Raw genomic sequence first — 57,671 nt, forward strand, 5'->3', positions numbered from 1 at the left:
ACCAATTTTTCTACCTAAGATTCCTTTAGCCATTTGTCACACCTCCTGTAAGTTTTAAAAAGTTATATTTTTTTACCATTAAAGTTTGATTTCGATATCAACGCCAGATGGTAAATCAAGTTTCATTAACGCATCAACAGTTTGTGGTGTTGGGTTAACGATATCGATCAGACGTTTATGCGTACGCATTTCGAATTGTTCACGAGAATCTTTATACTTGTGAACGGCACGAAGAATTGTGTACACAGACTTCTCAGTTGGAAGTGGAATCGGACCTGATACACTTGCACCTGAACGTTTTGCAGTTTCCACAATTTTCTCAGCAGACTGATCTAAAATACGGTGATCATACGCTTTTAAACGAATACGAATCTTTTGTTTTGCCATTATTTTCCCTCCTTCTCGCCTATTTTCTAGACATTCTCCACGAAAATTTTCCAACACACCGCCATGGCAAAGCGGCCGGGTGTGTCGGCAACCTCTCGCTTCATCGCAGTCAAAGACCAACATTCAACATTATATACAATAAAAAAAGAATAAGCAAGTCTTTTCGCTAAATTCTTTTAAATGTTGCAGGTATTCATACTACTTTATATTTCTCGCTTATCTAAGCCGTTTATTAGTATATAAAATTTCTATGCACATTGCAACACTTAAGGCTGTGATATCAACGTTTTCGAACATTTCAAACAATTAGTCGATCCAAGAACGAGTTTGCTAAATCGTCGATGATCTCACTTCGAGGATGTAGCGCTTTATCCTCGATGAAAATTACGTCCTTAGTTTATGCCTTAATTAATAATCTATCGTTTCTTTAACAAAAAAAGCAGTCTCTAATATTAGAAACCGCTCTTTCTATATCTTTATAAGAAGAATACACATGCAATCCAACCAAAAATAATAAGTGGGATGTTAATGAATAAGAACGTTGGCACACATGTATCCCAAATGTGATTATGCTGTCCATCTACATTTAAACCTGCAGTTGGTCCAAGCGTAGAGTCTGAAGCAGGAGAGCCTGCATCGCCTAAAGCCCCCGCTGTACCTATCAGACAAATAATCGCCAAAGGACTCAATCCTAATCCTTGTGCAAGAGGTACGAATAAGGTCGCAATAATAGGTACTGTTGCGAACGATGAACCGATCCCCATCGTTACGATTAAACCAATAACCAACATAATAAATACAGCTAGACTCTTATTCCCTTGAAGAATTGCTAATGAGTTAGTAATTAAGCTATCTACATCACCTGTGGCATTAATAACCGATGCAAACCCATTTGCAGCGATCATAACAAAACCAATAAAGGCCATCATTTTCATTCCCTCAGAAAGAACTTCATCTGCCTCTTTCCAATTAAGCGAGCCTGTAAAATACATAATCATAATCCCTGTAAAAGCACCAACAATCATCGAATCAGTATAAATTTGTGCAACTAAAGATACAATTAAAGCCGCCGCCGTTGAAACAATAACAAACTTACTGACATTAACATTTAAAGACTCTGTTTCAACATCATTATTTTCATATTGTCGAGGTTTTCGATAAACGAAAAATGCTACACATAATCCAATCAGCATCCCTAGAACGGGTATAGCCATCGCTACTGGTACATCACGTGAAGATACCTCCATACCAGCTTCAGATACTTGTGTAGAAACGATATCTTGGAAAATAGCTCCGAAGCCAGCAGGGACGAAACTATATGTTCCTATTAAACCGACAGCAATTAATGTTGCAATAAATCGTCGGTCAACCTCTAGCATATTTAAAACCTTTAAGATTGGAGGAATTAGTAATGGAATAAAGGCTATATGAATTGGAATTAAGTTTTGTGAGAAAATAGACATCATAAAGATCAGTAAGAAGATTAAAACCTTTACTAAACCTTTTCGATTACTTTCACCGTTTTTATTTAATATCTTTAAAATACCTGCAATCATTAATTCTGGGATTCCTGTTTTTGAAATGGCAATAGCAAAACCCCCAAGTAAGCCATAACTTAAAGCAATCGTTGCGCCTGCTCCTAATCCTTCCGTAAATGATTGTACAGTTGCTTCAATACCCATGCCGCTTGTTAAGCCCCCTACAAAGGCCCCCAATACTAGAGAAAGTACAACATTGATACGGAGCAAGCTTAATATTAACATGACAGCTACTGCCACAATTACTGCGTTCATTTCGACACTTCACTTTCGCACACTAGATTACTAACAGATTAAACTTTAATGGTCTGATAATTGAAAGTCAAGATGTTTTTATATCCCTACGAAAAATTCCCTGATTCACACAACATAAAAAAACAGTATGACTTTTAAATCATCACACTGTTTTTTAAGTCCTTCCTATTTAACTGTTATAATGATTCGCGAATGACTTTTTTATAATATCCAATAGAAAGTACAGCGAAGATAGCATATAACGCTATATAGCAGCTCATAGCAATCCATAATGGTACGGTTAATTCTGAGCCGAATAAAAACCATCCTGACTTAACAGCGAAATAACTATGGAGTAGCCCTATTATTAATGGAACACCGAAGTTAAAGGCTTGTTTCATATATATACCTTTCATAATATCTTTTTCAGCGAAGCCAATCTTTCTTAATATCGTATAAGAAGCTCGCTCCTCTTCAGCCTCAGACATTTGTTTAAAGTATAAAATACTACCTGTTGTCATTAAAAATGCTAAGCCTAAAAATGCTGTTGTAAATATCGTTATTCCTAATGTTTCGATATTCTCCTTACGTTCTTCTTCATAGGACAGTAGTGTATAGTTATTTATTACTCCTGCACCTGTTTGTATATATAATTTCTCCGCTAGAGCTAAATCACTTTTATCCTTTAGATTAATAGATGTTTGTTTATGCCATTGAGAATAATTTGCATGAACAGCTAATTTTTCAAACAATGCATCCGGAACTACGAAAATTGGCCCCCCAGGTCCAGAAGTCACAGTACCACTTATAATACTTTCATGTCGAACTTCCTTAACATGAAATGTTTCCTCCTTATATGCCTCTGGACTTCCTGTAGTGACAACTATATCACGCTCCTTTTCAAGCGGAAACATCTCTGCCATATAGCCACCATAGTTTGTTATAATTACATCTTTACCCGAAACAAAAGCTTCAGGAACAATTTGTTGATAATCTGAAAGCGGAGTCGTATACACGGTTCCTACCATACTGGCAAATGGATTACCTGTATTTTGTGGGTCTTCAGATAATAACTGTGAAAGTGGAGCTGAAACACTCTGTAACCGATAATCTTTTTTATCAAAAACAATATTATTTTCCTCTAACTTCTTTAAAAACTCCTGACCATTATCTTCAAGATAAACATAATCACCAGGTACTTGGCTATATGCCGATGCTTCTGATGAATAATACGCTATATATGCTAAAGTTGTAACACCAAGTGAAACACCCGTTAAAACCGTTATGAGCGTTAAGGATTTCGCATTACTTTTCATACGGTGCATAATTGGTGTTAATGCCAATACATCACGGACAGTTAAATGTCCATTTTTCTTTAGACGAATTGAATTCATTATAAATGCGACAGAGAAACGGAAAACAAGGAATGTTCCGCCAATGGTAGTTGCTAAAATAATAATCATGTTAAGTACTAAATCACCATTAGAGTTAATATTGAAGAGCTTAGTTGATGCATAGTAACCATATGCAATTAGTACAAGTCCCAAAAAACCAATAGCCATTTGTAATGGGCTGAAACGTTTTACACGCTCATCGGCTTGCTTTGCAGCACTGAATAATGATAGTAATGATACGCGATAAATCATCCAAGCCATTTGCACAAGTACAATTACTAGTAGAATGGCAAATACTACGATAGACTGCTGTAATGCCTCTGTACTAAATGTCATTGTCACAAGTGCCTCTTTTTCTAGTAAGCGCAGTAAGATCATTGCAAATAAGCGTGAGCTAAAGAACCCTGCAAGCATACCTAAAACGACCGCGCCTATAAATAATAGGATACTTTCTACCGCCAATAAGCGTACGATAAGCCCCTTTGTCATCCCTATCAGCTGATACAAACCTATTTCCTTACTGCGACGCTTCATAAATAAATGGTTTGCATATAGTACGAAAAACAAAATAATAAAGTACAACATATATGTTGCTGCTTCAAAGCCTGCTGTGGCTGTACCGCTCTTCTGTACAGTAGCTAGCACTTCAGGGTTATTTTGCAATGTCACAAAGGAAAAATATAAAGTAACACTAAAAATAAGTGCGAAGAAATATAAATAATAGTGCTTCATATTTTTCTTCATGCTACGTAACACGAGTTTACTAAGACTCATAACCGTCACCACCTAGCACACTTTGCGTATGCATGATCTCTTGGAAAAATGCCTGTCTCGTTTTATCCCCTTTATATAGCTCACTATAAATGAGTCCGTCCTTTAAAAATAATACGCGTGTACAAAAGCTTGCTGCCACAGCATCATGCGTAACCATCATAATCGTTGCTTTTTTTGTCTCATTAATACTTTGTAGGTTTTTTAAAAGTGCAGTAGCCGATTTTGAATCAAGTGCGCCTGTAGGCTCATCAGCAAATACAAGCGATGGATTTGTAATAAGTGCACGAGCTGCCGATGTACGTTGCTTTTGGCCACCTGATATTTCGTTTGGGTATTTATTTAAAATATCGGTAATACCTAATAAGTGTGTAAGTTCATTTAAACGACTCTCCGCAACAGCCTTTGGTAACTTTCCAATAGCTAATGGTAATAGAATATTTTCTTTTACTGTTAACGTATCTAATAAATTATAATCTTGGAATACGAATCCTAATTGCTCACGGCGGAAATTAGCCAGCGCCTTCTCCTTCATACCACGTAGGTTTTGACCATTTATTTCAATGACACCTTCTGTTGCAAAGTCAATTGAACACAAAACGTTTAAAAGTGTTGTTTTTCCTGAGCCTGATGGTCCCATAATGCCGACAAATTCACCTTTATTCACTTCTAAATCAATGCCCTTTAAAACCTCTTGAGCTGTTGATTTTTTTCCATATACTTTTTTTACTTTACGACCAATTAAAACTGCCACTTGTAAACGCCCCTTTCTTTATATCAAGTGTACCCTGTCTCCTTCGTCAATTCGTGCGTTTTACATGACAATATAAAAAGGTAGGTGACAATTTCGTCATCTACCTGTTAGTTTGACATATTCATTTTGTAACGGAAAACGTAAGGTAAATATTGAGCCTTCATCTACAATTGATTGTACACTAATACGAACACCTATCTTCTGAGCTACATTATGCGCTAAATACAAACCCATGCCTGTTGACTGTGCCGATTCCCTTCCAGCTGTTCCAGTATACGACTTTTGAAAAATTCGAGGCAAATCCTCCTTACTAATACCAATACCTGCATCTTTTATATGTAATAAAGTTGCGCCCATCGGATCTACCTCCGTAAATATCAACACTTCCGAATTTGCAGGACTATATTTAATCGCATTGGATAAAATTTGTCGAACGATAAAAGCTAGCCATTTACCATCCGACATCACTGTCTCCGTTAACTCATCAACATCAAAACCGATACCTTTTTCAATACACCATGCTTGCATAGCTCTTATTTCCTTATAGACAACCGTTCTTAGCTCGATGACTGCCATATAATTATCTTTTTCAATCGAAGAAAAACGTGTTTGATGTAGCTGCTGATCAACCAATAAATGTAGCCTTAACCACTCAGCTTCTAATTTACGACGTAATGTCAAATCTTCTATATGATCTAACATTAAATTAATTGAAGTTAATGGTGCTTTTACTTCATGAACCCAGGCCAAAAGCTCATCTGTATACTCCTGTAACTGTACTTTTGCTTGATTTAACTCCGTATCCTTATCGATAAAGACATCTTCAATCTTTGTAAAATATGTAGCTTGAAAAGGTGATAACGTTAAGTTTCTACTGTGTGCGTCATCAAGTTGGCTGTCTACATTTCCTAGGAAATCCTTTAACTGCCCTACTTCAACTACATATCGCCAAATAAGAAAAGCTATAAAACTAACAAGCAAACAAACATTCACGTATCCAATTGAAACTCCAATTAACCCAGCATCTAAAGTAAATAAAACGTTAAGAATAACAATTGTAAATACAAAAAAGCCTATCCATGCAAGGCGTTCTTTTAAAAATAAAAGTAGCATTTTCACTCACGTCCCCTGCGTTACTGCCATATAACCAAGTCCCTTTTTTGTTAAAATAACATCCTGTAAACCAATATCCTCAAGCTTTGCACGTAATCTATTTACGTTTACAGATAAGGTATTATCATTAACAAAACGCTCATCGTCCCATAACTTTCTCATTAAATCATCTCTAGAAACAATTTGATTAGACTTCTCCACTAAAATACGTAAAATAAAAAGCTCATTTTTAGTTAAGGAAACAAGCTGTCCTTCAAACATAATTTCACTTCGTGCATAGTCAATAACTGCACCGTTAAAACGTGTGACATCCATCGACTCTTCTACATAATCATATGTACGACGTAAGATGGCCTGTACCTTTGCAAGTAGTACGTCCATATTGAAGGGTTTCTGTATGAAATCATCAGCGCCCATTTGCATTGCCATCACCATATCCATTGGATGGTCCCGTGACGATAGAAAGAGAATTGGCACCTTTGAAATATGCCGAATTTCACGACACCAATGAAAGCCATCATAGGCTGGTAGCTGAATGTCAATCAATACAAGCTGTGGCTTTTCCTCAATAAAATCATCCATCACCTTTTGGAAATCTTTCGGACCAACAACTTGAAGAGTCCATTGTGCAAAACGCGTCTGAATCATTTCAAAAATTGATGGATCATCTTCTATCAGCAATATTTTCATCTCCATTTGCAAATTCTCCTTCCATGAAATGTTTATATGTATTAAATAGTTTCACACCATAACGTGGGATTGATTTCCGTTCCGACTGGGCGCTTTCCTAGGGGCGTCCATTCTCCACTTCAATCAGCATATTTAGCATACGTTCCAACAAATGTCATCCACAACTTATGGTGATGAGCCAAAAATTTTAATCTCTGGCACTCACTTTCATTTCCAGCTGCATCGTATAGAAAAATTTTATTCTTACATTTAGCGCGTTGAGTTATTTCTGCTTTTTTTGGTATTTCACCTATTATGTATACATAAAATAATCTAATTTAAATAAGATTATCCAATGTTCTTTATTTATTTTAACATAAAAAACCAATCTGTAAGCGTCCCTACAGATTGGTTTTGAAAAATTAGCTTGCGCTAAAATTATTTTTGGATAGAAGCAACTACGCCAGCGCCTACAGTACGGCCACCCTCACGGATAGAGAATTTAGTACCTTCTTCAAGAGCGATTGGAGCGATAAGTTCTACTGTCATTTCGATGTTATCACCAGGCATTACCATTTCAACACCTTCTGGTAAGTTACAGATACCTGTTACGTCAGTTGTACGGAAGTAGAACTGAGGACGGTAGTTAGAGAAGAATGGAGTATGACGGCCACCCTCTTCTTTTGATAAAACGTAAACTTCAGCTTTGAAGTTAGTGTGTGGAGTGATTGAGCCTGGTTTAGCTAATACTTGACCACGTTGGATTTCTTCACGAGCTACACCACGAAGTAAAGCACCGATGTTGTCACCAGCTTCAGCATAGTCTAATAATTTACGGAACATTTCTACACCAGTTACAGTTGTAGATTTAGCTTCTTCAGCGATACCGATGATATCAACTACGTCACCAACTTTAACTTGACCACGTTCAACACGGCCAGTTGCAACTGTACCACGACCAGTGATTGAGAATACGTCCTCAACTGGCATCATGAATGGTTTGTCAGTTTGACGTTCTGGAGTTGGGATGTAAGCATCTACAGCGTCCATTAATTCAACGATTTTTTCTTCCCATTCTGCTTCGCCTTCAAGAGCTTTAAGAGCAGAACCTTTGATTACAGGAAGATCGTCACCTGGGAAGTCATATTCAGATAGTAGGTCACGGATTTCCATTTCTACTAATTCTAATAATTCTTCGTCGTCAACCATATCACATTTGTTCATGAATACTACTAAGTATGGAACACCTACTTGACGAGATAAAAGGATGTGTTCACGAGTTTGTGGCATTGGGCCATCAGCAGCAGATACTACTAAGATACCGCCGTCCATTTGTGCAGCACCAGTGATCATGTTTTTAACATAGTCAGCGTGTCCTGGGCAGTCAACGTGTGCATAGTGACGAGTAGCTGTTTCGTATTCTACGTGAGAAGTATTGATTGTGATACCACGCTCTTTTTCTTCTGGAGCGTTATCGATGTCAGCGTAAGATTTAGCTGTACCACCCATTTTTTTAGAAAGAACTGTAGCGATTGCAGCAGTTAATGTAGTTTTACCATGGTCAACGTGTCCGATTGTACCAATGTTAGCATGCGTTTTTGAACGGTCAAATTTTTCTTTAGCCATTAGAGATTGCCTCCTCAAAATTATATGTTTATATTTTTTTTGAATTTATAGAATGATTGCTGATGGCGAACGGGCCCATCCACCATACCACAATCATAGCTTACAAATTAGTTATACTTTATGCAAGATGAAATTTCAATTATTCACCTTTATTTTTTTTGATGATTTCAGCAGCGATTGATTTTGGTACTTCTTCATAATGATCAAATGTCATTGAGAATACACCACGACCTTGTGTTGCTGAACGAAGAGTTGTTGCATAACCAAACATTTCCGATAAAGGAACCATTGCACGAACAACTTGTGAGTTACCGCGAGCTTCCATACCCTCAACGCGTCCGCGACGAGAAGTAATGTTACCCATGATATCACCAAGGTATTCTTCTGGAATTACAACTTCTACTTTCATCATTGGTTCTAAGATAACTGCATCACATTGTTTAGCAGCTTCTTTAAGAGCCATAGATGCAGCAATTTTGAACGCCATCTCATTCGAGTCAACGTCATGGTAAGAACCGAATACTAATTTCGCTTTAATGTCGATTAGTGGGTAACCAGCTACTACACCGCGGTCAAGAGAGTCACGAAGACCAGCTTCTACTGCAGGAATGTATTCACGAGGTACTACACCACCAACGATAGCGTTTTCGAATTCAAAGCCTTTACCTTCTTCATTTGGAGAGAACTCAATCGTTACGTCTCCGTATTGTCCACGACCACCAGATTGGCGAGTGAATTTACCTTGAACTTTTGCAGAGCCACGGAATGTTTCACGGTAAGATACCATTGGAGCACCTACGTTAGCTTCTACTTTAAATTCACGGCGCATACGGTCAACTAAGATATCAAGGTGAAGCTCACCCATACCTGAGATGATTGTTTGTCCAGTTTCTGTGTCAGTGTGAGCACGGAAAGTTGGATCCTCTTCTTGAAGTTTTTGTAAAGCTTGCCCCATTTTATCTTGGTCAGCTTTTGATTTTGGTTCTACAGAAAGAGAAATTACTGGCTCAGGGAACTCCATTGATTCAAGAATAACTAGGTTTTTCTCGTCACATAGAGTATCACCAGTAGTAGTATCTTTAAGACCTACTGCTGCTGCGATGTCCCCAGCGAATACTTTAGAAATCTCTTCACGAGAGTTAGCGTGCATTTGTAGGATACGACCTACACGCTCACGTTTACCTTTAGAAGAGTTTTGTACGTATGAACCTGAATCTAATGTTCCAGAGTACACACGGAAGAAAGTTAATTTACCTACGAATGGGTCAGTCATAACTTTGAATGCAAGAGCTGAGAATGGCTCATCATCAGAAGATTTACGTTCTAACTCTTCGTCACCATCAACTGAAGTACCTTTGATTGCTGGTACATCAACTGGAGATGGTAAGTAATCGATAACTGCATTTAACATTGGGCGTACACCTTTGTGTTTGAATGCTGTACCACAGATTACTGGGTAGAATTCTACTGCGATCGTAGCACGACGGATAGCCGCTTTAAGTTCAGCAACAGTAATTTCTTCGCCTTCTAAATATTTTTCCATGATATCTTCATCAACACTTGCAACAGCGTCGATTAATTTTTCACGGTATTCTTCAGCTTGTTCGCGGTATTCTGCAGGAATTTCACCTTCAGTTACTGCTGTACCTTTTTCGTCGCCGTAGAAAGTAGCTTTCATTTCAACTAAGTCGATGATTGCAGAGAACTCATCTTCAGCTCCGATAGGTAATTGGACAGGGTGAGCGTTTGCTTGTAAACGCTCATGTAGAGTTCCTACAGAATATAAGAAATCTGCTCCTGTTTTATCCATTTTGTTAATGAATACAATACGTGGAACACCGTATGTTGTAGCTTGACGCCATACAGTTTCAGTTTGAGGCTCAACACCAGATTGAGCATCTAGTACTGTTACAGCACCGTCAAGTACGCGTAATGAACGTTCTACTTCTACAGTGAAGTCTACGTGTCCAGGAGTATCGATGATGTTTACACGGTGACCTGCCCATTGGGCTGTTGTTGCAGCAGAAGTGATTGTAATACCACGTTCTTGCTCTTGCTCCATCCAGTCCATTTGAGAAGCGCCTTCATGAGTTTCACCGATTTTGTGAATCTTACCAGTGTAATAAAGGATACGCTCAGTTGTTGTTGTTTTACCAGCATCAATGTGAGCCATGATCCCAATATTACGAGTATTCTCAAGTGAGAATTCGCGTTTCATAGGAAATTTCTCCTTCCATATTGGGGTAAAGATTGTATAAAAGACCTTGTGTTAGCCAGTTAACTAACACATAGGTTAAATTACCAACGGTAGTGAGCGAATGCTTTGTTCGCTTCTGCCATTTTGTGCATATCTTCACGTTTCTTAACTGATGCACCAGTGTTGTTTGAAGCATCTAGGATTTCGTTAGCTAAACGCTCTTCCATAGTTTTTTCACCACGAAGACGAGAATAGTTAACTAGGTAACGAAGACCTAAAGTTGTACGACGTTCTGGACGTACTTCAACTGGTACTTGGTAGTTAGAACCACCAACACGGCGAGCACGTACTTCAAGAACTGGCATTACGTTGTTTAGAGCAGCTTCGAATACTTCAATTGGATTTTCACCAGAACGTTCTTTAACTAATTCGAACGCACCGTATAAAATCTTTTGAGAAGTACCTCTTTTACCATCAACCATCATTTTATTGATTAAACGAGTTACTAGTTTTGAATTATAAATTGGATCTGGTAACACGTCACGTTTGGAAACAGGACCTTTACGAGGCATGTGTTTTCCTCCTTTCGAATAGATATCGATTTATTTTATAAAGTTGCCTTATCGTAGTTGTTACTCAAATTTCAAATCTGCTAGCAAGATTTGAAATTTGTCACACCTACATGAGGCTCATTATTTAGAAACACTATATAGTGTTATATTATTTTTTTTCTTTAGGGCGTTTTGTTCCGTATTTAGAACGTGATTGTAAACGACCGTTTACACCAGCTGTATCAAGAGCTCCACGTACGATATGGTAACGAACACCCGCTAAGTCTTTTACGCGTCCGCCACGGATAAGAACAACACTGTGCTCTTGTAAGTTGTGGCCTTCACCTGGGATATAAGCTGTAACCTCAATTTGGTTAGTTAAACGAACACGAGCGTATTTACGTAACGCTGAGTTTGGTTTACGAGGTGTCATTGTACCTACACGAGTACAAACACCACGTTTTTGTGGAGATTTAACATCAGTTAAAGATTTTTTAAATGAGTTATATCCTTTGTTTAACGCTGGTGATTTTGATTTCGTGCTTTTAGATTGACGAGGCTTACGTACTAATTGGTTAATTGTAGGCATCGGTATTTCCTCCCTTCATTTATTCCTTGTTAATACCACACATCCAGGTGGTTCATTTTTTGGGTAAAAACAAAGTCTTTGTGTTTTATACACAAAAACTACTCTACAGCAATAGCAACAACCGCTGCTCCAACGTGGATTCCACAGGTCTTGCCCAGTTCCTTTTTGGACTCAACAAGAATAACTGGCACACCGATTTCTCTCGCGAAAGTAATGGCCAAATCGGTTACCCAATTGTCTGCGTCAAGTGCCACAAAAAGTTCTTTCACTGAACCATCGCGCATTGCTTTTACTGCTTGCTTTGTACCTATGATTGTTTGACTTGCCCTTACTCTATCATAAGACATTTTCATATCCTCCAAAGTACAGAACAGTTAACTATCAACCTTCAATATATTATCATTACCAATTTCGACTGTCAACTAATATTCTTTAAAAAGCCCGAAGAGATGATGAAAATACATCTCTCCGGCACTTATTTAATGATTATTCAGCAGAAATTAGCTCATCTGTGTCAAGCTCATCTTTTTCGATACGGATTTGACGATAACGTTGCATACCAGTACCTGCAGGAACAAGTTTACCGATAATTACGTTCTCTTTTAATCCTAGAAGCTCGTCACGTTTACCTTTAATGGCTGCATCTGTCAACACGCGTGTTGTTTCTTGGAATGATGCAGCAGATAAGAATGATTCTGTTTCAAGAGAAGCTTTTGTAATACCAAGAATGACAGGACGACAAGTTGCAGGGTTTTTGCCATTTAACACAGCATCTGCATTTGCTTCTGAGAATTGGTGGATATCTAGTAATGAGCCTGGTAATAATTCTGTATCACCAGCTTCAATTACACGTACTTTACGAAGCATTTGGCGAACCATTACCTCGATATGTTTATCTCCAATTTCTACCCCTTGCATACGGTATACTTTTTGTACTTCTTTTAACAGGTACTCTTGAACTGTTGAAACGTCTTTAACTTTTAACAATTGTTTTGGATCGATAGAACCTTCTGTTAATACTTGACCGCGTTCTACAAAGTCGCCTTCTTGTACTTTCAGACGAGCATTGTAAGGTGCTGGGTATTTACGAGTTTCTACGTCACCTTCAATTGTAATTTCTTTTAGACCTTCACGGATTTCAGTGATGTCTGAAACAGTACCTGCGATATCAGAAATAACTGATTGACCTTTAGGATTACGTGCTTCAAAAATCTCTTGGATACGTGGAAGACCTTGTGTAATATCATCCCCGGCAACCCCACCTGTATGGAATGTACGCATTGTTAACTGTGTACCTGGTTCACCGATTGATTGAGCCGCAATAATACCAACTGCTTCTCCAACTTCAACCTCTTCACCTGTTGCTAAGTTCATGCCGTAACATTTTTTACATACGCCATGTTTTGTATTACATGTGAATGCTGAACGGATTGTTACTTCCTCGATACCAAGCTCGATAACTGTACGAGCGATATCTTGGTCGATTAAACCGTCTTTTTCTAAAATTACTTCGCCTGTTTCTGGATGCAAGATTGTTTTCTTAGTATGACGACCGATAATACGTTCATCTAACGCTTCAATTAGCTCTGTGCCTTCCATTAACGCACCGATTGTTAAACCGCGGTCAGTTCCACAGTCATCCTCACGAACGATAACATCTTGTGCAACGTCAACAAGACGACGTGTTAAGTAACCTGAATCGGCAGTTTTTAGGGCTGTATCGGCAAGACCTTTACGAGCACCGTGAGTTGAGATGAAGTACTCTAATACCGTTAAACCTTCACGGAATGAAGATTTAATTGGAAGTTCGATGATACGACCAGCCGGGTTGGCCATCAGACCACGCATACCAGCTAACTGTGTAAAGTTAGATGCGTTACCACGGGCACCTGAGTCAGACATCATAAAGATTGGGTTTGTTTTCTCAAGCGACTTCATCAGCTTAGCTTGAATTTCATCTTTCGCAGCACTCCAGCTTGAGATAACGCGATCATAACGCTCATCTTCCGTGATGAAACCACGACGGAATTGCGCTTGAACTTTATCTACTTTTTCTTGAGCTACCGCTAAAATTTCGCCTTTGTCTGGTAATACGACGATGTCAGATACACCTACAGTGATACCAGCACGTGTTGAATATTTGAATCCTAGGTTCTTCATGCGGTCAAGCATTTTAGATGTTTCAGTGATGTGGAAACGTTTAAATACTTCAGCAATGATATTACCTAAGAATTTTTTACGGAATGGGTTTACAACTGGTACTGATGCAAAATGTTTGCGAAGTACAGCTGTACGTTGTGCTTCAACTTTACCTTTTTCATCAAGCCCATTATAAGTAGCATCTGCCTCAAGCTCTTTTAACGTTTCTTCATCAATTGTTAAGTTAACAAAGTATTTGTCTGGTGTTTCTTGCTCTAAGTTGAAATCAGTTGGCTCGTTAATGAATGGGAATGATTTTGGTAAAATTTCATTAAAGATTACTTTACCAACAGTCGTTAATAGGAACATATTATTTTGTTCTTCAGTGAATGTTGGGTTGTTTAACGAGCTTGCTTTAATCGCAATACGAGTATGCAAATGAACATGACCTGTGTCATATGCAATTAATACTTCGTTTGGTCCATAGAAAATTGTTCCTTCGCCGCGAGCTGCTTCACGCTCAAGTGTTAAGTAGTAGTTTCCTAATACCATATCTTGAGATGGTGTTACAACTGGTTTACCGTCTTTCGGGTTCAGGATATTTTGTGCTGCAAGCATTAGAAGACGAGCTTCTGCTTGTGCTTCTGCTGATAATGGTACGTGAACCGCCATTTGGTCACCATCGAAGTCAGCGTTATAAGCTGTACATACTAATGGGTGAAGACGAATAGCACGACCTTCAACTAATGTTGGTTCAAAGGCCTGAATACCAAGACGGTGAAGCGTTGGTGCACGGTTAAGTAATACTGGATGCTCACGAATTACATCTTCTAAAACGTCCCATACGTCGTTGTTTAAACGTTCGATTTTACGTTTAGCAGATTTAATATTATGCGCAAGACCGCGTTCTACTAACTCTTTCATCACGAAAGGCTTGAACAGCTCAATTGCCATTTCTTTCGGTAGACCACATTGGTACATTTTTAAGTTTGGACCTACTACGATAACCGAACGACCTGAGTAGTCAACACGTTTACCAAGTAAGTTTTGACGGAAACGACCTTGTTTACCTTTCAGCATATGTGAAAGTGATTTTAATGGACGGTTACCAGGACCTGTTACAGGACGACCACGACGACCGTTATCAATTAATGCATCAACAGCTTCTTGTAACATACGTTTTTCGTTTTGTACGATGATACTTGGAGCACCAAGGTCTAGTAAACGTTTTAAACGGTTATTACGGTTGATTACACGACGATATAAATCGTTTAAGTCAGAAGTTGCGAAACGGCCACCATCTAATTGCACCATCGGACGAAGCTCTGGTGGAATAACCGGTAGTACATCTAAAATCATCCATTCAGGAGAGTTACCTGAGTTACGGAATGATTCAACAACTTCAAGACGTTTAATGGCACGTGTACGACGTTGACCTTGTGCTGATTTTAACTCTTCTTTTAAAGATTGAGTTTCATCTTCAAGATCAATTTTGCCTAATAATCTTTTAATTGCTTCCGCACCCATAGATGCTTCGAATGTGTTGCCAAATTTTTCGCGATATGCACGGTACTCTTTTTCAGAAAGTAGTTGTTTACTTTCTAAGTTTGTAGCACCTGGCTCGATTACAACATAAGAAGCAAAGTAAATTACTTCTTCTAGTGCACGTGGGGACATATCTAAAATAAGACCCATACGGCTAGGAATACCTTTGAAGTACCAGATATGAGATACTGGTGCTGCTAATTCGATGTGACCCATACGTTCACGACGAACTTTAGCGCGTGTTACTTCAACTCCACAACGATCACAAACTACGCCTTTATAGCGTACACGTTTGTATTTACCACAATGACACTCCCAGTCCTTAGTTGGACCGAAAATACGCTCACAGAATAAACCATCTTTTTCTGGTTTTAAAGTACGATAGTTAATTGTTTCAGGTTTTTTAACTTCACCGTATGACCAAGAACGGATCTTGTCAGGAGAAGCTAAACCAATTTTCATATATTCAAATTCATTAACGTCTATCAAGGAGCCTACCTCCCTCTAGTATAGGTCTTTATAAAGACTCTTTTACGCAGCTCGATAATCGTTTGCAAAGAAATACCTCTTTAACAAAGGATTAAAAATAGAATGATTTATTGAAAAAGCCGGGCAGGGCGTTAAATCCTGCCCGGCTAGTTTGAAAAATAAGTTTGACCTTATTCACAAAAGCTGTGAATTTCGGTTATCCATTATTCAAAAGACTCTACTGGCTCTTCTTCTTTATCTTGCTGTGGTGCAATGTTAAGAGCATCAGCTGGTTGAAGTTCATCTTCCTCGTCTAAGTCGCGAAGCTCTACCTCTTCATCATTGACTGTTAACATCTTCACATCCATACCAAGAGATTGAAGTTCTTTAATCAATACTTTGAATGATTCAGGAACGCCTGGCTCAGGTACACTTTCACCTTTAACAATTGCTTCGTATGTTTTCACACGACCAACAACGTCGTCGGATTTAACTGTTAAGATTTCTTGAAGTGTGTAAGCAGCACCGTATGCTTCAAGTGCCCATACCTCCATCTCACCAAAACGTTGTCCACCGAACTGTGCTTTACCACCAAGTGGTTGTTGTGTAACAAGTGAGTAAGGACCAGTTGAACGTGCGTGAAGTTTATCATCAACCATGTGAGCAAGTTTGATCATGTACATGATCCCTACTGATACGCGGTTATCAAATGGTTCACCTGAACGTCCATCATACAGGATTGTTTTACCATCACGGTTCATACCTGCTTCTTCCATCGTTTCCCAAACGTCTTCCTCGTTGGCACCATCAAATACTGGAGTTGCCATATGAATACCTAAGTAACGAGAAGCCATACCTAAGTGTAGCTCTAAAACTTGTCCGATGTTCATACGAGAAGGTACGCCAAGTGGGTTTAACATGATATCGACAGGAGTTCCGTCTGGCATGAATGGCATATCCTCTTCCGGTAAGATACGAGAGATAACCCCTTTGTTACCATGACGTCCGGCCATTTTGTCCCCAACGCGAATTTTACGCTTTTGAACAATGTAAGCACGAACTAATTGGTTAACACCTGGTGGTAATTCATCGCCATCTTCACGGTTAAATACTTTCACGTCAAGAATAATACCGCCAGCACCGTGTGGTACACGTAATGAAGTATCACGAACTTCACGAGCTTTTTCACCGAAGATAGCATGTAATAGACGTTCTTCAGCAGTTAATTCTGTAACTCCTTTAGGTGTTACTTTACCTACAAGAATGTCACCGTCACGTACTTCTGCACCGATGCGGATGATACCACGTTCGTCTAAGTTACGAAGTGCATCTTCCCCAACGTTTGGAATATCGCGAGTGATTTCTTCAGGTCCTAATTTTGTATCACGAGACTCTGATTCATATTCTTCAATATGAACAGATGTATAAACATCGTCTTTTACAAGGCGTTCGCTCATGATAACAGCATCCTCATAGTTAAAGCCGTTCCAAGTCATGAACGCAACAAGTACGTTACGACCAAGAGCAAGTTCACCATTTTCCATAGATGGACCATCTGCTAAAATGTCACGAGGTTTCACACGTTCGCCAACTTTTACAAGTGGACGTTGGTTGTATGAAGTACCTTGGTTAGAACGAATGAATTTTTGTAATTTATATTTTGTTAAATCGCCTTTAACTTCTTTACCATCAACGACTTCAATTCGGCGAACATGGATAGAGCGAGCTTCTACATGCTCAACAATACCATCATATTTCGCTACTACAGCCGCACCAGAGTCACGCGCATCAACGTGTTCCATACCAGTACCAACGAATGGTGCTTCTGGGTTAAGAAGAGGAACTGCTTGACGTTGCATGTTGGCACCCATAAGTGCACGGTTCGAGTCATCGTTCTCTAAGAACGGGATACATGCAGTCGCAGCCGAAACTACTTGTTTAGGTGAAACGTCCATGTAGTCCATTTGTGCTTTATTGAATACTGTATTATCCCCACGGAAACGACCTACTACCTCTTCTTTAGCAAATGAACCATCAGGATTTAACAGTGAGTTCGCTTGTGCTACATAGTAGTTATCTTCTTCGTCAGCTGTTAAATAATCAATTTGATCCGTTACTCTACCTGTCTCATGGTCAATACGACGATAAGGTGTTTCAATGAATCCAAATTTATTTACTTTGGCAAATGAAGATAATGAGTTGATTAAACCAATGTTTGGACCCTCTGGTGTCTCGATAGGACACATACGACCATAGTGAGAATAGTGAACGTCACGTACTTCGAAACCTGCACGCTCACGTGTTAAACCACCAGGCCCTAATGCAGAAAGACGACGTTTATGTGTTAATTCTGCCAATGGGTTTGTTTGGTCCATGAATTGTGATAACTGAGAGCTACCGAAGAACTCTTTAATTGACGCAATTACTGGACGAATATTAATTAATTGTTGTGGTACGATAGCAGCTGTATCGTTAATAGACATACGCTCACGTACTACACGTTCCATACGAGATAAACCGATACGGAATTGGTTTTGTAACAGCTCACCAACAGAGCGTAGACGACGGTTACCTAAGTGGTCGATATCATCTGTTGCCCCTACTTGGTAAAGTAAGTTGAAGAAATAACTTACTGAAGATAATACGTCAGCAGGTGTAATATTCTTCACTTCTTCATCGATGTATGCATTACTAATAATATTGATTTCTTTTTGCGCTTCATCTTTTGGTGCATAAATTTTAATAGACTGAATTGTTACATCATCCTCAAGCACTCCACCTACTTGTGATAAAGTGCGGTAACCGATTGCTTTTGATGAATCTTCTAGATACGGTAAGATTTTATCTAAAGTACGACGGTCAAGAACTGTACCTTTCTCTACTAAAATTTCGCCTGTTTCTGGGTCTACAAGCGTTTCAGCAATCGTTTGGTTAAATAAACGATTTTTGATATGAAGCTTTTTATTCATTTTGTAGCGACCAACATTCGCTAAATCATAGCGTTTTGCATCAAAGAAACGAGAATATAATAAGCTCTTCGCACTTTCAACCGTTGGTGGCTCACCTGGACGTAAACGTTCATAGATTTCTAAAAGTGCTTTTTCTGTACTTTCAGAGTTATCCTTTTCTAACGTGTTACGTAAATACTCGTTGTCACCGATAATATCGATAATTTCTTGGTCTGAACCGAAACCTAATGCACGAAGTAGCACTGTTGCTGGAAGCTTACGCGTACGATCAATACGTACATATACTACGTCTTTCGCGTCAGTTTCATATTCTAACCATGCACCGCGGTTCGGAATAACTGTAGCTCCAAAACCTTTTTTACCGTTTTTATCAGTTTTATCATGGAAATACACACTCGGTGAACGAACTAATTGTGAAACGATAACACGTTCAGCACCATTGATAATGAACGTACCTGTCTCTGTCATTAATGGGAAGTCACCCATGAAGACATCTTGTTCTTTCACTTCGTCTGTTTCTTTGTTGTAAAGACGTACTTTCACACGTAAAGGAGCTGCGTAAGTAACATCTCGCTCTTTACACTCATCGACATCATACTTAGGATCACCTAATGAATAATCGATAAATTCTAATGAAAGATTGCCTGTAAAGTCCTCGATCGGCGAAATGTCACGGAACATTTCACGTAAACCTTCTTCAAGGAACCACTCGTAAGACGCCGTTTGAATCTCAATCAGATTTGGAAGCTCAAGCACCTCTTTAATACGCGCAAAGCTTCTACGCTGGCGGTGTTGTCCATACTGAACTAGTTGACCTGTCAACTCATTCACCCCTCAATAAAGCGATATTAGGTCTTTGCAAAATCATACAAATAGTGTATGATTTCGAAAGACAAAAAGAAAACGAGTCTTCAAAAAGATCTCATTTTCGGTTAACTAAACTTATCTTGGCAAGTATACCCACATTAAAACAATCATATACAAAAGGGCACACGACCTCAAAATAATATTTTTGCATTGTATCATGTTATCATAGCCGATTTGTCAAGTCAATATTTTATACATATTTCACTTATTTTTTTGCACGTACTATCCAGTACCCTTTTTTCTTCTCTACAACATCGACTTCTGAAAATTTTTCCTCTAAGTAACTTACCGTTGATGGTGCACCTTGCTTCTTCTGTATCACTATCCACAGCTCACCAGATGTCGCTAACTTGTCGTAAGCACCATCGTAAAAACGGAAAACTGTATCCTTTCCCGCACGAATTGGAGGATTGGTTAATATAGCTGCAGCTTTTACATTTTCGTCGACCATCGATAGTCCGTCACTCACAAATATTCGTACATTTTGAACTCCGTTTCCTTGCGCATTTTTTTGCGAAAGCGTAACTGCACGTTCATTAATATCCATCATCAAAACGGTACGATCCGGGTTTGCTTTGGCAACAGATAATCCTATCGGTCCGTAGCCACAACCCACATCCAAAATTGCACCATCAATATCAGGCATTTGAAAAGCATCTATCAAAACACGGGATCCAAAATCTACTTCGCTTTTACTAAATACACCCGCGTCCGTTTCAAAAGAAAACGTATGACCTAATAATTTGAAGGTCCAATGACGAGGTTTACTCTCAGTTTGAGGCTTACTTGTATAATAATGATCAGACATTTTCACGCCTCCTCAGAATGAAGAAAAAAGCCCGCCACAATGACGAGCTTTCCTCTTGTTTAAAAGTAACGCGAGATTACTTAACTTCTACAGATGCGCCAACTTCTTCAAGTTTAGCTTTGATTTGTTCAGCTTCATCTTTAGAAATGCCTTCTTTAAGAGCTTTAGGAGCGTTATCTACTACTTCTTTAGCTTCTTTAAGACCTAAACCAGTGATTTCACGAACCACTTTGATTACTTTAATTTTTTCTGCACCAGCAGATGCTAATACTACGTCAAACTCAGTTTTTTCTTCAGCAGCGCCAGCAGCAGCACCACCTACTACTGCTACAGGAGCAGCAGCTGTTACACCGAATTCTTCTTCGATAGCTTTTACTAAATCGTTTAATTCAAGAACTGTCATAGCTTTGATAGCTTCTAAGATTTGCTCTTTATTCATTATAATTTCCTCCTAATTGGATAATGTTTTATTGTTGCGGTCAGGCCGCAGAAGTTATAGTGCGTATAAAATTACGCGCCTTGTTCTTCTTTTTGTTCTGCAACAGCTTTTGTTGCAAGTGCGAAGTTGCGCACTGGAGCTTGAAGTACAGATAAAAGCATAGAAAGAAGACCTTCGCGTGATGGAAGTTCTGCAAGTGCTTTAACATCTTCAACAGAAGAGATTGTACCTTCAATAATACCTGCTTTAATTTCTAAAGCTTCATTTTTCTTAGCGAACTCGTTGATGATTTTAGCAGGAGCTACAACATCTTCATTTGAGAACGCAATTGCGTTAGGACCAACTAATACGTCATTGATTCCTTCAAGGCCAACAGCTTCAGTAGCACGACGAGTTAAAGTGTTTTTGTAAACTTTGAACTCAACGCCAGCTTCACGAAGTTGTTTACGAAGCTCAGTCACTTGTGCAACGTTAAGACCACGGTAATCCACAACTACTACAGAAGCAGCGTTTTGGAATTTTTCAGTAATCTCTTGAACTTGTACTTGTTTGTTTTCGATTGCTTTGCTCATGATGACACCTCCTATTAGAATGGGTCATTTATACCGACAAAAGTAAAGCCTCTGGGTCAATTAGACGCAGAGGCTGAAAGTCATCATCTTTAAATAAGAATCCGAATTCCGATGTCCTCGGTAGGATCATTAAGTGACAAGTCACTCCTACTGTCTACGGTACAAATGGATGATTCACAACAGCAACTATAATATCATGGATATATAGCACCGTCAATAGATTTGTGTAAAATCTTTTATTATTTTACTACTACGTTTGAAGCGTCGATTTTAATAGCTGGACCCATTGTAGTTGTAACGTTTACAGATTTCATGTAAGTACCTTTAGCTGCAGCAGGTTTTGCTTTTTGCACTACGTCAAATACAGTTAAGAAGTTTTCTACTAATTTTTCTGCAGAGAAAGAAACTTTACCGATAGGAGCGTGGATGATACCAGCTTTATCAGCACGGTATTCTACTTTACCAGCTTTAATTTCTTCGATAGCTTTTGTTACGTCGAAAGTAACTGTACCAGTTTTAGGGTTTGGCATTAAACCTTTAGGTCCTAATACACGACCAAGTTTACCAACTTCACCCATCATGTCAGGAGTTGCAACGATTACATCGAAATCGAACCAACCTTGTTGGATTTTTTGGATGTATTCTGCATCGCCTACATAGTCAGCACCAGCTGCTTCAGCTTCTTTAAGTTTTTCACCTTTAGCGAATACTAATACGCGTTGAGTTTTACCAGTACCGTTTGGTAACACTACTGCACCACGGATTTGTTGGTCATTTTTACGAGTATCGATTCCTAGACGGAAAGCAACTTCTACAGTAGCGTCGAAGTTCACTGAGCTAGTTTTTTGAGCAAGTTCGATTGCTTCTTGTGCGCCGTATACTGCGTTACGGTCGATTAATTTTGCTGCATCTTGCAGTTTTTTACCTTTTTTAGCCATTATATAATTCCTCCTTGATTGTGGTTATAGCGGATTTTACCTCCCACGAATAAAGGTTGCGCGTTCACAAAGAAACTCCGCAACCTTCCAAAAAACAAATACATCATCAAGTAATGGGATTAGTCTTCGATAACAATACCCATGCTTCGTGCAGTACCTTCAACCATTAACATTGCAGCTTCAACTGAAGCAGCGTTAAGGTCTGGCATTTTAGTTTCAGCGATTTCGCGAACTTTATCACGTTTAACCGTTGCCACTTTTTTACGGTTTGGTTCACCAGATCCAGATTGGATACCAGCTGCTACTTTAAGTAGAACTGCTGCAGGTGGAGTTTTTGTAATGAAAGTGAAAGAACGGTCTTCGAATACTGAAATTTCAACTGGGATAATAAGACCAGCTTGATCTGCAGTACGCGCATTGAATTCTTTACAGAATCCCATGATGTTCACACCCGCTTGACCTAATGCAGGACCAACCGGTGGAGCTGGATTTGCTTTACCAGCAGGGATTTGAAGTTTTACAACTTTAATAACTTTTTTAGCCACGAGACACACCTCCTTAAGTCCGTGATGTGGTAATTGGGTTGCCCCTCCCACTCAATATCTGTCTGTCAGCTAAGTGCCGATAACATTAAAATTATCATTACAGACGTCAAACTAAAGTCTGACAGTCTGACCTTGAAATGATACCACTTTTATTTTTTTTAAGCAAGTAGTAATTAACAAAATCTGCGACATACGCATCAGACGTATGACACTTTAGTTACTAGAACTACATTTTTTGTATTTGTTCAAAATCTAGTTCCATAATTGTTTCGCGACCAAACATATCAACAGAAACTTTCACTTTTCCTTTTTCAGTGTCAATTTCTTCAACACGTCCTTGGAAGTGAGCAAAAGGCCCTTCTAATACTTCTACCGCTTCCCCAACAGAAATATCAACTTCGACAACTTTGTCAGTCATTCCCATTTGTTGTAGTAGACGATCCGCTTCTTCAGGTAATAAAGGTGTAGGCTTTGCCCCGCCACCAGATGAACCTATAAAGCCAGTTACACCTGGTGTATTACGTACAACGTACCACGAATCATCTGTCATAATTAGCTCTACTAAAACATAGCCAGGGAAAACTTTACGCATCATTGTACGCTTTTTCCCATCCTTCATTTCTGTTTCTTCGTGTTCAGGCACAATAACACGGAAAATCTTATCCTGCATACCCATTGTTTCTACACGTTTCTCTAGGTTTGCTTTTACGCGGTTCTCATACCCTGAATACGTATGAACAACATACCAATTTTTCTCCATAACTACTAGGACTCCTCGTCCGTCCCTCCCTTACAAATAAAAGTGAAAAAATGAATCACGATATGCTAAGCGTATCCTTTACTCTTTTCACAAACTACCCATTAGAAAAACATAGCTTCCGCTAATAGCCTAGCGAAAGCCTGATGATATATACCCAAACTAGCATAGTCATCTATTGCTACCCTCATACTATCCCTAGTAGCATACTTACCATATTAAGAATATTTTATTGCAGTTCACTTCTTCAATTTCACCTTGGCGTAATTGTAGCTGTCGCTTCGCTTTCGCACAGAAAACATTTGTTGCTTTCGCTACAGAAAAGATCTGCAGTTGATGCTTCGCTTTCGCTACAAAAACATCCGCTGAATGAAGATAAAACAAACGAAAAAACCCGTTTATTGTAATGACGGGCTATTTCAGAAGTATTAACATGCTATTTACTAAATTATAACTCTAAGTACCAGCGAAGTAATGATGAAATGCCTAAATCAATTAACACAAAAAATAAAGCCATAATTACAACAGTTGAAATTACAACGACTGTATATTTCGTCAGTTCTTTACTTTTTGGCCAGCTTGTTTTGCGCATTTCCGCCATTACATTGCTGAAAAAGCCTTTAATCTTGCCCATTCTAGCCTGACCTCCGAATCAATCATATCTGTCTATTTACAAATTATTTTATAGCGTTTGTTTATGCATTGTATGTTCATTGCAATGTGAGCAAAATTTCTTTAATTCGAGGCGTACAGTTGAACCTTCCTTAGCAGGAAACGTGTAATTTCTCGATCCACATTTTTCACAATTTAAAACGACTTTTTTTGCCATATAATCACCTTTTCGGCACTTTGTCTTTTCAAGACTAACACCTATATTTGTCAATGTCAACAAGGGTATGCTACCGCTAGGACATTTCTTCAAGCACTAAATGTCGCTCTAATTTACGCTTTACTCGTTGCAAAGCATTGTCAATGGACTTCACATGACGATTTAATTTCGCGGAAATTTCATGATAAGACCGGCCATCTAAGTAAAGAGCTAACACTTGTAACTCTAATTCACTTAAAATCTCACTCATCTTTTCTTCTAAGTAACCATACTCTTCTCTATGAATCATTAATTCTTCCGGATCATCCATAATAGCACCTGTTAACACGTCCATTAATGTACGATCTGACTCTTCATCAAAAATAGGCTTGTCCAAAGAAACGTAAGAATTTAGTGGTATATGCTTTTGTCTTGTAGCAGTTTTAATAGCCGTAATAATTTGTCTTGTAATACATAGCTCAGCAAAAGCTCGAAAAGAAGCTAGCTTGTCTCCCTTAAAATCACGAATGGCTTTATATAAACCAATCATGCCCTCTTGCACAATATCTTCTTTATCCGCACCAATTAAAAAATATGATCTAGCCTTTGCTCTTACTAACAAACGGTATTTCGTAATTAAATAATCCAACGCATCTGTATTACCTTGATGCACCATTTCAATAAGTTCTTCATCATTGAATCGTTCAAAATCTTGTGTCACTTGTACAATACTATTTTTAAACATGGTATCACCTCAGCCACAACAGATAATTAGGAACAGTATAACGGAATTGGAAAATATGAGTCAATCAATCATTTCAAACCACGTCGCCATTTTTCAAAGGCCAAAGCAATATCAGGCTTTAGCTCTATGCGAGATGGCGGCTTGCTATCCTGTTTTCGTTTCACATCATGAGAAATTTTATGCTGGATAATACCCAGATCAATTTCTAGCTCTCTTGCCGATTTTCGCAAAGCACCGTTACCAAAAATTACACTTTGCTCTGCCATATCCGAAGTTGCTACATGAATTTGAACATTTCTAGCTTTTAGTTCTCTTGTCATTTTTTCAATACGTTCATCTGCTGTTTCGTTTTTTCGTGTATAAATGACTTCGACATCATTTTCTAAATAAGATTGCTCCACACCTGGTACAAGATGTGCATCAAAAACGATAATTACGCGCCAGCCCATGGCCGCCTTATACTCAGCCATAAGCTCAATTAATCTCTTACGCGCATCTTCAAAATTCGTATCTCGTAATGGCCGTAGCTCTTTCCAAGCTCCAATCATATTATAGCCGTCAACAAGCAAAATGTTGTTCATTGTCAATCATTCGCTTCTTGACGTTTACGATACACTTCATACATTAAAAGTGCAGCAGCTACCGATGCATTTAGTGATGTGACATGTCCAATCATCGGTAAATGATATAAAAAGTCACATTTCTCTTTTAACAAGCGGCTCATGCCTTTACCTTCACTACCAATAATAATCGCTAGCGGTAATGTTGCATCCATTTTACGATAGTCCGCAGAACCTTTAGCATCTGTACCTGCGATCCATACTCCTCGTTCTTTTAGCTCTTCTACTGTTTGCGCTAGGTTATTAACACGCACGACAGGTACATGCTCTATTGCTCCCGTTGAAGACTTTGCCACTACAGCTGTCAAACTTACGGAACGACGCTTCGGGATAATTATACCGTGTGCACCTATAGCATCAGCAGTTCGCATAATAGAGCCCAGATTATGCGGATCCTCTAGCTCATCTAAAATCAAGAAAAATGGGTCTTCTTGTTTTTTTGCTGCCGCAGCAAATAAATCCTCTAGCTCTGCATATTGGTATGCTGCAACAGAGGCGACAATTCCTTGGTGATTGGCATCTGATAATTGATCAACCTTTTTTTTCGGGACAAATTGAACAATGACGCCACGTTCTCGTGCCAAATCTAGTAATTCATTAACCCCTGATTTTTTTACACCTTCTGCAATCCATACTTTATTCATATCGCGGCCTGAACGAAGTGCTTCTAACACTGGGTTTTTACCGGCAATAATTTCACCATTTTGCTCTGCCATTATTTCGACACTCCTTTTGATTCCTCGATTATTTGAATAGCGTATGCAATGATTGCATACACGCGTTCTAATTCATTTAATAAATATAAACTACCAAGCACCGCCTCAAAGCCTGAGCTATTACGGTATGTTTGAACATCTGTATTTTTGGGCACAGAGCCGGATTTGGCATTGCGTCCACGACGGAACACAGCCAATTCCTCCTCTGTTAAAAAGCCTTCATCCATCATTCGATGTACAATCATAGATTGCGCTTTCGCTGATACATAACACGTCGCTTCTCTATGAAGTGTATTAGGTTTAACACGGCCGGCACGTAGCAAATACTCTCGTACCTTTTGCTCTAAAACTGCGTCTCCCATATAGGCTAACGCTAATGCATTCAATTGCTTGACATCTTCGTTGCGGAGTTTATCCAAGTTACTTACCCTCGTTTCCATCTAGTTCCTTGTCGCGTATCTTCTAAAATGATACCTTGCGCTTGCAAATGGTCACGAATTTCATCTGAACGAGCAAAATCACGATTTTTACGCGCTTCTACACGCTCCTGTAAAAGTGCTTCAATTTCTTCGTCTAATAGCTCTTCTTCTTTTGCAAATTCAATACCTAAGACGTCACCTAACACCTCAAAAGTTTCAACAAAACGCAATAATACTTTTTCATCGGTATTTGTTTCATTTAAATAAATATTTGCGATACGTGCTAATTCAAATAATACGGAAATGGCATTGGCTGTATTAAAATCGTCATCCATTGCTTCTTCAAAATACGCTTTTTGTTCAGCAATTTTTCCAAGCCATTCTTCTGAATGATCACCTAGACTAGCCGTTGCTGTTAAACGATGCTTAACATTGTTGTAGGCAGTACGAATTCGTTCTAAACCAGTTGCGGCTGCATCCACTAAATCCTTTGAAAAGTTAATTGGATGGCGATAATGTACAGAAAGCATAAAGAAGCGTAAGATTTGTGGATCAATTTGTTTACGAATATCATTAACGAGTATAAAATTGCCAAGAGATTTGGACATTTTTTCATTATCAATATTAATATACCCATTGTGCATCCAATAACGTGCAAATGTTTTATCATTATGAGCTTCAGATTGTGCAATTTCATTTTCGTGATGCGGGAAAGTTAAATCTTGCCCACCAGCATGAATATCAATAGTATCTCCTAAATGTTCACGTGCCATTACCGAGCATTCAATATGCCAACCCGGACGACCTTTTCCCCAAGGGCTTTCCCAATAAATCTCACCTGGCTTAACAGCTTTCCATAGAGCGAAATCTAATGCATCATCTTTTTTCTCGCCAGCTTCAATACGAGCACCAATTTTTAAATCATCCACCGATTGATGAGATAGTTTACCGTAGCCATTAAATTTACGAGTTCGGTAATAGACATCTCCAGCTGACTCATAAGCATAGCCTTTATCGATTAAAACTTGAATGAATTGTATAATATCATCCATATGCTCTGTAACGCGTGGGTGTACATCTGCCTTCTTGCAGCCTAATGCTGTAACATCTTCAAAATACGCAGCAATGAAGCGCTCTGTTAATTCATGTACTTCTTCGCCCAGCTCATTTGCTGCCTTAATAATTTTATCGTCTACATCCGTAAAATTGGATACAAATTTCACATCATAGCCTCTATATTGAAAATAACGTCGTACTGTATCATAAACAATAACAGGACGCGAATTCCCAATATGGATATAATTATAAACAGTCGGACCGCAAACATACATTTTCACTTTGCCTTCTTCTAGCGGTACGAAAGTTTCCTTTTGTCGTGTTAATGAGTTGAAAATTTGAATACTCATTGTGTTTCTCTCTCCTTTTGTAAGCTCTCGATTTCCTGCTGCAATGCTGCAATCTGTTTCTCGAAACCTTGACAACGTTCTTCTACAGGGTCAGGTATATTTTGGTGGTCTAGTTTTTTCTCTAGACGGACTCCATCCTTAATCACAATTTTACCAGGAATACCGACAACTGTAGCGTTTGGTGGCACTTCTTTTAAGACAACTGAACCTGCACCAATTTTACTATTCTCACCAATTGTAATAGAACCTAATACTTTTGCTCCTGTCGCAACTAGTACATTGTCCTTTAATGTCGGATGGCGTTTCCCCTTTTCTTTTCCTGTACCACCTAAAGTTACCCCTTGATACAATGTTACATTATCACCAATCTCACATGTTTCGCCAATAACAACGCCCATCCCATGGTCAATAAAGAAACGTCGACCAATCTTCGCTCCAGGATGAATTTCAATTCCAGTAAAGAAGCGACTAATTTGTGAAATAGTACGAGCTATAAAATAAAAGCGCCTTTTAAAGAACCAATGGGCAACTCGATGCGCCCATGTAGCATGTAGACCTGAGTATGTTAGCACAACTTCAAACACACTACGCGCTGCTGGATCATTCTCAAAGATTGTTTCTACATCTTCCTTCATTCTTTTAAACACAAAAAACTCCCCCTTTTCGTTTTGATTGGCCTTGACCCTTTGACACACTGTAGCTAACGTTGATTCGCTGCAGAGTTAGTTGAGTAGAATTGTGCCACCGTCAAATGACTAAAACATAAAAAAGCGCCCCTATCATCCCAAAAAGGAATGACAGAGACGCTAAATTTGCGCGGTTCCACTCTGATTGAAGGCAAAAACCTTCCACTCTGGACGTTCTATAACGGGAACGAATCGATAAAGCCTACTATTGTTCAGCTTTATGCTCAAAGGTGCATTTCAGTTTTGCCTAGGCTCAGACCACTTTCAGCCGGTGATGGTCCTCTCTTTAGAGCATGCGCCACTTACTTCTCCCTATCAACGCTTTCTCAATTTAAATACATTTTACAACGAACTAATAAATTGTCAATCAATTTCTACTTATTGCGCAAGTTTTTCTACACGGTCAATTGTTTTCTGTTTGCCAATTAAGCAAATCGCGTTAGGAAGCTCTGGGCCATGCGTTTCACCCGTTGTTACAACGCGGATTGGCATAAATAGATTTTTCCCTTTGTGACCTGTTTCTTTTTGAACAGCTTTAATAGCGGCTTTAACAGTATCAGGCGTAAATTCTTCTAAACCTTCAAGCTGCACTTTAAATGCTGCCATAACCTCAGGTACTTGCTCACCAGCTAAAACTGCTTTTGCTTCTTCATCATATTCAATGTGATCGTTAAAGAATAGGCGAGATAGTTCTACAATTTCAGCACCAAAGCTCATTTGGTCATGATAAAGTGCGATTAAATCTGTCGCCCATGCAAGTTCTTCCGCTGTCAGCTCTTCTGGTAATAAACTAGCTTTTTGTAAGTGTGGTAAAGATAATGCCACTACTTCTTCTAAAGATAGCTTTTTAATGTATTGGTTATTCATCCATGTAAGCTTTTGCTTATCGAACATAGATGGTGATTTTGAAAGACGTTTTTCATCAAAGATTTTAATAAATTCTTCTTTTGAGAAAATCTCTTCTTCCCCTTCAGGAGACCAGCCAAGTAATGCAAAGAAGTTGAACATTGCTTCAGGTAGGTATCCTAAATCTTTATATTGTGTGACGAATTGAATAATTGATTCATCACGTTTTGATAATTTTTTACGGTTTTCATTAATGATTAATGTCATATGACCAAAGCGTGGATATTCCCAGCCAAATGCATCAAAAATCATCATTTGTTTTGGTGTATTCGATAAATGCTCTTCACCACGGAATACATGTGAAATTTCCATAAAGTGATCATCTAGCACTACCGCATAGTTATACGTTGGAATACCGTTTGCTTTAACAAGTACCCAGTCACCAATATCTTTTGACTCAAATGTTACTTGCCCACGTACTAAATCTTCAAATTCATATGATACATTTTCAGGTACGCGCATACGAATTGTGTATGGTTCACCTGCAGCTTCTTTAGCCGCAACTTCCTCTACTGATAAATGACGACAAGTACCATCATAAGTTGGAGCTGCAACACCTCGCGCTTTTTGCTCTTCACGAGATGCTTCTAATTTCTCTGAAGAACAGAAGCATTTATAAGCTACACCTTGCTCTAAAAGCTTTTCAGCGTGCTCTTTATAAATATCAAGACGCTCCATTTGACGATAAGGTGCATATGGTCCACCAATATCGATTGACTCATCATATTCGATACCTAACCATTTTAAGTTATCAAGCTGAGATGCTTCTCCGCCTTCTACATTGCGCTCGATATCTGTATCTTCAATACGTACAATGAATTTACCGTTATGATGTTTTGCATATAAATAGTTAAATAACGCTGTACGCGCTCCACCGATATGTAAGAAACCAGTAGGGGATGGCGCGTAACGAACACGAACTTCTTTCGCCATAATTAAAAGCCTCCTAAATTTTCGATCAAAAAATTGACTTTGTTCATTTTACCACTCTGTTACAGGAAATAAAAGCGCTGAGAGCCTGCTTTTACTTCTTCATCAATAGGATTGTCGCCATTGCTGCAATCCCTTCCTCGCGACCTGTAAAACCTAAACGCTCAGTTGTTGTTGCCTTGACATTCACTTGAGAAGGCTCTGCATGAAGTAATTCAGCAATACGATTTTGCATTTGTTCAATATACGGTGCCATTTTTGGACGTTGTGCCATAATCGTACAATCCACATTACCTAGAACATAACCCTTGTCCTCAACAATCTTCCAAATATGCTCTAATAATTTCGCTGAATCTGCATCCTTAAACGCAGGATCTGTGTCTGGGAAATGACGACCGATATCTCCTTCGCCAATAGCCCCTAATGCTGCATCTGTGACAGTATGTAATAAAACATCTGCGTCTGAATGCCCTACTAGCCCTTTTTCATGAGGAATTGTTATGCCCCCAATAATTAATGGGCGTCCTTCTTCAAATGCATGTACATCAAATCCTTGTCCTACTCGAAACATATGATACCCGAGACTGTCTAATAAGTTAAATAAAATAGGAAAATCCACCAGCTAAAAGGCCCAGATTGGCAGATTTAAAAAGCTTCTATTCAGCTTATGAGGCAGTCTCATTCACCTGCCTTTACTTTTTTATTTACTCTATATTATACCCTCACATTTTAACATATTTCCTAGGAAATGCGTGTTTCGACAAGCCTGATAATATTTGTCTCTCGCTTTCCTCACATTTTTTGTTATGCTTGCCTTAACCTAATACGATAAGGCGGTGTAGAAATGAACATCAATTCATTTGAAAAGCAGTTTAACAAAGTAATTGTACAGCGTGGGCACAATTATTATATGGATGGTCATGTCATTGATATTATACAAATTGACGACAGCAATTGGCAGGCAGAGGTTGAGGGGTCTGAGCTGTATATTGTAGATATCGTCGTTAAAGCAAACGGCGACATTACACACGCCGAATGCGATTGCCCCTATGACGACATTTGTAAGCATATTGCCGCTGCACTCTATGAAATTCAGGGGCAGCTAAACAATCCTCGTGTTTCAGTATCTAAGTCATCTAAAGCACAAAAACCAACATTACAGCAATTGCTAGCTACTCAATCCAAGGAAAATCTAATAACATTAATTCTAAAAGTTGGACAGAACTCCCCTAGCTTTCTGCAAGAGTTAGAAATGCTACTAACGGAACCAAAAGATATATTAAAAGCAGCCGAACAATTAATTATTCATCATCTAAAAAAGGGAGAGGATCGCGGCTTTATCCCACGCAATCAAGCAACGAAAGCGTTAAAAGGCGTCTACACAACCCTTCAACACGCACAGGAACATTTTGACCAAGGGGACTATATAACAGCTATTAAGCTTAGCTTTCTTTGCTTCAAACATACATTCGATGCACTGCAATATAGCGATGACTCTAATGGCTATTTCGGTGGTGCCATTGAGGACAGCTTAGAATTAATTAGTCAATCGATTAACGAGGGGGGAGATGTTTGGTCAAAAGAGCAATCAGCAATGATATATGACCTTGTTATTCAAGAAGCAATGGACCACGAGTTAAATGGTTGGTCAGATTGGCGTATTCATTTGCTTCATTCCTGTGTCCCTCTTTGTAATGATGATGCTATCGAGAAACAATTTAAAACCCTTATTCACTCAATGAAAAGTCCGTCAGATGATTGGAGTGCACAATATATGAATAAGCGGTTAAGAGAAATAGAGCTTCACTTGCTAGAGGTTAAATATAGTAGTAAGGACATAGAGGCATTTTTAGAACGGCATATTGAGGACTACGATATGCGTGAACTAATGATCAAATCTGCCATCAACCTCGGTGACTATGAAAAAGTATTACAGTTAACAGCGGATGGGCTACAAGTAGATGAAAAATCAGCGGGGATCGTTAAAAAATGGAGAAATTTCGCATTTATCGCTCATAAAGCACTCGGACATACAGAAGACATGCGCGAATTGGCATTGCAACTGGTGCTATCTGGTGAGTATTCTTACTATGCAGAATTCAAAGCACTACACCCTGCTGAACAATGGCCTGAAGTTTTTGAAGAACTATTAGATCGACTTAAAAATTCTCATTTATATACGCACATCATTGTAGAGGAAAAACAAACTAAACGCATTTTAGACTATTGCAAAGAACATCCAATCAGAATCGAGTACTATTATAAATACATAAAAGAACAGTACTATGAAGAAGTTTGTGCGCTATTCATTGACGCCATCACTGCCGATGCTCAAATGTCCTCTAATCGCAAAAGTTATCAAGACGTTTGCCATTCTATCAACATTATGCGTAAGGCAGGCTACACCATTGAAGCAAAGCAATTAATTTCTGACTTACTACAAGCGTATCCAAAACGCCGTGCTTTTATGGAGGAACTAAAGAACATACAAAAATAGAGATAACACTCGAGGAGATTAAGTACTGTTAGAAATTGTTGAAACAGATTTTATCTTGAAGAGAGCCCTCAAACTTATAAAAAATGAGCAGAAATATCAAAGCAAAAAAGAGGCTCGGTTTTCATACCTTGCCTCTAATGTTTCATTTATTCTAGCATTTCATTGCTTTTTAGCGCGTTTCTGTAATATCGCTTCACCAAAAACTAAATCTTCTTGCGTCGTCATCTTTACATTTTCGTAGCTGCTTTCGACAACATGCACCTTATGACCAAGACGTTCAACTAGCATCGCCTCATCGGTACCAAGAAAGCCCACTTTCTCAGCGACATCCTCCGCCTCCACAATCAAATCAAATTGGAATGCCTGTGGGGTTTGAATCATCCATAAGCTTTCACGATCAATTGTCTCTTCAATTACACCATTACGTACTTTTTTCATCGTATCCTTCGCACGAACACCTGCAATCGCAGCGCCAAAATCATGTGCACTTTGTACAAGATTCGCAATAATGTCATGCGTAATGAACGGACGCGCAGCATCATGCACAAGCACAATATCGACCTGCTTCATTTCTTTCATGCACGAATGAACAGAATGCTGTCGCTCAGCACCACCATTAGGCAAGCCTTTGACTTTAGAAATTCCATACTTCTCGAGCATTTCTTGAATAAATGCTCGTTCTTCTGGCTTCACAGCAAGCCAAATACCTGTACACTGGCTATCCTGTTCAAATACTTCCAACGTGTGTATGAGAATCGGTTTCTCTAAAAGATTTAAAAATAACTTATTTTGCCCCGCTCCCATTCGCTTTCCGCTTCCTGCAGCAGGCAATACTACTTCATATTGCACATTTGTCACTTCCTAGTCATCCTTTGGTTTAGCAAAAATCATACGACCTGCTGATGTTTGTAGAACACTTGTTACGGTTACCGTAATTGCCTGTCCTATATAGCTACGTCCACCTTCAACAACGATCATTGTGCCATCATCTAAATAAGCAACCCCTTGATTATGCTCTTTCCCATCTTTAATGACCATCACTTGCATATCCTCACCTGGAATAACGACAGGCTTCACAGCATTTGCTAAATCATTGATGTTTAATACTTTTACGTGGTGTAGCTCGCACACTTTATTGAGGTTGAAGTCGTTCGTCACAATCTGTGTATCGTTACCCCTTTTCTTGGCAAGACGTACTAGCTTTAAATCGACCTCTTGTACATCCTCAAAATCCTCTTCAGTAATCTCAACCTTCGTCATACGCTCATCCTGTAGTTTCTTTAAAATATCTAAACCACGACGACCTCTTGTACGCTTTAACGTATCCGAAGAATCTGCAATATGCTGGAGCTCAGTGAGGACAAATTGAGGTACAACTAATACACCTTCAATAAAGCCTGTTTCAGAAATATCTGCAATACGACCATCGATAATAACACTCGTATCTAACAGTTTATAGCTTCCTCTTGCTTCTTGAAGTTCAACACCTTCAGGTAATTTTTTCTTCGCATTATTACCACGCAATGTAAATAGCTGGATTAATTCATCCCGCTTTTTAAAGCCTACACGGAACCCTAAATATCCAAGTACAAATGACAGTATAATTGGTAAAACCTTTGTAATAATCGGTAGATCAACAATATCGATTGCAAAGCCTAAAAAATACGCAACGATTAGCCCGATAATGAGGCCCAGTGTTCCAAATAATAAGTCTCCAACAGGTACCTTAAATAGCACCTCTTCCATCCAGCTAATGAGCCTTACAAAATAATCAGAAAAGGCAAACGATAATGTAAACAGTAATAGTGATCCTAAAGCTACTGATACGTAGGGATTATCAAGCCAAGGATTAGATGATAAATGAAGCAATTCGTATAATGGCGGTAAGAAAACAAGGCCTAATGCTCCTCCAATCAGTAAAAAAGCAATTTGAACAAATTTTTTCATAAACTGTCACCTCCAATTCTTAATATATAATTATACATAGTTTACTGTAGAAAATCTTTTATGAACCCATCAAAAAATCGTTAAATTCTCTTCTTTTGATAAATCATTTCTATTCTAATGAAAGAGGATAAATCAAGCACTGAATTGGTCCTTCATCCTCAATAAAAACTACTCTGTGGTGTCCCTGGAACCATTGCTCAGACGTTAACTAGGACGTCAACTCTCCTCTTTGAGTTTCCTACTTTCAATCTATGAATTTCAAAAACCAAAGTTTTTTTAAATAAAAATCTGCTATTGTAAGTAAAAGTGCATGTCAGACATTGTCCAACATGCACAAACTTCTTTATAGCTCTCTAAAGCAAGTATTCAATGCATCTTTTATTGTTTCTACACCAACTATTTCAATACCTTGCGGAAAATCCCAGCCGCCGATATTCGAGGCTGGTATGAAGGCTCGTTTAAATCCGAGCTTCGCTGCCTCAATGACACGCTGTTCAATACGAGATACTCGACGCACCTCTCCCGTCAATCCTACTTCCCCAATAAAGCAATCGGTTGCTCCGACAGCTTGATCCTTAAAGCTTGAAACAATGCTTGTCAACACCGCCAAATCAATTGCAGGCTCATCAAGCTTCACACCGCCAGCAACTTTAATATATGCATCCTGTGCCTGTAGCATGAGCCCCATTCTCTTTTCAAGGACTGCCATAAGCAGTTGCACACGGTTTTGATCGACACCTGTTGCCATTCGTTTCGGATAATTAAAGCTTGTTGGTGTTACAAGCGACTGAATTTCAACTAAAATTGGTCGTGTACCTTCCATTGATGCAACAATTGTCGACCCTGCCGCTCCTTGTGAACGCTCCTGTAAGAACAACTCAGACGGATTTAAAACTTCCTTTAGGCCTCCTTGAAGCATTTCAAAAATAGCAATTTCATTTGTAGAGCCAAAGCGGTTTTTTTGGCTACGTAAAATACGGTGATTATGATGTCGTTCTCCTTCGAAATACAATACCGTATCAACCATATGCTCTAAAATACGTGGTCCTGCGATTTGCCCTTCTTTTGTTACATGTCCCACTAAAAAAATGGCAATTCCTTTTGTTTTTGCGATTCGCATGAGTTCCGCTGTACATTCACGCACCTGTGATACACTACCTGGTGCACTCGTTACCTCAGGATGAAAAACGGTTTGAATGGAGTCGACAATAACAAACTTTGGTTGCACATCATCAATCGTCTGATTTAAAAACTCTAAATTCGTCTCAGAATATATATAAAGCTCCTGAGATATCACGCCTAAACGCTCCGCCCGTAACTTTGTTTGACGAATAGATTCCTCACCAGAAATATAGAGCACGCGATGTCCCTTATTCGAAAGTAATGCAGATACTTGTAATAATAACGTCGACTTCCCAATCCCAGGATCACCCCCGATTAATACAAGAGAACCTGGCACGATGCCTCCACCCAACACTCGGTTAAGCTCACTCATTTCTGTTGCAACTCGTGATTCCTCAGCGGCTTCAACCTGCATAATAGGGAGAGCCTTTTGGGTAACTGTAGCAGAATGTTGGAATGCCCCTCGTGGTCCTTTTGCAACGACCTCTATCTCTTCAACCATCTTATTCCATTCCCCACACCCTGGGCATCTACCCATCCATTTCGCAGATTCATAGCCACAGCCTGAGCATACAAATTTCGTTTTTTTCTTTGCCAAAACGCCTTCACCTCGAATATTTGTTCTTATATTTATTATTGTACATAAAAAAAGACAGCTTGGCACTTAAAGCCTTGCTGTCTTTTTAAATCGCGATTATTTAGAAGTAGAAACTTCCTCTTTTTTCTTTACAACAAACTCATCATTCACATAATCAATGATAACTTGATTGCCCTTCTCTACATTACCTTTCAGTAGCTCTTCCGATAAACGGTCTTCTACTTGTTTTTGTAATGCACGGCGTAGTGGACGAGCACCATATTGAGGATCATAGCCTTCCTCAGCGATTTTCTCAAGAGCCGAATCCGTTAACTCTAACGTAATATCTTGCTCTTTCAGACGTTTTGTTAAAGCATTCGCCATCATCGCAACAATCTCTTTTAAGTGTTCTTTTTCTAGTGAGTGGAAGACGATCATTTCATCGATACGGTTTAAGAATTCTGGACGGAATGCTTTTTTCAATTCCTCCAGCATTGTACCCTTCATATCTTTATACTTCGTATCAGTACCACCTACATTGAAGCCAAGGTTTTTCTGATATTTTAAAGCATCCGCACCAACGTTTGATGTCATAATAACAACTGTGTTACGGAAATCTACCACACGACCTTTAGAATCCGTTAAACGGCCATCTTCTAGTACTTGCAGTAAGATATTGAAAACATCTGGATGTGCCTTCTCAATTTCATCTAGCAATACTACAGAATATGGTTTACGACGAACCTTTTCTGTTAGCTGACCACCATCATCAAAGCCTACATAGCCCGGAGGTGAACCAACTAAACGTGAAGTCGAATGTTTTTCCATGTACTCAGACATGTCAACGCGAATCATTGCGTCCTCATCGCCAAACATAACTTCAGCTAATGCTCTTGCAAGCTCTGTTTTACCAACCCCAGTAGGACCTAAGAAAATAAATGAACCAATTGGTCGTTTCGGATCTTTTAAGCCAGCTCTTGCACGACGAATGGCACGAGAAATTGCTTCTACTGCTTCTCCTTGACCTACAACGCGTTTGTGTAACTCTTCTTCAAGCTGTAATAACTTAGAAGATTCTTCAGAAGCAATTTTTGACACTGGAATTCCAGTCCACATAGAAACAACCGCTGCTACATCATCCACTGTAACTTTTGATTCAGCTTTCCCTTGCTCTTCTTTCCAATTTTTTCTTGTAGTTTCAATTTCATCTTTTAGCTTTTGCTCTGTATCTCTTAATGACGCTGCCTTTTCAAATTCTTGACCTGAGACAGCTGCATTCTTTTCAGAGCGTACATTTTCAAGTTTATCTTCAAGTGCCTTTAAGTTTGGTGGCACTGCGAATGAACGTAAACGTACTTTAGAGCCCGCTTCATCGATTAAGTCAATTGCCTTATCTGGTAAGAAACGATCAGAAATATAACGGTCTCCCATTTTCGCTGCCGCTTCAATTGCTTCATCGGTAATTTTCACACGGTGATGTGCTTCATAACGATCACGTAAGCCTTGAATAATTAGAATGGCTTCTTCTACAGTTGGCTCATCAACTTGAATCGGTTGGAAACGACGCTCTAATGCCGCATCCTTCTCAATATATTTACGATATTCATCTAGTGTTGTCGCACCAATACATTGAAGCTCACCACGAGCTAAAGATGGTTTTAAAATATTTGAGGCATCAATGGCACCTTCTGCACCACCTGCGCCGATTAATGTATGCAATTCATCGATAAATAAAATAACATTGCCTGCTTGGCGAATTTCATCCATTACTTTTTTCAAGCGATCTTCAAATTCACCACGATATTTTGTTCCAGCAACAACTGTCCCCATATCAAGTGTCATAACACGTTTGTCGCGAAGGATTTCTGGCACTTCATTATTAATAATTTGCTGTGCTAAACCTTCAGCAATAGCCGTTTTACCGACACCAGGCTCACCGATCAGTACAGGGTTATTTTTTGTACGGCGAGACAGTACCTCGATAACACGAGTAATTTCCTTGCTTCGACCAATGACCGGATCTAAAGTGCCTTCACGAGCAATTTGCGTTAAATCACGCGCAAGACTATCTAATGTTGGTGTATTTGCTGCCTGTGCAGCTTGTTGACCAGATTGAGCATTATCGTTATTACCTAATAACAATAGCACTTGCTGACGAGCTTTATTTAATCCGACACCAGCATTGTTTAATACACGAGCCGCTATACCTTCACCCTCACGAATAAGTGCTAATAGTAAATGCTCTGTGCCTATATAAGAATGACCTAATTTGCGTGATTCATCGACTGATAGTTCTATTACTTTTTTAGCTCGAGGTGTGTAGTGGACAATTGGACCAACATCCTCTTTACCTTTCCCTACGAGCTCTTCAATACCTGCTTCAATCATTTGAGGACTAATATCAATGGCTTCCAATGCTTTTGCAGCAATACCACCGCCTTCACGGATAAGCCCTAATAGAATATGCTCTGTTCCAATTGATTCGTGTTTCCAACGAATAGCCTCTTCTTGTGCAAGCTGTAAAACTTTTTGCGCGCGTTGTGTAAAACGATTAAACATCAAATGAACCCTCTCCTTTTTCCCCAATAATAGGCTTACTCATATTTTCTTGAAATAATGCCTCACGAAGCATTTCAGCTCGTGCGCGATCTCGCTCAGCAGGTGGCAAAACATCCCCTGCATAATGCTGTAAAAATCCAGGTTGCATACTGACAACACATTCGTTTAAAGTCGTCGCTTTAATACCTTTAATTAGCTGTAAATCAACCCCTAAACGAACATTTGATAGGCAAGTAGCCGCTTCCTCACTCGTTAAAATTCGAGCATGTGTTAAGGTACCTAAAGCACGGTATACGCGGTCTTCTAGGGCAAGCTCTGCTTTTTCCATTAACTTACCTCTTGCATGCCGTTCTTTCTGAATTATTTTTTCAGCGACACTTTGAATGTCCGCTAAAATATCATCCTCTGTTTTTCCTAGTGTAATCTGATTCGACACTTGGTAAACATTACCTAAATTTTCACTACCTTCTCCATATATTCCCCTCACTGTCATTCCTAATCGTGTCATTGCATTAATGATTTGATTCATCTGACCTGTGAGTGTAAGGGCTGGTAGGTGCATCATGACAGATGCTCGCAAACCAGTACCAATATTTGTTGGACAGCTTGTTAAATAACCAAATGTATCTCGAAATGCAAAAGGCAATGCTTTCTCTAAGATACGATCAATTTTATTGGCCTGTTCATATGCTTTTTGAAGTTGAAAACTGGCCGCCATACATTGAATGCGTAAATGGTCTTCTTCGTTCACCATAATGCTAGTTGATTCGTCATCAGATAAAAGTATGGAACCCACTAGCTCTTTTTTTGCAAGCTGAGGACTAATTAAATGTTTTTCAACAAGTATTTGACGCTGTAAAGATGTTAAATCCTTAATAGCAAAATAAGAGTAATTTTCTTGAAGTTTCGTACTATCCTTTATTGCATGTGTAACTGCCTGCTCCACCTGTAATGCCTCATTCTCTGTAAAAGCTAATGGAAAGCGATAACCATCTAAATTTCGAGCAAGACGGATGCGTGTACTAATGACAATATCTGAATAATCGTCCTCTACACTCATCCATATTGGTGTTGCACGTTCTAAAAACGATTCAATCATCACGACACATCACCGCCTTCAAATTGTAGCTGCTTCTCAAGTTCCTTGGCTTCATCACGAAGCTTGGCTGCCTCTTCAAAATGTTCTTCATCTACAGCAACCTTCATACGTTTACGAATATCTTCAATTTGCTTTTTGATAACATAAACATTGCTCCTGGCACCAGGCATTTTCCCTATATGTTGAGGACCAGCCTGGATACGGTTAAAGAGCTTCGGTAAGTGCTCGCTAAAGGTGTCATAGCAGCTAGGGCATCCAAATTTACCTTCTTTTAAAAACTGTTTATACGTAAATCCACATTGTGGACAGGTTTGCGGTTGTGGTTGCGCCTGCTGTTTTTCACCTACTTTTTGTTGCTGCCACGAAGGTGAGCCAAACCAATTGGATAATAGCTGTTGTATTGATACTGGCTCCTGTTTAAATTCTGCATGAAATGGATGGAACTGAGAGGCGCAGACGTCACAATAATGATGCTCCACCTTTTGACCACTTTGAACTTGTGTTACGGTAACTGTTGCATTACGTTGCTTACAATGTTCGCAAATCATTTCCATCACCTCTTTTATTTTTGCTGTTCATATTTAATCGTTGTTAGCATCGCTCGTAATATTCTTGACCGAATGTTATCCCGTAAAGGGAGTTGCAAATCTATAGTTGAGCGATCAACTGCCGCTAACATTATTTTCGCTTCTCGCTTTGAAATTACCTGCTCATCAATTAGTCGATAAACTAAATCTTCTGCCATTGTTTGCGATGCCCCACCTTCAATTTGCCTGAGGACATCGTCGATTAGATCAATTTGTGAATTCGCACGGACACGTAAAATTCGAATGTATCCACCACCACCACGTTTGCTTTCAACAAGGTAACCTCGTTCGGCAGTAAATCTTGTATTAATTACATAATTTATTTGTGAGGGCACGCACTGAAATTTATCTGCAATTTCACTACGTTTTATTTCAATATGCCCTTCTCCACCTAATTCAAGTACTTGCTTTAAGTAGCCTTCTATGATGTCTGATATATTACGCATTTTAGGAATACACCTCGCTTACTCCACTGACTTTGACTATCTTTGACTTTCTTTGAGTATATTATACAAAACGCTTGAAAATAATTGCAATTATTTCGCACACTGAAATGTCGAAAGCCCCGCTCATACCTATAATTTACCCTTATCATCAATGAAAAAAACGCAAGCATATGCCACTAGCATATACTTGCGTCTATAAAAATTATACCCAACGACCAACAATTGGATAACGCCAAGGCATATCAGATAAAGCCTTCACAATACCGATAATTGGGACAACGAATAACATAATTCCGAAGATAATTAAGAACGGAATACCAATTAGTAAAAAGCTTAAAATACTTGAAATTGCAATTAAAACCCACATTATAATTTGGAACAGCAATGCTTGGACGGAGATTGCTTTTATTTCTTCATCAGAACTAATTAAGAAAAATATAATTGGTACTATCCATGGCGCGAAAAACGCACTTGCGTGTATGATTACCTTAGACCATTTTGTTTCCATTTATATCAATCCTTCCTTATCATTTTATTTTGTTTTATGTACTTTATTTACGGATTTATACCCTAGATAGTTTCAACATTTTAATTGGATATATATAAAATTTTTGAAAGGCATGTGATACTCAATGGAATTTAATAACACACTTGCAAACGAATATGAAAAAGGCATTCGCCGTACGCTACCTAGTTATGATGCGATGCTGCGTTTAACACAAACCTTTTATCAATCTACATTACCCGAGAAAGCTGATTTTTTAATCGTTGGTTCAGGAAGCGGCAATGAAATTTTACAGCTCGCTGAGAAAAGGGCTCATTGGTCATTTGTTGGCATAGATCCTTCTTCAGCAATGCTACAAATTGCTGAAGAACGTTTAAAACCTCTACCTAATAATATGTCTTTACATCAAGGCACTATACTAGATACTTTACTGCCTTCAGTGAAATTTGATGCTGCTAGCTGTATTTTAGTACTTCATTTTATCAATGATCATCAAGAAAAACTTGCAACATTAAAGGAAATAGCAAATAATTTAAAACCTGGTGCACCATTTGTGCTCGTCTCAAAATACGGGCAACTAGGTTCTTTAGAAACGGAGTTACAATTTGATTTGTGGCGTGCATATTGGCTACAGCATACAAAGCTATCACCATCAGAGGTAGCAGAAATGGAGAAATCCATACGTTCTCTTTCATTTATGCGTGAAGAGGACATTTTATCACTATTACAGCAGGCAGGCTTTACAAGATCATCTAGATTCTTTGCCACTACTTTATTTGGCGGTTGGATATGCTATAAAGAAGGCGAATAATGTGAAACTTTAATCATGGGGCTTTCTCCATCCATCACTGATGATTAGTCTTCACCAGTCGGACTTGTTAAATTCCCACCTTAATTTTTAGGTGGGAGTCTTGTGCCTGACGCTTCGCTTTCGGTACAGATAAATTATTGCCCGTTAGTACGAGATAAAATTTAAGGCGCTATTTGTTGTAAAGACAAACATACCTGTTAGGATAGAGTCAACAGAAGTGAGGTGAATGCTGTGATACGTACAATTGGAATTACAAAAAACCAACAGGTTATAAAGGACTTTCCACTTGAGGATATACACAAAAACGAATTTGAATGGTACTGGGTCGATTTTAATTGTCCGACCGATGATGAAGAACTACTGTTAGATACATTCTTCCACTTCCATCCACTTGCTATAGAAGATTGCTTAATGCGTTTACAGCGGCCAAAACTCGATTTTTATGATGATTTCCATTTCTTTGTTATTCAAAGGGTTAACGAAGAATTAATAGCTGAGGAAGTAAATATTTTTGTTTCTAATAAATTTATTGTTACATTCCATAAAAACGTAGCACCTGAAATAGATCGAGTACAAAAGATGCTAGAAAAACAGCCAAAGAATTGGGAACGAGGCACAGTATATTTAACGTATCAGGTAATCGATAAAATCGTTGATAGCTATTTTCCACTTGTCTATAAAATCGAGGATCATTTAAATGTACTTGAAGACGAGCTTACCTATCAAAATAACCCCAATGCCATGAAAATTGTGTTCGAATTCCGCAGTGATTTGCTTCATTTGCGTCGCACAATATTACCGATGCGTGATTTATTATATCGGATACTTAATTCTTATCGTTTTTCACTAAAAAAGTCTGAACGAGCTTACTTTGGCGATATTTACGATCATCTGCTAAAGCTTACAGAAATGGTAGAATCCAATCGTGAACTTACAGCTGATATGCGTGATAGCTATATGGCGATGAGCTCTAGCCGTATGAATGGCATTATGATGACATTAACTATTGTATCTACCATTTTCATTCCGTTAACATTTATAGCTGGTGTTTATGGTATGAACTTTGATAATATGCCTGAACTTCATGGTCGATATAGCTACTTTATCGTGCTTATTTTGATGATTTTAATTGCACTATTTATGCTCGTCATTTTTAAAATGAAAGGCTGGTTCAAATTATTTAAAACTTAGGCTTTTCAAGACCAGTAGTATTTACATCATTTCACAGGTTACATAAAAGCAAAGAATCTGCGAGTCCCTTCAGTTTTCACTCTGAAGAAGCAGCAGATTCTTGCTAATAACCTTATTTTTGCTTGGACGGCCCACGATCATCAATTTTATTTTCACTCTGCTGTGGAAATAAAAAGTATGCGAGTACCCCTGAAAATAATGTTGCACAAATTGTAATTAGTAATTGATCTAAATTTGGTACTTCAGCATAGTATTTTCTTAACATATAAACTGAGCCAATTGCTACAATTACCATGACTGGAATAACAAATTTAAAACGTTTTTTCTCCATGCAATCCCCCTCCTTAAACCTATTTTTTCCACGTACGATTTTTATCAATTTCGCCTTGGCTTAATTGCGTCCGAAGTCTTTATCTTCATTCAGTAGGTGTTTGAACATCCACTGAAAAGAGACCACATCAGCATTAATTCTTCACCTTCAGAGGTAGGATCTTGAAGATAAAGCTAAACAGTTCGTATTTTACATGTTTCCTATTTAGAATTCAATTTGCTCATTCTCTTTAAAAAAGTATATTTCATGGCGTTTAATCGACAATCGTCTGTCATTATTATAAAAAATTTTAGAAATAAACGAAATTTTTAACCAAATAACCAACAAAAAATAGTAAAATGATAAAATACAATATATTTAGGACGTTAACAAACTTTACAATTTTTACAAAGGGCCTTTATTGATATATTTATTTTGCATTTATAAAGAATGGAGCAAACAACAATGAGTTGGTTTACAAAAAACAGCAATGCTAGCTACTCAATAACGTTAACACCTGAGGCATTTCAGAACAATGTGCGTTTAGATGTTTCTAATCACCCTAGATTACAAAAACAATTGCAATTATTAGATTTATCGACTGAGGATTTAACCATTATTAAACAACTACAACCTTTAGCTAAGGATCTAATTCCTAAAATGGTAGAACAATTTTATACAGCGATTAGTTTAAGTCCGGAATTAGTTAATATTATTAATAGAACTTCACATATTAACCGTTTAAAGGTTACTTTACATAAACATTTAAGTGATATTTTTGAAAGCAATATTAATGACTCTTATATCAACGAACGAAAGGCAATTGCCGAGACCCATGTTCGCATTGGTCTACAGTCAAAGTGGTATATCGCTTCATTCCAGTCATTAACTTCAACTTTTACAAACTTTGTCAATGAGTTAGACATTTCTAAGAATGATGCAATTCGTGCCATTAATGCCTTCTGCAAAATTATTAACTTCGAGCAACAGCTTGTCATAGAGGCGTATGAAAAAGAAGAAGAACGCATTCGTACAGAAGCTGCTGAAACAAAGCACTCTCTTGTTACTACCATTCAAAAAACTGCAGAGGAGCTAAACTCAATTAGTGAGGAGACAGCAGCTTCGTTACTAGTCATCTCCTCTCAAACAGATGATATAGCAGTAGCTACTAAACAAGGTTTAAGCTTCGTTGCAGATACGCAGGATAAATCTAGACGAGGGCAACAGCAGCTACAAGAGCAGAACGATTTAATACAAGTCATTTTACAAAGTGTGAACAGTCTTGAGATAACAATGAACCAGCTACGTACTTCCTCTCAGAAGATTTCAGAAATTGTTGGACTTGTAACTGGTATTGCAGATCAAACAAATTTATTAGCACTAAATGCTTCTATTGAGGCAGCTCGTGCCGGTGAGCATGGGAAGGGCTTTGCTGTTGTTGCAGATGAGGTCCGTAAGCTTGCTGAAGAAACCAAAAATGCTGTGCAAAACGTTTCCCATCTCATTAAAGAAACGGAAAGTAATATTACAACAATGTCGAATTCCGTTATTAACGTTGACCAAAAGATTCAACATAGTGTAAATACACAACAAAGTTTATCAACATCATTTAATGATATTGCTGAAGCCGTTGCAGGGATTCAACAGCAATATGTTAATACATCACAAGATATTTCAGCCATCTCCAATTTAATAACTGAGCTGTCACAAGGAGCTACGCTTGTTTCTTCCTCTTCTGACTCGCTTATCAATGTTGTAAATGAGCTAAATGTGTAAAAGATGAAAACAGATGGACATTCGTATTTTGGAAAAACTTTATTAGGATTAGAAATTATTATACATTTTGTTCAAATCCCATATTCCTTAAATTTAGATAACAATTCCCTTATTTCGGGGAATTGTTTTATTTTTGTAATAATATGGATTATACTATTATTATCGAAAGGATTTTTGAACCTATCGAATTAAAACATGAGAATCTAACACTATTTATTTCTTCCGAAAAGTAAATGATAAAAGCAATTTTTGTAGATTGACATGGGGAAAACAATTGTAAAATGAGACAATTGAAAGTCTTCTAACATAATTTTTCAAGCGTGTTGATTAGGAAAAAAATAGGTTTATTATTGAGTGGTAAAAGGATTTTTTCGTTACCACTTTGCCAATATATTTCCATTTTAACTGATTGTAGCGTAGGGCTACTCGACTCCCGCGGGAAAGCGAGACAGACGAGACCCTGCACGGAGCAGAGCGGAGGAAGCGGCTCGACGCTCGCCCGCAGGAAGCCTTGCTCTGTGCGAAAGCGAAGCGTCAGCAACAAAGCGAGTAGCCCGTAGCGGAAATCAGCCTCTTTGAATGTATAAAAATGGTTAATCAACACGCCTGATAATTTTTAAAAAATCAATCTTATTTTTATTTGTTTAGATCCCTTATACATAAAGTATTGAAATTATAAAGTAACTCAAATAAATAAATTAAAAAATAAGATTTAGGTGATAAAAAAATGATGCACCCAGTATTATTAGTTGATGATGAAGATGGCTTACTAGATATGTTAAATACTATGCTTCAAAAAGAAGGCGTTAAGGACATTGAATTTGCCACAACCGGCAAACAAGCACTCGAAAAAATAAATAGTTTTCGATATTCCTTAATCGTCTTAGATATCATGCTGCCTGATATAGATGGTTTTCAAATTTGCCAAGAAATTAGAAAAACAAGTGATGTTCCTATTTTATTTATAAGTGCACGAACGTCAGATATTGATAAATTAACAGGTCTAAACATAGGTGGAGATGACTATATTACTAAACCATTTAATCCACTTGAAGTAGTAGCCAGGATTAAAATTCACTTACGTCGGCAAAGTCTGCAACTACATTCACAAAATACTATGCTAGATCAATTCGATTATGGCTATCTTAAACTATCAAAAAAAACAGGAGAACTGTATGTAAAAGGTGAAAAAATAATATGTCCTGCAAAGGAGTTTGAACTTTTATCCTTTTTTTGTGCGAATCCCAATCAAATTTTTTCAGCTGAACAGCTATATGAACAAATATGGAAGCAATCAACAGGCTTAAATGATCGAAATACAGTTATGGTTCATATCTTGCGTCTTAGAAAAAAAATTGAGGAAGATATAAAAAAACCAGAAATAATTGTAAATATAAGAAGTATTGGCTATAAATTTATTCCTCCGAAGATGGGGAACTTATGAAAGTAAAAATTAAATTATCTCTACATTTTCTCGGAAGCTTGATTACTCTATTCATTTTTGTTTTTAGTATGATTGTTCTTTTTTCAACTTTATTTAATCATTTAATTATTTGGTTTACTTCTGATGAATCTATTGCTACATACTTTGTTAATCAAATACTGTTGCCTATACTACCTTATTTAGCAGTGATTTTATTCTGTTTACTTTATGGCTGGTGGATAGGTTCAGATTTTTTCTACATATTAGATTGGATTTTATTATTATCAAAAGGTGTCTATCATGAACCAAATAGAATGAGGAAAAAAACTAAAAGTCATAAAAAACCAAGATTTAATGCCTATCAAGATATATTTATTCAACTAAGGACCTTAACTGAAACATTACAAAGAAATGAATTAGAAAGAAAAGAACTAGAAAAAATGAGGAAAGAGTGGACAGCCGGTATATCTCATGATTTAAAAACTCCTCTTACTTACATAAAAGGGTACTCGTATATGTTATCTTCTGATAAACATGAATGGAGCGAGAAGGAAAAGCAAAAATTCACATCACTAATAAGAAAACAAGCCATTCATATGGAGAATATAATTGAAGATCTAAACACAGTTTTTCATTTTGATAATGGTCAATTCCCTTTAAGCCTGCAAAAAAGAGATATTACCCAATTTGTTCATGATATAGTCATAGAACTGACAGATAACCCTCTAGTTAAACACAAGAACATCTCAATCAAAATAAATACAAATCATTTTATTCCCTTTATTTTTGATGAACAGATGCTAAAGCGTGCTCTTAATAATCTTATAATGAACGCTATCATCCACAATCCTGCTGGGACCGAAATTATGTTATCGGTTGAAAAAAGAGATCATTTAGTAATTGAGGTTTCAGATAATGGTGTAGGAATGAATAACGAAACTCTAAAAAATCTATTTAATAGATATTATAGAGGGACATCAACTAAAATACCCTCTGAAGGAACGGGCTTAGGTATGAGTATTGCTAAGCAACTAATCGAAGCCCATCAAGGTTCTATTACTGTTGAAAGCACCTTGCATGAAGGTACTGTTATTTATGTCAGTTTTAAATTAGATACTAATTAAAGTTTTCTTGGTGTTTTTCCGGTTTCAATTAAACTCAAATCTAAAAAATTTATGGAAATGCTCTTTGATCAAGCATTTCCATAAATTCTTTTCACTATCAAGTTCATTAAATCTCTAGTGGGCTTTCTGTAGTTTTGTGTTTGCTTACAATAAAAAAACAAATATTTACTATCATTATTAACCCCAAAATAAACACAGGAAAATTATAAATGCTCTGTACAGAATCATCTATACCTGTAAACTTTATAGTTATCAAGTTAAAATCAATTGCTTTTAGACCTACATCATTTGTAAACATTTTATAGACCGCAGAAGCTTGGAAATAATTCCAAAACATAGATAATAAATTAATCATCATTAAAACTAGATTAGTTATAAGCACTTTTTTAGTCATCTTTCTCCCCCTCAAAATACAGACAAAATAATTTGTTAGTAAATATCCTTTTTATCAAATGTAACTATTCCTAAAACTGTTGCTACACTAAATGTCACTAAATTTATTGATAAGAAAAACAGTACAGAATGAATACCTACCTCATCTGGTGAAGACATAGCGAGTGTAGGCTGTGCCCAGGGATAAAAATTACCCAATTCGGATCCTACGGTTACAAACGCTAGCAAAGTAAGTGCAACATTTATAGAAATCGGTGTTACAAAGCTCTTAATTTGTGATGCCATCCAAAGTTGTATAGCAACTAAAGCACATACAGCTAAAAACCCAAGTACAAGCACCTTAAATAAAAAAAACCAAGGGATGGAATCATGTAGTCCTAGTATTAATCCTGTAATAATAAACTCTGATACCAATACTAGTTGTGTTACAAACACAAGAATTAAAATAAGAATCATTTTCGCTATATAAATCATTATCCTAGATGGAGGTAATGCCAACATCTGCTTCCATCCGCCCCCTGAATTTTCGTTTCTACAGCTTATAGAACAGTAAAATCCGGATAAAATAGGTAACATGATCATGCCATAAAAAAGCGATGCTTGTGTCCATGCTTCCGTCCATTCGTTATCATCCTTTTGTACTAAAATATCCTGATAAGTAAAGAAATTATTATAGCCTAACAAACAACTTACAAGTGGGACTATTATTAATACTGCCCAAAGCCATTGCCTTCTTAATTTCATATATTCATTTAAAACCAATGTCGTTATCATTCCATTCACCCTCTCCCTATCTCATATCCTTTTTACTAAAATGAACCATGCCGCTTATTAGGAAGATTGTTCCTACAATAAAACTCATTATGAAAAAAAACGATAAATCATTGTTAGAAATTACTTCATTAAACTCATCAGATGGTAAGATAGGAGTCCCCCAAATTGGATATATCCAGAATAACCATTTTATATTCTGAAGGAAAAATCCAGAAATGGTGAATATCACACCTATAGAAATAGAAATCATTTGATTCTGACAAACCACCGATATCCAAAGCTGAAAAGCTATTAATGGAAAAGATACAATATAGGGGTAAAAGGCTTGCTCTAAAATTAACCCCCATGGTATAGGGCCATTAAAGTCCAAAAAAAGACCAATAAAGAGAATAGACCCTACAATACAAGTAGCTGAAAACGCACAAAGTACAAGTAAATAAATAAATTTAGATAAATATATATAATATCTAGATATAGGTAAAGAAAATAGAATCTTCCAAGCATTCGCTTCATGCTCTATATTGACTATTTTAGAAGCAAATATAGTAATACTTAAAGGAACCATTATGAACATAGACCAATGACAACTAATAACCAGAAAAGACCAATCACTAGTATGTAATTCCTGTGCCATTTCTTTATTTAAATCAAATCTAAAATAAAAATCAGTAAAGTTCATCATAAAAACAAATAAAGGAAATAGTATGGTAATCAAGATTAACTTAGAACGTTTAAACTTTATGCTATCTCCTACAATAATTTCTTTCATGTATTTTCCCCCTTAATAATGTTAAGGAAGATTTCTTCAAGAGAGGACCTTACTTCTTCAATTCGATAAACCGAAATATTAGAATTGACCAAAATACTATTTATCACTGAAATATGGTCATCATCAGTTTTACTAATAAGTAAATCACCATTTTTGTCCACTTCAATATGAAGATTTGTTTTTTCCTCCAAAATAGATTTTGCTTTATTAGAATCATTGACACGTATTTTAATATGAGGATTATCCATATTCCGTAATACTTCAATGGAATCCTGATAGATTAGATTTCCATCAGAAATAATTCCGACTTGAGTTGCCATTTGGTCAATCTCACTAAGTAAATGGCTAGAGATTAAGATGGTTATCCCCTCAGTTTCAGGAAGACTTTTAATTAAGTCACGAATTTCATGAATACCTGCTGGATCCAAACCATTTGTAGGCTCATCTAGAATAAGTAACTCGGGCTCTCCTAGGAGCGCTATTGCAATTCCAAGTCGTTGTTTCATCCCTAAAGAATATTGTTTTACAAGTTGATTTTTAGCATTTGTTAATCTAACAATATTTAATACCTCTTCGATTCGCCCTTCTGGTACATTAAGCATTCGTTGTATAATTTTAAGATTTTCATAGCCTGTTAGATGACCGTAATATGAGGGGGATTCAACCAATGCACCAACTTTTTTTAGTATATGGTTTCTATCACTCTCTAGTTTTTTCCCAAATAAAGTGACTGAACCAGATGAAGCCTTTATTAACCCTAATAACATTTTTATAGAAGTGGTTTTTCCCGAACCATTAGGACCTAAAAAGCCATAAATTTCTCCTTTCTTTACTTTCAAATTTAAATCTTTTACTGCATAAGTTGTTTTATATTTTTTACACAAATCAATAGTTTCGATTATGTAATCGGACATTTTGAACACCTCCACTGAAAGTATACAAATTGAAATAAAAAACAATCTTAACTTTATATTAATTCGATATTAACTTTAAAATTTGTTCTTGATAAAAAAGTATTGTTGATATGAAAGCATATGAAGTAAAGTATGAGCGAATAAGATGCTTAGGTCACGCCAGCGGAAAGCGTTCTCTGTGGCAAATGTGCAGTCACATACATATTGGACATAAAAAAAGATGGCTTCGGTCAACAAACCGAAGTCATCTTTTCTCCACTTAGAAACGAACTCCTATTTTTTATAGGACAGTCATAATACTTTCATTTAATGCGGTAATGCACGTTTTTGTTTCCGATGCTCTCGTCGTGCTGGTCCTGTCTCAAACAGACGTTTTTCTGCATCTGTTTCAGGATAAATTGCTGGAACTGGTCTAGGTTTCCCTTCATCATCTACTGCAACCATCGTTACAAAGGATTCCGTTGTTAATTTTTCCTCACCAGTTTCAATGTTTCGTGAAATAACTCGAACATAGACTTCCATTGAAGAACGTCCCGTTGATGAAACAATACTTTCAATTTCTAAAATATCCCCTACATGTGCTGCTGATAAAAAATCAACAGAATCAATAGAAGCTGTTACTACAAGCCCTTTTGCGTGCTTCATGGCTGTGATGGCAGCAATTTCATCAATATAAGCTAACACTCTTCCACCGAAAATGGAGTTGTGATTATTTGTATCTGGCGGTAATACGAGACGAGTTTGAACCGTACGTGACATGCTCATTGGTACAGCGTTGTTTGTCATAAATCTTATAACTTCCCTTCATGTATGTTCTTTCGTCATCGTATCGCAGAAAAAGAGTTGATGCAAATTTAGAATGATTTTTTCATCGTAATAAATTTCATATCCGTCATTTCCTCAATAGCCCACTTAATGCCTTCACGACCGTATCCACTCATTTTTACGCCGCCATATGGCATATTGTCAACTCTGAATGTCGGAATATCATTAATAATAACAGCGCCTACTTGTAATTCATCCGCTGCACGTAACGCATCTGGCAATACATTTGTATAAATCCCTGCATTTAAGCCAAGTTCCGACTCATTCACTAGTCGAATAGCGTCGTCTAATGTTTCATATGAAACAATTGAGACGATTGGCGCGAATGTTTCTTGACAAACTACTTTCATATCCGCCGTCACATTCGTCATAACAGTTGGTGTTAATGTACGCTCAGTGAACGTTCCTCCTGTTGCAACTACCGCCCCTTGAGCCTTTGCTTCCTCAATCCATTGACGAATACGTTCGACTTCACCAGAATTAATCATCGCACTAACATCTGTATTTTTATCGAGCGGGTCACCTACTACAAGCTTTTCTGTTTCTGCCACAAATGCTTTTGTAAACTCATCGATAATTGATGCATGTACGTAAATACGTTGTAATGAAATACAAACCTGACCTGCAAAATTAAAGGCACCTCCGACACAACGCTGAATAATTTTATCAATCGGTGTCGATGGTTCGACAATTACCGCTGCATTGGACCCAAGCTCTAATGTTACTTTACGTAAACCGACTTTTTCCTTAATGCCCAAACCAACCTTGCCACTGCCCGTGAATGTCACCTTTTTCACGTATGGATGTGTCACGAGTGTATCGCTAAGCTCACCACCGCTACCAGTAACAATTTGTAGCGCACCATCAGGAAGACCCGCTTCCTTAAATATTTCAGCCAATACTATAGCACTTAATGGTGTTTGATTTGCTGGCTTTAATACGACTGTATTGCCAACTGCAAAGGCAGGACCTAATTTATGTGCTACTAAATTAAATGGGAAATTGAATGGTGTAATAGCTGAAATTACACCTAAAGGTTCTCGTTTTGTCCAGCCAATACGATCCCCTGCCCCAGGTGCGGCATCCATTGGCACCGTCTCACCCATTGCTTGCTTAGCACCTTCTGCTGCAAACTGATAAGTCGCTATTGTACGTTCTATTTCAGTTAATCCAGCCGAAATTGGCTTTCCTGCCTCTAACGCTAAAATCTCAGCAAATTCTTCTTTTCGTTGTCGCATTATATCGACTACTTTATATAAAATTTCGGCACGTTCATAGGCTGTTGTCTTTTTAAACGATTGGAACGCCTCTTGAGCACCTACTATTGCTTGCTCTACATCTAAAATCGATGCCTTTGCAACTTTTGCAATTACCGCTCCGCTATAGGGTGATCTCAGCTCATATGCTTCCTTTGCTTCTTTCCATTGGCCATTAATCCAAAGCTTCGTTTCCTTCATCCTTCAAATGCACCTCCAAAAATCATGTTCTTCTTTATTTTATCATGAAGAACTTGAACTAGAAGCTGCAGCAGCTGCAGAAACTGATACTAACATTGCTGTTTGTTGTGCTTGAATTATTAATTGAATAGATGACATGATTGTCATTGATAAAGATTGTTGTACCTTAGCCATATCATAGATAGCAATTTGTACGGCCATAAATAACACGAACTCACGATGCCATTTTAATAGTTTCATACCCTTCAATTCATGGTATAAATCTACAATCTGTTGAAGGTGTGCATTATTCACTTCAAGAATCGCTAAAAATCCTAATAATGGATAGTTAATCGTTTTGACCTTTACATCCTGTTTCTTTAATGTGTCACGGATTGTCACCACATTCGGCACTAATGTACTATCATATTGAGGAGAAAGGAAAGTCAATATTTGTGATAGCCATTGTAGCTCGTTCCCCGCATTAAAATTATATGTACGTAATTCTTTATAATAACGATTCATCGTTTCAGCACGGAGAACAACGTCATCAGATGGGTTACTTAACAATACTACGTAAGGAATGTCATCGTTAGCAGTTAAAAATCGATGATGCTTACGGATCTCTTCAAATAATGCACGCGCCGCCTGTGCATGTGCACTTTTTTCACTTTCCACCTCCGTTAAAAACTGTGCACCAATAAAAATAAAATTACCGCTTCTAAATTTTGCTTCCTTCAATATGCTTACGTTTGACAGTAGATTTTTTACCGCTTGTTTTGTATCCTCTTGCTCCATCAAATTTGCAGCAATACTATATCTTACTGCTGTTCTTAACGGAGAAGCCCATGAAGATTGCTCCTTCATTTCTTGTAACACTTCTTTATATTTAACCGCATCAAAGGTTTTTCCTGACGCCACATATTTGCTTGCAATTGCTAGTACAATTTTACGATCAACTGTCCATCCGACAGCCTTAGCTACATCCTCCACAGTTTGTGTAAATTGATTTCCAATTATTGTAAATTCCATTTTCTACCCACTCCTTTTCCATATTTACGTAATAAAATATAAAAAGGATTCATCAGTTTTGTAACAATTAACACAAAAAGTAAGCTTAATTTAATGTATATGACTCGATTTTATATGGTTTAATGAAAATAATTAAAAATGAGTGGAGGAACTAATGTTGATTGAAATAACCATAACCAGTAGAAAGTCCTTATTCAAGGAAACCTTACAGGATCGATTACAATTATTTTTGATATTACGTAACTCTCCAAATAATATAGCCTTACATAAACTGTTTCAGAAAAAATGACATAGAAAAACAGCGGCAATACCTTTTGCCGCTGTCCATAAAGCTTTAAATTAAGCCTAATTCTTTTAACTCCTCTGTTGAAAAGGCTCTTGACCTTGTTAAAAACCGTTTACCTTCAACGCCTTCAAGCGAGAACATACCGCCTCTGCCATCGACTACGTCCAAGATTATTTGTGTATGCTTCCAATAATCATATTGATTTTTATGCATATAGAAGGGAGCACCACCAATTTCTCCAAGACAAACATCTTGATCACCTAATAGTAAGTCGCCTTCTGGATAACACATTGGCGATGAACCATCACAGCATCCACCTGATTGATGAAACATAATGGGTCCATGCTTTTCTTTCAAAAACTCGATTAGTGCCAGCGCTTCTTCAGTTGCTAAAACACGCACGACCACGCTCATGCACCTCCCTATTAATTAGAAGAAACCAAGTTTGTTTTCGCTATAGCTAACTAATAAGTTTTTCGTTTGCTGATAATGCGCTAACATCATCTTATGGTTTTCACGACCAACACCCGACATTTTATAGCCACCGAACGCAGCATGTGCAGGATAAGCATGGTAGCAGTTTGTCCAAACACGTCCTGCTTGAATACCACGACCGAAGCGATAAGCAGTATTCATATCACGTGTCCAGACACCTGCACCTAAACCATATAATGTGTCATTTGCAATTTCTAATGCTTCCTCTTTTGTTTTAAATGTTGTTACGGCAACAACTGGCCCGAAGATCTCTTCTTGGAAAATGCGCATTTTATTATGCCCTTTAAAGACAGTTGGCTTAATGTAGTAACCATTTTCAAAGCCAGATCCTACATTATTTTTCTCTCCTCCAATTAGACATTCTGCACCTTCTTGCTTACCAATATCTAAGTAAGAAAGAATTTTTTCCATTTGCTCACTTGAAGCCTGTGCACCCATCATCGTATTCGGATCAAGCGGATTTCCAACTTTAATCGCTTCAACACGCTGTAGAACGCGTTCCATAAATTTATCGTAAATAGACTCTTGAATTATTGCACGAGAAGGACATGTACATACTTCACCTTGGTTTAGTGCGAATAATACAAAGCCCTCAACTGCCTTATCTAAAAAGGCATCATCTTCGTCCATAATATCCTCAAAGAAAATATTTGGCGACTTGCCGCCCAATTCTAACGTAACTGGAATAAGGTTTTGTGAAGCATATTGCATAATTAAGCGACCTGTCGTTGTCTCACCAGTAAAGGCAATTTTACCAATGCGTGGATTTGATGCTAGCGGCTTCCCTGCCTCTAAACCAAAGCCATTGACAACGTTCAGTACACCTGATGGCAATAAATCTTCTATTAATTCAATGAGCACCATAATCGAAGCTGGCGTTTGCTCAGCAGGTTTCAACACCACACAGTTTCCAGCTGCCAGTGCAGGTGCTAGCTTCCAAACGGCCATTAATAACGGGAAATTCCAAGGGATAATTTGACCTACTACCCCAATTGGCTCATGGAAGTGATAAGCGACTGTATCATTATCGATTTGGCTTACCGCGCCTTCTTGTGCACGTAAAGCCCCCGCAAAATAACGGAAATGATCAATGGCAAGAGGGATATCTGCATTTAATGTCTCACGTACCGCCTTTCCGTTATCCCATGTTTCGGCAACGGCTAGCTTTTCTAAGTTTTGCTCAATACGGTCCGCAATTTTAAGTAAAATGTTTGCACGCTCTGTTGGGGATGTTTTGCCCCATGCATCCTTTGCGGCATGCGCTGCATCAAGTGCAAGTTCAATATCTTCAGCAGTAGATCGAGCTAATTGTGTAAAAACTTGTCCAGTAACAGGTGTAACATTATCAAAGTATTGTCCTTTCACTGGAGGTGTCCATTCTCCACCAATGTAATTTTCATATTTCTCCTTGAATTGAACTACCGATCCTTCAGTGTTTGGAAATGCATAAACCATTTTACTTCTCCCCTTTACACAAAATAATGAGAATATATCTACAAAAACCGACATTTCATATCGAAATAACAATATTTTCATAGATACCCTCTTACTCAATATATTGTCAGAAACGAAAAATAATTTCAACTTTTTTAAATTTTTTACCAGTAATTTATTTTTACTAGAAAAGCTTCAGGATTCACGGTGTGACCAACGATAATGTATACTTA

55 protein-coding genes, 1 pseudogene and 2 other annotated features (1 of these 58 only partly in view) are annotated in these 57,671 nt (G+C 37.9%); of the genes and pseudogenes, 7 read left to right on the forward strand and 49 right to left on the reverse strand.

The genetic code is table 11. The annotated features are described in order from the left end of the window. The 31 genes from rplC to ispF all read right to left on the reverse strand — a co-directional run. Window positions 1-33 carry the 5' portion of a 50S ribosomal protein L3 gene (gene rplC / locus QUF91_RS27105; protein ID WP_068986544.1) on the reverse strand. 597 nt of this gene lie to the left of the window's left edge, so the window shows 33 of its 630 coding nt (coding positions 1-33); its start codon is at window positions 31-33; its stop codon lies beyond the left edge, outside the window. A 45-nt stretch (window positions 34-78) separates the two neighbouring features. Beyond that, window positions 79-387 (reverse strand): 30S ribosomal protein S10, encoded by a 309-nt coding sequence (rpsJ, locus tag QUF91_RS27110; protein ID WP_004233624.1) that lies wholly within the window; start codon window positions 385-387, stop codon window positions 79-81. 476 nt (window positions 388-863) lie between these two features. Continuing rightward, entirely contained in the window at window positions 864-2,180 is a 1,317-nt protein-coding gene (locus QUF91_RS27115) for a Na+/H+ antiporter family protein (RefSeq protein ID WP_289419939.1), read from the reverse strand. A gap of 176 nt (window positions 2,181-2,356) precedes the next feature. Next, the gene (locus tag QUF91_RS27120; RefSeq protein ID WP_289419940.1) at window positions 2,357-4,327 is read right to left on the reverse strand and encodes an FtsX-like permease family protein; all 1,971 of its coding nucleotides are present in this window, start codon (window positions 4,325-4,327) and stop codon (window positions 2,357-2,359) included. Then, the gene (locus QUF91_RS27125) at window positions 4,317-5,078 is read right to left on the reverse strand and encodes an ABC transporter ATP-binding protein (RefSeq protein ID WP_285396420.1); all 762 of its coding nucleotides are present in this window, start codon (window positions 5,076-5,078) and stop codon (window positions 4,317-4,319) included. Before QUF91_RS27125 ends, QUF91_RS27120 begins: the two co-directional genes overlap by 11 nt. Window positions 5,079-5,174: 96 nt before the next feature. Further along, a complete protein-coding gene (locus QUF91_RS27130) occupies window positions 5,175-6,191 on the reverse strand; it encodes a sensor histidine kinase (RefSeq protein WP_289419941.1) in 1,017 nt (338 codons plus the stop codon). A 6-nt stretch (window positions 6,192-6,197) separates the two neighbouring features. Further along, window positions 6,198-6,881, reverse strand: a complete 684-nt coding sequence (locus tag QUF91_RS27135; protein WP_285396452.1) for a response regulator transcription factor — start codon at window positions 6,879-6,881, stop codon at window positions 6,198-6,200. A gap of 417 nt (window positions 6,882-7,298) precedes the next feature. Then, window positions 7,299-8,486: an elongation factor Tu gene (gene tuf / locus QUF91_RS27140; protein WP_285396421.1), complete on the reverse strand. Its 1,188-nt coding sequence runs from the start codon at window positions 8,484-8,486 to the stop codon at window positions 7,299-7,301. Window positions 8,487-8,625: 139 nt separating this feature from the next. Then, window positions 8,626-10,704: an elongation factor G gene (fusA, locus tag QUF91_RS27145; protein WP_285396422.1), complete on the reverse strand. Its 2,079-nt coding sequence runs from the start codon at window positions 10,702-10,704 to the stop codon at window positions 8,626-8,628. 80 nt (window positions 10,705-10,784) lie between these two features. Further along, entirely contained in the window at window positions 10,785-11,255 is a 471-nt protein-coding gene (gene rpsG / locus QUF91_RS27150) for a 30S ribosomal protein S7 (RefSeq protein WP_024364378.1), read from the reverse strand. Between the two features lie 148 nt (window positions 11,256-11,403). Then, the gene (rpsL, locus tag QUF91_RS27155) at window positions 11,404-11,823 is read right to left on the reverse strand and encodes a 30S ribosomal protein S12 (protein WP_008181595.1); all 420 of its coding nucleotides are present in this window, start codon (window positions 11,821-11,823) and stop codon (window positions 11,404-11,406) included. 98 nt (window positions 11,824-11,921) lie between these two features. Continuing rightward, a complete protein-coding gene (locus QUF91_RS27160) occupies window positions 11,922-12,170 on the reverse strand; it encodes a ribosomal L7Ae/L30e/S12e/Gadd45 family protein (protein WP_285396424.1) in 249 nt (82 codons plus the stop codon). A gap of 139 nt (window positions 12,171-12,309) precedes the next feature. Continuing rightward, window positions 12,310-15,996: a DNA-directed RNA polymerase subunit beta' gene (gene rpoC / locus QUF91_RS27165; protein WP_285396425.1), complete on the reverse strand. Its 3,687-nt coding sequence runs from the start codon at window positions 15,994-15,996 to the stop codon at window positions 12,310-12,312. A 203-nt stretch (window positions 15,997-16,199) separates the two neighbouring features. Beyond that, window positions 16,200-19,775 (reverse strand): DNA-directed RNA polymerase subunit beta, encoded by a 3,576-nt coding sequence (gene rpoB, locus QUF91_RS27170; RefSeq protein WP_285396426.1) that lies wholly within the window; start codon window positions 19,773-19,775, stop codon window positions 16,200-16,202. Between the two features lie 241 nt (window positions 19,776-20,016). Continuing rightward, window positions 20,017-20,619, reverse strand: coding sequence for a class I SAM-dependent methyltransferase (locus tag QUF91_RS27175; RefSeq protein ID WP_289419942.1), 603 nt, complete (start codon window positions 20,617-20,619; stop codon window positions 20,017-20,019). Between the two features lie 76 nt (window positions 20,620-20,695). Then, entirely contained in the window at window positions 20,696-21,058 is a 363-nt protein-coding gene (gene rplL, locus QUF91_RS27180) for a 50S ribosomal protein L7/L12 (RefSeq protein ID WP_285396428.1), read from the reverse strand. 71 nt (window positions 21,059-21,129) lie between these two features. After that, window positions 21,130-21,630 carry a 50S ribosomal protein L10 gene (rplJ, locus tag QUF91_RS27185; RefSeq protein WP_068986555.1) on the reverse strand — a complete coding sequence of 167 codons (501 nt, stop codon included), beginning with the start codon at window positions 21,628-21,630 and terminating at the stop codon, window positions 21,130-21,132. Between the two features lie 32 nt (window positions 21,631-21,662). Further along, window positions 21,663-21,808, reverse strand: a sequence feature (ribosomal protein L10 leader region). Between the two features lie 61 nt (window positions 21,809-21,869). Continuing rightward, window positions 21,870-22,568, reverse strand: coding sequence for a 50S ribosomal protein L1 (rplA, locus tag QUF91_RS27190; protein ID WP_285396429.1), 699 nt, complete (start codon window positions 22,566-22,568; stop codon window positions 21,870-21,872). A 119-nt stretch (window positions 22,569-22,687) separates the two neighbouring features. Then, complete coding sequence (gene rplK / locus QUF91_RS27195) at window positions 22,688-23,113, reverse strand: 50S ribosomal protein L11 (protein ID WP_004233593.1); 426 nt, start codon at window positions 23,111-23,113, stop codon at window positions 22,688-22,690. A 226-nt stretch (window positions 23,114-23,339) separates the two neighbouring features. Then, the gene (gene nusG, locus QUF91_RS27200) at window positions 23,340-23,873 is read right to left on the reverse strand and encodes a transcription termination/antitermination protein NusG (protein ID WP_285396430.1); all 534 of its coding nucleotides are present in this window, start codon (window positions 23,871-23,873) and stop codon (window positions 23,340-23,342) included. Between the two features lie 207 nt (window positions 23,874-24,080). Continuing rightward, window positions 24,081-24,254, reverse strand: coding sequence for a hypothetical protein (locus QUF91_RS27205; protein WP_289419943.1), 174 nt, complete (start codon window positions 24,252-24,254; stop codon window positions 24,081-24,083). A gap of 64 nt (window positions 24,255-24,318) precedes the next feature. Then, window positions 24,319-24,504 (reverse strand): preprotein translocase subunit SecE, encoded by a 186-nt coding sequence (secE, locus tag QUF91_RS27210; RefSeq protein ID WP_289419944.1) that lies wholly within the window; start codon window positions 24,502-24,504, stop codon window positions 24,319-24,321. Window positions 24,505-24,552: 48 nt separating this feature from the next. Continuing rightward, window positions 24,553-24,699: a 50S ribosomal protein L33 gene (rpmG, locus tag QUF91_RS27215; protein ID WP_004233588.1), complete on the reverse strand. Its 147-nt coding sequence runs from the start codon at window positions 24,697-24,699 to the stop codon at window positions 24,553-24,555. A 76-nt stretch (window positions 24,700-24,775) separates the two neighbouring features. Then, on the reverse strand, window positions 24,776-25,423 hold the full coding sequence (sigH, locus tag QUF91_RS27220; protein ID WP_285396433.1) for an RNA polymerase sporulation sigma factor SigH: 648 nt from the start codon (window positions 25,421-25,423) through the stop codon (window positions 24,776-24,778). A 68-nt stretch (window positions 25,424-25,491) separates the two neighbouring features. Further along, window positions 25,492-26,004 (reverse strand): NYN domain-containing protein, encoded by a 513-nt coding sequence (locus QUF91_RS27225; RefSeq protein WP_285396453.1) that lies wholly within the window; start codon window positions 26,002-26,004, stop codon window positions 25,492-25,494. A gap of 2 nt (window positions 26,005-26,006) precedes the next feature. Beyond that, a complete protein-coding gene (gene rlmB / locus QUF91_RS27230) occupies window positions 26,007-26,759 on the reverse strand; it encodes a 23S rRNA (guanosine(2251)-2'-O)-methyltransferase RlmB (RefSeq protein ID WP_285396434.1) in 753 nt (250 codons plus the stop codon). Then, window positions 26,759-27,178 (reverse strand): Mini-ribonuclease 3, encoded by a 420-nt coding sequence (locus tag QUF91_RS27235; protein ID WP_285396435.1) that lies wholly within the window; start codon window positions 27,176-27,178, stop codon window positions 26,759-26,761. Before QUF91_RS27235 ends, rlmB begins: the two co-directional genes overlap by 1 nt. Window positions 27,179-27,183: 5 nt before the next feature. After that, window positions 27,184-28,584 carry a cysteine--tRNA ligase gene (gene cysS / locus QUF91_RS27240; RefSeq protein WP_285396436.1) on the reverse strand — a complete coding sequence of 467 codons (1,401 nt, stop codon included), beginning with the start codon at window positions 28,582-28,584 and terminating at the stop codon, window positions 27,184-27,186. After that, a complete protein-coding gene (gene cysE, locus QUF91_RS27245) occupies window positions 28,581-29,231 on the reverse strand; it encodes a serine O-acetyltransferase (protein WP_285396437.1) in 651 nt (216 codons plus the stop codon). Before cysE ends, cysS begins: the two co-directional genes overlap by 4 nt. Window positions 29,232-29,380: 149 nt before the next feature. Beyond that, window positions 29,381-29,598 (reverse strand) — a binding site (T-box leader). A 50-nt stretch (window positions 29,599-29,648) separates the two neighbouring features. Further along, window positions 29,649-31,109 (reverse strand): glutamate--tRNA ligase, encoded by a 1,461-nt coding sequence (gltX, locus tag QUF91_RS27250; RefSeq protein ID WP_289419945.1) that lies wholly within the window; start codon window positions 31,107-31,109, stop codon window positions 29,649-29,651. A gap of 91 nt (window positions 31,110-31,200) precedes the next feature. Further along, window positions 31,201-31,677 carry a 2-C-methyl-D-erythritol 2,4-cyclodiphosphate synthase gene (ispF, locus tag QUF91_RS27255; protein WP_053482833.1) on the reverse strand — a complete coding sequence of 159 codons (477 nt, stop codon included), beginning with the start codon at window positions 31,675-31,677 and terminating at the stop codon, window positions 31,201-31,203. Between the two features lie 273 nt (window positions 31,678-31,950). Here ispF and QUF91_RS27260 point away from each other — a divergent pair, with 273 nt between their 5' ends. Next, window positions 31,951-33,603, forward strand: coding sequence for an SWIM zinc finger family protein (locus QUF91_RS27260; RefSeq protein ID WP_285396439.1), 1,653 nt, complete (start codon window positions 31,951-31,953; stop codon window positions 33,601-33,603). Between the two features lie 159 nt (window positions 33,604-33,762). On the opposite strand, the gene ispD is transcribed toward QUF91_RS27260, so the two are convergent. From ispD to QUF91_RS27300, 8 genes are all read right to left on the reverse strand, one after another. Next, the gene (gene ispD / locus QUF91_RS27265; RefSeq protein WP_285396455.1) at window positions 33,763-34,452 is read right to left on the reverse strand and encodes a 2-C-methyl-D-erythritol 4-phosphate cytidylyltransferase; all 690 of its coding nucleotides are present in this window, start codon (window positions 34,450-34,452) and stop codon (window positions 33,763-33,765) included. 12 nt (window positions 34,453-34,464) lie between these two features. Next, window positions 34,465-35,550: a PIN/TRAM domain-containing protein gene (locus tag QUF91_RS27270; RefSeq protein ID WP_285396440.1), complete on the reverse strand. Its 1,086-nt coding sequence runs from the start codon at window positions 35,548-35,550 to the stop codon at window positions 34,465-34,467. 343 nt (window positions 35,551-35,893) lie between these two features. After that, window positions 35,894-37,270: a DNA repair protein RadA gene (radA, locus tag QUF91_RS27275; RefSeq protein WP_285396441.1), complete on the reverse strand. Its 1,377-nt coding sequence runs from the start codon at window positions 37,268-37,270 to the stop codon at window positions 35,894-35,896. Between the two features lie 96 nt (window positions 37,271-37,366). Next, window positions 37,367-39,811 carry an ATP-dependent Clp protease ATP-binding subunit gene (locus tag QUF91_RS27280; RefSeq protein ID WP_285396442.1) on the reverse strand — a complete coding sequence of 815 codons (2,445 nt, stop codon included), beginning with the start codon at window positions 39,809-39,811 and terminating at the stop codon, window positions 37,367-37,369. Next, window positions 39,801-40,910, reverse strand: a complete 1,110-nt coding sequence (gene mcsB, locus QUF91_RS27285) for a protein-arginine kinase McsB (protein WP_285396443.1) — start codon at window positions 40,908-40,910, stop codon at window positions 39,801-39,803. Before mcsB ends, QUF91_RS27280 begins: the two co-directional genes overlap by 11 nt. Then, on the reverse strand, window positions 40,907-41,455 hold the full coding sequence (locus tag QUF91_RS27290) for a UvrB/UvrC motif-containing protein (protein ID WP_285396444.1): 549 nt from the start codon (window positions 41,453-41,455) through the stop codon (window positions 40,907-40,909). Before QUF91_RS27290 ends, mcsB begins: the two co-directional genes overlap by 4 nt. A 14-nt stretch (window positions 41,456-41,469) precedes the next feature. After that, on the reverse strand, window positions 41,470-41,940 hold the full coding sequence (locus tag QUF91_RS27295) for a CtsR family transcriptional regulator (protein ID WP_285396445.1): 471 nt from the start codon (window positions 41,938-41,940) through the stop codon (window positions 41,470-41,472). A gap of 202 nt (window positions 41,941-42,142) precedes the next feature. Next, window positions 42,143-42,448 (reverse strand): DUF4870 domain-containing protein, encoded by a 306-nt coding sequence (locus QUF91_RS27300; protein ID WP_285396446.1) that lies wholly within the window; start codon window positions 42,446-42,448, stop codon window positions 42,143-42,145. Between the two features lie 124 nt (window positions 42,449-42,572). Here QUF91_RS27300 and QUF91_RS27305 point away from each other — a divergent pair, with 124 nt between their 5' ends. Further along, entirely contained in the window at window positions 42,573-43,256 is a 684-nt protein-coding gene (locus tag QUF91_RS27305; protein ID WP_285396447.1) for a class I SAM-dependent methyltransferase, read from the forward strand. 231 nt (window positions 43,257-43,487) lie between these two features. Next, complete coding sequence (corA, locus tag QUF91_RS27310) at window positions 43,488-44,447, forward strand: magnesium/cobalt transporter CorA (protein WP_285396448.1); 960 nt, start codon at window positions 43,488-43,490, stop codon at window positions 44,445-44,447. Between the two features lie 112 nt (window positions 44,448-44,559). Here the strand turns inward: corA and QUF91_RS27315 are convergent, their stop codons facing one another. Beyond that, window positions 44,560-44,778: a hypothetical protein gene (locus QUF91_RS27315; protein WP_285396449.1), complete on the reverse strand. Its 219-nt coding sequence runs from the start codon at window positions 44,776-44,778 to the stop codon at window positions 44,560-44,562. A gap of 444 nt (window positions 44,779-45,222) precedes the next feature. Between QUF91_RS27315 and QUF91_RS28365 the strand changes: the two are divergent. From QUF91_RS28365 to QUF91_RS27330, 4 genes and pseudogenes are all read left to right on the forward strand, one after another. Continuing rightward, window positions 45,223-45,768 (forward strand): annotated as a pseudogene (locus QUF91_RS28365) (protoglobin domain-containing protein); the annotation flags it as partial. 261 nt (window positions 45,769-46,029) lie between these two features. After that, complete coding sequence (locus QUF91_RS28370) at window positions 46,030-46,533, forward strand: methyl-accepting chemotaxis protein (RefSeq protein ID WP_481817443.1); 504 nt, start codon at window positions 46,030-46,032, stop codon at window positions 46,531-46,533. Window positions 46,534-47,260: 727 nt separating this feature from the next. Beyond that, complete coding sequence (locus QUF91_RS27325; RefSeq protein WP_289419946.1) at window positions 47,261-47,977, forward strand: response regulator transcription factor; 717 nt, start codon at window positions 47,261-47,263, stop codon at window positions 47,975-47,977. Continuing rightward, window positions 47,974-49,080, forward strand: a complete 1,107-nt coding sequence (locus tag QUF91_RS27330; RefSeq protein ID WP_289419947.1) for a sensor histidine kinase — start codon at window positions 47,974-47,976, stop codon at window positions 49,078-49,080. Before QUF91_RS27325 ends, QUF91_RS27330 begins: the two co-directional genes overlap by 4 nt. A gap of 106 nt (window positions 49,081-49,186) precedes the next feature. Here QUF91_RS27330 and QUF91_RS27335 read toward each other — a convergent pair whose 3' ends face one another. The 9 genes from QUF91_RS27335 to adh all read right to left on the reverse strand — a co-directional run bounded on the left by QUF91_RS27335 (window position 49,187) and on the right by adh (window position 57,459). After that, a complete protein-coding gene (locus tag QUF91_RS27335; protein WP_289419948.1) occupies window positions 49,187-49,474 on the reverse strand; it encodes a hypothetical protein in 288 nt (95 codons plus the stop codon). A 35-nt stretch (window positions 49,475-49,509) separates the two neighbouring features. Continuing rightward, complete coding sequence (locus QUF91_RS27340; protein WP_285395769.1) at window positions 49,510-50,247, reverse strand: ABC transporter permease; 738 nt, start codon at window positions 50,245-50,247, stop codon at window positions 49,510-49,512. A gap of 16 nt (window positions 50,248-50,263) precedes the next feature. Further along, complete coding sequence (locus QUF91_RS27345) at window positions 50,264-51,016, reverse strand: ABC transporter permease (protein ID WP_285395770.1); 753 nt, start codon at window positions 51,014-51,016, stop codon at window positions 50,264-50,266. After that, the gene (locus tag QUF91_RS27350) at window positions 51,013-51,930 is read right to left on the reverse strand and encodes an ABC transporter ATP-binding protein (protein ID WP_285395771.1); all 918 of its coding nucleotides are present in this window, start codon (window positions 51,928-51,930) and stop codon (window positions 51,013-51,015) included. The genes QUF91_RS27345 and QUF91_RS27350 overlap by 4 nt, the downstream gene beginning before the upstream one ends. 306 nt (window positions 51,931-52,236) lie before the next feature. Continuing rightward, window positions 52,237-52,716, reverse strand: a complete 480-nt coding sequence (locus tag QUF91_RS27355) for an acyl-CoA thioesterase (protein ID WP_285395772.1) — start codon at window positions 52,714-52,716, stop codon at window positions 52,237-52,239. A gap of 68 nt (window positions 52,717-52,784) precedes the next feature. Beyond that, window positions 52,785-54,212 (reverse strand): aldehyde dehydrogenase family protein, encoded by a 1,428-nt coding sequence (locus QUF91_RS27360; protein ID WP_285395773.1) that lies wholly within the window; start codon window positions 54,210-54,212, stop codon window positions 52,785-52,787. Between the two features lie 42 nt (window positions 54,213-54,254). Next, on the reverse strand, window positions 54,255-55,223 hold the full coding sequence (locus QUF91_RS27365) for a DUF4003 family protein (protein WP_285395774.1): 969 nt from the start codon (window positions 55,221-55,223) through the stop codon (window positions 54,255-54,257). Window positions 55,224-55,557: 334 nt separating this feature from the next. Next, complete coding sequence (locus QUF91_RS27370) at window positions 55,558-55,917, reverse strand: DUF779 domain-containing protein (protein ID WP_285395775.1); 360 nt, start codon at window positions 55,915-55,917, stop codon at window positions 55,558-55,560. Between the two features lie 21 nt (window positions 55,918-55,938). Then, complete coding sequence (adh, locus tag QUF91_RS27375) at window positions 55,939-57,459, reverse strand: aldehyde dehydrogenase (RefSeq protein WP_285395776.1); 1,521 nt, start codon at window positions 57,457-57,459, stop codon at window positions 55,939-55,941. Between the last annotated feature and the right edge of the window lie 212 nt (window positions 57,460-57,671).

Source organism: Lysinibacillus sp. G4S2 (assembly GCF_030348505.1).
Lineage (GTDB): Bacteria > Bacillota > Bacilli > Bacillales_A > Planococcaceae > Lysinibacillus.

Excerpts from the sequence above, each read along its gene's own strand:
- rpsL (WP_008181595.1), bottom strand. The coding sequence starts at position 11,823 with ATGCCTACAATTAACCAATTAGTACGTAAGCCTCGTCAATCTAAAAGC.
- QUF91_RS27295 (WP_285396445.1), bottom strand. The coding sequence starts at position 41,940 with ATGCGTAATATATCAGACATCATAGAAGGCTACTTAAAGCAAGTACTT.
- nusG (WP_285396430.1), bottom strand. The coding sequence starts at position 23,873 with ATGGAGAAAAATTGGTATGTTGTTCATACGTATTCAGGGTATGAGAAC.
- QUF91_RS27360 (WP_285395773.1), bottom strand. The coding sequence starts at position 54,212 with ATGAAGGAAACGAAGCTTTGGATTAATGGCCAATGGAAAGAAGCAAAG.
- QUF91_RS27305 (WP_285396447.1), top strand. The coding sequence starts at position 42,573 with ATGGAATTTAATAACACACTTGCAAACGAATATGAAAAAGGCATTCGC.
- QUF91_RS27365 (WP_285395774.1), bottom strand. The coding sequence starts at position 55,223 with ATGGAATTTACAATAATTGGAAATCAATTTACACAAACTGTGGAGGAT.
- ispF (WP_053482833.1), bottom strand. The coding sequence starts at position 31,677 with ATGTTTCGAGTAGGACAAGGATTTGATGTACATGCATTTGAAGAAGGA.
- rplL (WP_285396428.1), bottom strand. The coding sequence starts at position 21,058 with ATGAATAAAGAGCAAATCTTAGAAGCTATCAAAGCTATGACAGTTCTT.
- rpsG (WP_024364378.1), bottom strand. The coding sequence starts at position 11,255 with ATGCCTCGTAAAGGTCCTGTTTCCAAACGTGACGTGTTACCAGATCCA.
- QUF91_RS27270 (WP_285396440.1), bottom strand. The coding sequence starts at position 35,550 with ATGAAAAAATTTGTTCAAATTGCTTTTTTACTGATTGGAGGAGCATTA.
- QUF91_RS27355 (WP_285395772.1), bottom strand. The coding sequence starts at position 52,716 with ATGACAAACAACGCTGTACCAATGAGCATGTCACGTACGGTTCAAACT.
- QUF91_RS27130 (WP_289419941.1), bottom strand. The coding sequence starts at position 6,191 with ATGCTACTTTTATTTTTAAAAGAACGCCTTGCATGGATAGGCTTTTTT.
- QUF91_RS27225 (WP_285396453.1), bottom strand. The coding sequence starts at position 26,004 with ATGAACAACATTTTGCTTGTTGACGGCTATAATATGATTGGAGCTTGG.
- QUF91_RS27290 (WP_285396444.1), bottom strand. The coding sequence starts at position 41,455 with ATGATTTGCGAACATTGTAAGCAACGTAATGCAACAGTTACCGTAACA.
- QUF91_RS27345 (WP_285395770.1), bottom strand. The coding sequence starts at position 51,016 with ATGAAAGAAATTATTGTAGGAGATAGCATAAAGTTTAAACGTTCTAAG.
- rplA (WP_285396429.1), bottom strand. The coding sequence starts at position 22,568 with ATGGCTAAAAAAGGTAAAAAACTGCAAGATGCAGCAAAATTAATCGAC.
- tuf (WP_285396421.1), bottom strand. The coding sequence starts at position 8,486 with ATGGCTAAAGAAAAATTTGACCGTTCAAAAACGCATGCTAACATTGGT.
- secE (WP_289419944.1), bottom strand. The coding sequence starts at position 24,504 with ATGGGCAAGATTAAAGGCTTTTTCAGCAATGTAATGGCGGAAATGCGC.
- rplJ (WP_068986555.1), bottom strand. The coding sequence starts at position 21,630 with ATGAGCAAAGCAATCGAAAACAAACAAGTACAAGTTCAAGAGATTACT.
- QUF91_RS27120 (WP_289419940.1), bottom strand. The coding sequence starts at position 4,327 with ATGAGTCTTAGTAAACTCGTGTTACGTAGCATGAAGAAAAATATGAAG.
- adh (WP_285395776.1), bottom strand. The coding sequence starts at position 57,459 with ATGGTTTATGCATTTCCAAACACTGAAGGATCGGTAGTTCAATTCAAG.
- QUF91_RS27340 (WP_285395769.1), bottom strand. The coding sequence starts at position 50,247 with ATGATAACGACATTGGTTTTAAATGAATATATGAAATTAAGAAGGCAA.
- QUF91_RS27350 (WP_285395771.1), bottom strand. The coding sequence starts at position 51,930 with ATGTCCGATTACATAATCGAAACTATTGATTTGTGTAAAAAATATAAA.
- sigH (WP_285396433.1), bottom strand. The coding sequence starts at position 25,423 with ATGTTTAAAAATAGTATTGTACAAGTGACACAAGATTTTGAACGATTC.
- QUF91_RS27325 (WP_289419946.1), top strand. The coding sequence starts at position 47,261 with ATGATGCACCCAGTATTATTAGTTGATGATGAAGATGGCTTACTAGAT.
- gltX (WP_289419945.1), bottom strand. The coding sequence starts at position 31,109 with ATGGCGAAAGAAGTTCGTGTTCGTTACGCGCCATCCCCTACTGGTTTC.
- rpsJ (WP_004233624.1), bottom strand. The coding sequence starts at position 387 with ATGGCAAAACAAAAGATTCGTATTCGTTTAAAAGCGTATGATCACCGT.
- fusA (WP_285396422.1), bottom strand. The coding sequence starts at position 10,704 with ATGAAACGCGAATTCTCACTTGAGAATACTCGTAATATTGGGATCATG.
- QUF91_RS27160 (WP_285396424.1), bottom strand. The coding sequence starts at position 12,170 with ATGTCTTATGATAGAGTAAGGGCAAGTCAAACAATCATAGGTACAAAG.
- QUF91_RS27335 (WP_289419948.1), bottom strand. The coding sequence starts at position 49,474 with ATGACTAAAAAAGTGCTTATAACTAATCTAGTTTTAATGATGATTAAT.
- QUF91_RS27315 (WP_285396449.1), bottom strand. The coding sequence starts at position 44,778 with ATGGAGAAAAAACGTTTTAAATTTGTTATTCCAGTCATGGTAATTGTA.
- QUF91_RS27330 (WP_289419947.1), top strand. The coding sequence starts at position 47,974 with ATGAAAGTAAAAATTAAATTATCTCTACATTTTCTCGGAAGCTTGATT.
- QUF91_RS27175 (WP_289419942.1), bottom strand. The coding sequence starts at position 20,619 with ATGTCTGATCATTATTATACAAGTAAGCCTCAAACTGAGAGTAAACCT.
- rpmG (WP_004233588.1), bottom strand. The coding sequence starts at position 24,699 with ATGGCAAAAAAAGTCGTTTTAAATTGTGAAAAATGTGGATCGAGAAAT.
- QUF91_RS27260 (WP_285396439.1), top strand. The coding sequence starts at position 31,951 with ATGAACATCAATTCATTTGAAAAGCAGTTTAACAAAGTAATTGTACAG.
- QUF91_RS27135 (WP_285396452.1), bottom strand. The coding sequence starts at position 6,881 with ATGAAAATATTGCTGATAGAAGATGATCCATCAATTTTTGAAATGATT.
- cysS (WP_285396436.1), bottom strand. The coding sequence starts at position 28,584 with ATGAGTATTCAAATTTTCAACTCATTAACACGACAAAAGGAAACTTTC.
- rlmB (WP_285396434.1), bottom strand. The coding sequence starts at position 26,759 with ATGGCAGAGCAAAATGGTGAAATTATTGCCGGTAAAAACCCAGTGTTA.
- QUF91_RS27300 (WP_285396446.1), bottom strand. The coding sequence starts at position 42,448 with ATGGAAACAAAATGGTCTAAGGTAATCATACACGCAAGTGCGTTTTTC.
- QUF91_RS27115 (WP_289419939.1), bottom strand. The coding sequence starts at position 2,180 with ATGAACGCAGTAATTGTGGCAGTAGCTGTCATGTTAATATTAAGCTTG.